Origin of the sequence: Bacillus sp. 105MF (assembly GCF_000374885.1) — a bacterium.
In the GTDB taxonomy this organism is placed as follows: Bacteria; Bacillota; Bacilli; order Bacillales; family Bacillaceae_G; genus Bacillus_A; species Bacillus_A pseudomycoides.
The window spans coordinates 1-41,435 of the sequence record NZ_KB895594.1 but is presented as its reverse complement, the minus strand read 5'-3'; the positions used below and the strand labels follow the sequence as shown (position 1 = coordinate 41,435).

At 33.4% G+C, this 41,435-nt stretch carries 32 protein-coding genes and 5 pseudogenes; 11 read left to right on the top strand and 26 right to left on the bottom strand.

Going from position 1 to position 41,435, the window contains the following annotated elements:
- Positions 1 to 97: 97 nt before the first annotated feature.
- A pseudogene (locus C564_RS37775) lies at positions 98 to 463 on the bottom strand (hypothetical protein); the annotation flags it as partial.
- A 62-nt stretch (positions 464 to 525) separates the two neighbouring features.
- A complete protein-coding gene (locus C564_RS0126405; protein ID WP_018767425.1) occupies positions 526 to 1,233 on the bottom strand; it encodes an IS6 family transposase in 708 nt (235 codons plus the stop codon).
- A 79-nt stretch (positions 1,234 to 1,312) separates the two neighbouring features.
- On the opposite strand from C564_RS0126405, the gene C564_RS0126400 reads away from it, so the two are divergent.
- Positions 1,313 to 1,759 (top strand): anti sigma factor C-terminal domain-containing protein, encoded by a 447-nt coding sequence (locus C564_RS0126400; protein WP_371391955.1) that lies wholly within the window; start codon positions 1,313 to 1,315, stop codon positions 1,757 to 1,759.
- A 226-nt stretch (positions 1,760 to 1,985) separates the two neighbouring features.
- Entirely contained in the window at positions 1,986 to 2,198 is a 213-nt protein-coding gene (locus tag C564_RS0126395; RefSeq protein ID WP_003204432.1) for a hypothetical protein, read from the top strand.
- 219 nt (positions 2,199 to 2,417) lie between these two features.
- On the opposite strand, the gene C564_RS0126390 is transcribed toward C564_RS0126395, so the two are convergent.
- The 9 genes and pseudogenes from C564_RS0126390 to C564_RS33795 form a co-directional block, all read right to left on the bottom strand.
- Positions 2,418 to 3,590, bottom strand: a complete 1,173-nt coding sequence (locus C564_RS0126390) for a serine hydrolase domain-containing protein (RefSeq protein WP_018767423.1) — start codon at positions 3,588 to 3,590, stop codon at positions 2,418 to 2,420.
- A gap of 825 nt (positions 3,591 to 4,415) precedes the next feature.
- Entirely contained in the window at positions 4,416 to 5,324 is a 909-nt protein-coding gene (locus C564_RS0126380) for a VanZ family protein (RefSeq protein ID WP_003203261.1), read from the bottom strand.
- Positions 5,325 to 6,198: 874 nt separating this feature from the next.
- A pseudogene (locus tag C564_RS35480) lies at positions 6,199 to 6,363 on the bottom strand (IS6 family transposase); the annotation flags it as partial.
- Positions 6,356 to 6,670 (bottom strand): annotated as a pseudogene (locus tag C564_RS0126370) (transposase); the annotation flags it as partial. The pseudogenes C564_RS35480 and C564_RS0126370, both read right to left, overlap by 8 nt.
- Before the next feature lie 203 nt (positions 6,671 to 6,873).
- Positions 6,874 to 7,134: a hypothetical protein gene (locus C564_RS0126365; protein WP_006095564.1), complete on the bottom strand. Its 261-nt coding sequence runs from the start codon at positions 7,132 to 7,134 to the stop codon at positions 6,874 to 6,876.
- Positions 7,135 to 7,150: 16 nt separating this feature from the next.
- The gene (locus C564_RS0126360; RefSeq protein ID WP_018767418.1) at positions 7,151 to 8,905 is read right to left on the bottom strand and encodes an amidohydrolase; all 1,755 of its coding nucleotides are present in this window, start codon (positions 8,903 to 8,905) and stop codon (positions 7,151 to 7,153) included.
- 84 nt (positions 8,906 to 8,989) lie between these two features.
- Positions 8,990 to 9,808, bottom strand: a complete 819-nt coding sequence (locus tag C564_RS0126355) for a MerR family transcriptional regulator (protein WP_018767417.1) — start codon at positions 9,806 to 9,808, stop codon at positions 8,990 to 8,992.
- A 126-nt stretch (positions 9,809 to 9,934) separates the two neighbouring features.
- On the bottom strand, positions 9,935 to 10,912 hold the full coding sequence (locus tag C564_RS0126350; RefSeq protein WP_018767416.1) for an agmatine deiminase family protein: 978 nt from the start codon (positions 10,910 to 10,912) through the stop codon (positions 9,935 to 9,937).
- Positions 10,913 to 11,834: 922 nt separating this feature from the next.
- Positions 11,835 to 12,738, bottom strand: a pseudogene (locus C564_RS33795) (bestrophin family protein).
- Between the two features lie 964 nt (positions 12,739 to 13,702).
- Here C564_RS33795 and C564_RS0126335 point away from each other — a divergent pair.
- The gene (locus tag C564_RS0126335) at positions 13,703 to 14,401 is read left to right on the top strand and encodes a hypothetical protein (protein ID WP_018767414.1); all 699 of its coding nucleotides are present in this window, start codon (positions 13,703 to 13,705) and stop codon (positions 14,399 to 14,401) included.
- 1,745 nt (positions 14,402 to 16,146) lie between these two features.
- Here the strand turns inward: C564_RS0126335 and lepB are convergent.
- Both lepB and C564_RS0126315 read right to left on the bottom strand, forming a co-directional pair.
- Positions 16,147 to 16,677, bottom strand: coding sequence for a signal peptidase I (lepB, locus tag C564_RS0126320; RefSeq protein WP_018767410.1), 531 nt, complete (start codon positions 16,675 to 16,677; stop codon positions 16,147 to 16,149).
- Positions 16,678 to 16,754: 77 nt separating this feature from the next.
- Entirely contained in the window at positions 16,755 to 18,866 is a 2,112-nt protein-coding gene (locus C564_RS0126315) for a peptidoglycan D,D-transpeptidase FtsI family protein (protein WP_003207932.1), read from the bottom strand.
- Positions 18,867 to 19,843: 977 nt separating this feature from the next.
- Between C564_RS0126315 and C564_RS0126310 the strand changes: the two genes are divergently transcribed.
- Both C564_RS0126310 and C564_RS0126305 read left to right on the top strand, forming a co-directional pair.
- A complete protein-coding gene (locus tag C564_RS0126310; protein WP_257140285.1) occupies positions 19,844 to 20,743 on the top strand; it encodes a VanZ family protein in 900 nt (299 codons plus the stop codon).
- A 765-nt stretch (positions 20,744 to 21,508) separates the two neighbouring features.
- Complete coding sequence (locus C564_RS0126305; protein WP_018767408.1) at positions 21,509 to 22,264, top strand: cell division protein FtsQ/DivIB; 756 nt, start codon at positions 21,509 to 21,511, stop codon at positions 22,262 to 22,264.
- Positions 22,265 to 22,405: 141 nt separating this feature from the next.
- Here C564_RS0126305 and C564_RS32660 read toward each other — a convergent pair.
- Positions 22,406 to 22,909, bottom strand: a pseudogene (locus tag C564_RS32660) (SDR family NAD(P)-dependent oxidoreductase); the annotation flags it as partial.
- Between the two features lie 36 nt (positions 22,910 to 22,945).
- The gene (locus tag C564_RS0126295) at positions 22,946 to 24,331 is read right to left on the bottom strand and encodes an FAD-binding oxidoreductase (protein WP_018767407.1); all 1,386 of its coding nucleotides are present in this window, start codon (positions 24,329 to 24,331) and stop codon (positions 22,946 to 22,948) included.
- Between the two features lie 355 nt (positions 24,332 to 24,686).
- Here C564_RS0126295 and C564_RS32655 point away from each other — a divergent pair, with 355 nt between their 5' ends.
- Positions 24,687 to 25,106 carry a CbrC family protein gene (locus C564_RS32655; RefSeq protein ID WP_018767406.1) on the top strand — a complete coding sequence of 140 codons (420 nt, stop codon included), beginning with the start codon at positions 24,687 to 24,689 and terminating at the stop codon, positions 25,104 to 25,106.
- 16 nt (positions 25,107 to 25,122) lie between these two features.
- Here the strand turns inward: C564_RS32655 and C564_RS0126285 are convergent, their stop codons facing one another.
- The gene (locus C564_RS0126285) at positions 25,123 to 25,908 is read right to left on the bottom strand and encodes a TrmB family transcriptional regulator (RefSeq protein WP_018767405.1); all 786 of its coding nucleotides are present in this window, start codon (positions 25,906 to 25,908) and stop codon (positions 25,123 to 25,125) included.
- Positions 25,909 to 26,349: 441 nt separating this feature from the next.
- Entirely contained in the window at positions 26,350 to 26,565 is a 216-nt protein-coding gene (locus C564_RS0126280) for an alpha/beta-type small acid-soluble spore protein (protein ID WP_018767404.1), read from the bottom strand.
- A gap of 236 nt (positions 26,566 to 26,801) precedes the next feature.
- On the opposite strand from C564_RS0126280, the gene C564_RS0126275 reads away from it, so the two are divergent.
- Positions 26,802 to 27,335 (top strand): GNAT family N-acetyltransferase, encoded by a 534-nt coding sequence (locus tag C564_RS0126275; RefSeq protein WP_018767403.1) that lies wholly within the window; start codon positions 26,802 to 26,804, stop codon positions 27,333 to 27,335.
- 19 nt (positions 27,336 to 27,354) lie between these two features.
- On the top strand, positions 27,355 to 27,807 hold the full coding sequence (locus C564_RS0126270) for a DinB family protein (RefSeq protein ID WP_003198931.1): 453 nt from the start codon (positions 27,355 to 27,357) through the stop codon (positions 27,805 to 27,807).
- 774 nt (positions 27,808 to 28,581) lie between these two features.
- Here C564_RS0126270 and C564_RS0126260 read toward each other — a convergent pair.
- Entirely contained in the window at positions 28,582 to 29,493 is a 912-nt protein-coding gene (locus C564_RS0126260) for a VanW family protein (RefSeq protein ID WP_018767402.1), read from the bottom strand.
- A gap of 406 nt (positions 29,494 to 29,899) precedes the next feature.
- Between C564_RS0126260 and C564_RS0126255 the strand changes: the two genes are divergently transcribed.
- Together C564_RS0126255 and C564_RS0126250 are read left to right on the top strand one after the other, a co-directional pair.
- Positions 29,900 to 30,226: a hypothetical protein gene (locus tag C564_RS0126255; protein WP_018767401.1), complete on the top strand. Its 327-nt coding sequence runs from the start codon at positions 29,900 to 29,902 to the stop codon at positions 30,224 to 30,226.
- A 161-nt stretch (positions 30,227 to 30,387) separates the two neighbouring features.
- Positions 30,388 to 31,449 carry a DUF3900 domain-containing protein gene (locus C564_RS0126250; protein ID WP_018767400.1) on the top strand — a complete coding sequence of 354 codons (1,062 nt, stop codon included), beginning with the start codon at positions 30,388 to 30,390 and terminating at the stop codon, positions 31,447 to 31,449.
- 218 nt (positions 31,450 to 31,667) lie between these two features.
- Here C564_RS0126250 and C564_RS36990 read toward each other — a convergent pair whose 3' ends face one another.
- The 8 genes from C564_RS36990 to C564_RS0126210 form a co-directional block, all read right to left on the bottom strand.
- Positions 31,668 to 31,844 carry a hypothetical protein gene (locus C564_RS36990; protein WP_006095548.1) on the bottom strand — a complete coding sequence of 59 codons (177 nt, stop codon included), beginning with the start codon at positions 31,842 to 31,844 and terminating at the stop codon, positions 31,668 to 31,670.
- A 7-nt stretch (positions 31,845 to 31,851) separates the two neighbouring features.
- Positions 31,852 to 33,180, bottom strand: a complete 1,329-nt coding sequence (locus C564_RS0126240) for a glycosyltransferase family 4 protein (protein WP_018767399.1) — start codon at positions 33,178 to 33,180, stop codon at positions 31,852 to 31,854.
- Positions 33,181 to 33,218: 38 nt separating this feature from the next.
- A complete protein-coding gene (locus C564_RS0126235) occupies positions 33,219 to 34,274 on the bottom strand; it encodes a phosphotransferase (protein WP_018767398.1) in 1,056 nt (351 codons plus the stop codon).
- Between the two features lie 5 nt (positions 34,275 to 34,279).
- Positions 34,280 to 35,455 (bottom strand): carboxylate--amine ligase, encoded by a 1,176-nt coding sequence (locus C564_RS0126230; RefSeq protein ID WP_018767397.1) that lies wholly within the window; start codon positions 35,453 to 35,455, stop codon positions 34,280 to 34,282.
- Positions 35,445 to 36,773, bottom strand: coding sequence for a glycosyltransferase family 4 protein (locus C564_RS0126225; protein WP_018767396.1), 1,329 nt, complete (start codon positions 36,771 to 36,773; stop codon positions 35,445 to 35,447). Before C564_RS0126225 ends, C564_RS0126230 begins: the two co-directional genes overlap by 11 nt.
- Positions 36,770 to 37,426, bottom strand: coding sequence for a PIG-L deacetylase family protein (locus C564_RS0126220; RefSeq protein ID WP_018767395.1), 657 nt, complete (start codon positions 37,424 to 37,426; stop codon positions 36,770 to 36,772). Before C564_RS0126220 ends, C564_RS0126225 begins: the two co-directional genes overlap by 4 nt.
- A gap of 163 nt (positions 37,427 to 37,589) precedes the next feature.
- Positions 37,590 to 38,141 (bottom strand): AarF/UbiB family protein, encoded by a 552-nt coding sequence (locus tag C564_RS0126215; RefSeq protein ID WP_018767394.1) that lies wholly within the window; start codon positions 38,139 to 38,141, stop codon positions 37,590 to 37,592.
- Positions 38,142 to 38,592: 451 nt separating this feature from the next.
- The gene (locus C564_RS0126210; RefSeq protein ID WP_018767393.1) at positions 38,593 to 40,683 is read right to left on the bottom strand and encodes a right-handed parallel beta-helix repeat-containing protein; all 2,091 of its coding nucleotides are present in this window, start codon (positions 40,681 to 40,683) and stop codon (positions 38,593 to 38,595) included.
- A 349-nt stretch (positions 40,684 to 41,032) separates the two neighbouring features.
- On the opposite strand from C564_RS0126210, the gene C564_RS0126205 reads away from it, so the two are divergent.
- The coding region (locus C564_RS0126205) for a helix-turn-helix domain-containing protein (RefSeq protein WP_018767392.1) at positions 41,033 to 41,435 on the top strand (403 nt) is incomplete at its 3' end.

Sequence of the window (41,435 nt, the reverse complement as noted above, 5' to 3'; positions counted from 1 at the left end):
AGCTTGTAATTCATCAACGACATTTCCTGCGAGATCTTTTACAGCTTTTTCTATTTCTTTTTCTATTTTTTGAATTTCCCCTATAAAATCTATCATGTTATCTCACCGCTAATCCTTCCAATTTTGTGCCCAACTGATTATCTTTATCTCGCAGTGAATTGGCAGCATCTGCAATATCATATCCAAAACGGCTTAATTCTTTTTGTTTTTTCCGTAAAAGATGAATTAATTCTTCTGCAAGTTTTACATCATGAAAATAATCTTTTCCGTTTTGAGACGTTTTTGCAATTTTTCTGATGGCTTCATCTACTTCATGTTCTTCTAATAGATGATATTTTCCCCCTGAACCTGTTTCATGTTTTAACTGACTTTTTAATTTTGCAACTTCCTCTTCTTCTTGTCGTTGAAATTTTTCTATACTTTCAACAATACGAAGTAATGTATCACTTATTCTTTGTATTTCTGGTTCTGGTGCAAAAACATTCGCTAGAAACCTAGAGAGTCTGTTTTCTTTAAATTGCTAGTTTATGAAGCTACTCCAAACAGTTGATGGATGAATTCTTTTTGATTTTGAGCAGACGTCATCCTTTGGTGAATCTGTTTCTTTTTAATCATATGCATGGCTTCTATGCCACAGAGTATATAAGTAGCTGTACGAAGTGATTTCAACCCCAACATCGGGCGAACTCGCTTCTTAATAAAACGATGATCTTGTTCTACGATGTTATTAAGATATTTCACTTGCCTTAGTTGGATGCCTGTAGGCATCTTTTTTTCTTTCTTTAACTCTTGGATGGCTATAGGATAGGCTGGGTTCTTGTCTACTGTGATAACACGGGGCTTTGAAACATGAAAAGACCGCAAAGCTTTCTTGAAAAAGCGCTTTGCAGCCTTATGGTCTCTTGTTTTGCTTAAATAAAAATCAATCGTGTTCCCTTCCGAATCAACGGCACGATACACATACATCCATTGCCCTTTCACTTTCACATATGTCTCATCGACTCGCCAAGAATCATTAGTTGGCTTAAGATAATGACGTACTCGCTCATCTAATTCAGGTCCATACTGATGAACCCAGCGCATGATCGTTGTATGAGCAATGGAGAGTCCACGTTCTTCCATCATCTCGACTAGATCACGAAAACTGAGATTGTACCGCAGGTACCATCTCACGGCTAATAAAATAAGATCAGGTTGATAATGTTTCCATTTGAACAAATTTTCCTTTTCCATACTGATCACACACCTTTTTAAGAGTAATAGTATCAGTATATCCAAGTTTTAGAGGTTGCTTACAACTGGATTAAAGTTTTTGCACCAGAACCCGGTTGAGCAAATTGAAAAAATGTTACCAAAAGATGTACAACCAGTTTGGTATTGGGTAGACACATATAATGAAAATAACCCAGATACTTATGTAGGTTTAAAAGACCCTAAAACTGGTGCTGTTTTGAATGCTGAGATGTCTACGTCTGTATATGGATTTCAAGGAAGTTATACAAAAAAAGAAGAATATTTAAAAGAAGATTTAAAGAGAAATTCAAAAGACTTTATGGATGCAATGAAAAAATTAAATGAGAATAATCAATTTAATAATGATGATGTTAAAAATTATTATAAAAATATTAAAGATATTTCTCCGAAAGATTTACCTATATATGGTGTAGTAATTACAGGAACAACAGAATCTTTGCAACAGTTACAAGACGCTCCTTATATGAAGGCAGCAGTTAGAGGAGTAATTGTTGATAAGCAGTAATAATTAGTCATTCAAAAAAGATAACAATATCAAAGAATTGAATGTATACTTTTATCCGTGGTTTTAGAAAAAATGAGTAAATCACAATATGGTCAATAAAATCAAAGAAACGAATGTAAACAAATAATAAAAAGTTTACATTCATAAGTTCATTACATACTAATTATTTAATATATAAATTATTTGTATTAAGAATAGTGTAATATAGTTAGAAGGAGATGATTTTATGTTAAAAATAGAACAAAACAAAGTAGGTTTAATTTCAGGAATTAGCTTATTAATATTGGTTTTAACTAATTCTTCTATAAAAAGTGATTTTTGGGTTATTTGTATAGATGTAATTTTAGTTTTGGTTAACTTAGTTTTATTTATTATTTCTAGAAACATAACAAAAACTAAGTTACTTAGAAAAATGAATAAGTTAGATGAAGTAAAATGATTTTTTGTTATTTTTTAAGGATGGAAGACGATTAATGTGAGATCGTCTTCCATTTTTATTTTCTGATAATATCGTTTTAATTGAATGTAAACAAATAATGGTTTTTTTCAAAAGGCTGTTTTTTTGTAACAAACTTTGCGCTTAACGTACAGTGTATCAGTTAAAATGTGTCCAAATTGTAACTAAACGTACAATTTTCTTTTTTTGATATGGTGAGGCCTACTTGCTAAATTCAGCAAGTAAAATATTTTTAAAAGGATCAGGATTATCAGCTTTTCCTAAGCTGTTCAAATTGACGGCTAACGTATGCTTACCTCCAAGTGTACCTCCAGCAAAAGTACTAAACCCTGGAATGCCACCTGAGTGTCCCCATATCGAGACACCGTTTGGAAGCTTAGTTTCATAGATTCCAAGACCATATCCGCTGATTTCAGCACTTCCTGTAGGAACTGTAGTAAGCATTTGTTTTAGTTGCTGTTCCTTCAGTAATTTGCCACTGAGTAAGGAAGAGAAGAATTTGTTTAAGTCATCTGCAGTAGAAATCATATCTCCAGCCGAGCTACCTATACTTGGGTTATAATAAGTAACGTCTTTTAGCTCAATTGCTCCGTCTGGTTGGAAATATCCACGGGCATGGTTGGTGCCTGGAATAACGCTTGAATTGCCAGGTAGAAATGTATTCGACAATTCAAGTGGTTCAATAATCCGATTTTCAATCTCTTCCGCATAACTGTTTCCGGTTACTTTTTCAATAAGGATACCCAGTAATACGTATCCTGTGTTTGAATAAGACCAGCCCTTTCCTGGGGCAAAGTCTGGGGGCAGCGAAAGTCCAATCTTCACTAGTTCTTCTGCAGTAAATGATTTTTTTGTATTCTTAAAAAAATCAGCTTCTTTTGACCTTGAGTATTCGGCGATACCACTTGTATGGTTCAATATCTGCCGGATAGTAATCTGTTTAGCATCATATCCGTTTCCTTGAATGACACCAGGCAACCATTTTTCGATGGAGTCGTCTAGATTCAGGCGGTTCTCTGCAGCTAATTGAAGTACAACCGTTGCGGTGAACGTCTTCGTCACGCTGGCAATACGAAAGTGAAAATCTGTTTTCATTGGTTTCTTGGTGATCAGATTCGCTACCCCAGCGGCATAACCCCACGTTTTTCCACCCTCAGAAGTTTTAGCAAGTATCCCCGGGAATCCAAGATCCAATGTATCCCGCATTGCTTGCTTGACGGAATTACGATCTCGTTGAGTGCTTGTTTGTGACGAACTAGATACATTTTCAGTGGGATCTGCTTTTACAATTGAGGTTGGCGTTGTGTATAACAGGGAGCTTCCAGCTATTAATAAGGCAAGACTTGCAAATGTAATTTGACTACGTGTTTTCATAAGGCATTCCTCTCCTCTATTCATATTGTATGGGCGGTTGCTTGTTGTTTCGTACTAACTACACAGCTATCATCCCCACCAATGACAAAAGGGCAACATGGAATTCGTAATTATCTTCATAATGATTATTTTTATCCTAACAAACGGTGAATCCCCCTTTCACTCTTCTTTATATTTTTATCTTACACAAGAAAAATTTCTTTTTTCTTATCCATTCCTTACAAATTTCTTACGTTCAAAATAGCTTCTATAATTAGGATAGCAGAAGCATCTGTGAAAATGCTTTTCCAATAAATATATTAATCAAAAAGAAACACGGAAGTTTTTCACTTCTATGTTTCTTTTTTCGTCCTTTAATTATTAAAGATTCGATTTACTCCGAACGAGAGTTCAGCCGCATGTTCATCAACTTAAGAAATTAATTGTTCCTCAAAAAGAAAAAAATGAACTAAATTCCCATAGACACTTATATGCCTATGAAAAAATGAAATTTTGGTTTTGGGGGCAATTCAAAATGTTAACTTGATAGCGATGTAAGGTGACCCCAAATTAAACGATTTTAGAGTCTCTATCTCGGTTCCAGGGTCATTAGATTTGTAAAAAATGAACTCAAACTCCTCGCCGATAATACGAAAATCCCCGTTTAGTGTTTCTCTAATTCCCTTGATCTTTTCTAAAATGCGGTCAATAGAATTACTCACTCTGCGCTCACACCCTCCAATGAAATTAAGGACTGCCACCTGAATAACAGTCCGTTTTTACGTTTATTTTCTGTAATTTCCCCACCACTTAGTGACTTCATGATGATACAGGATGTACTGTTCCTTACTCCCACCAATGTTGCATTCCGCGGATTCCGATATCCCACAGCTTAGCGTTTCCGGAAACGCTAATGGTCAGCTCGTTTACCTTGTTAAAAGGCAACTCCCGTAAAGCCTCTGCTCCTTGAGAAGATTGTTCGTTTAATCGATATACTTCTTGTCCATCTACGATTATTTTGGCTTCACCCTTAAAGTCTACATTGTCGGGAATGCCAAAATAGAAATAAAGCCAGACATTTTCTTTGTTCCCAAGAATATAGTTGTATGTTTTAGTTGATTCACCTTCACTGCTGTACACGTTCATTTTCGGCTCTATTCGCTCACCTGCTACGGTGAAATTTGGAAGGTTCTCGATTATAGGTGTAGTTCCTGTCATTTCTTTCATAACATTTAATGTTTGAATAGGGCCTTCTCTTTTTTTGATGATTTCAGAGACCACCATGACTCCAATTATAAGGACAACAATAGATAGAGTCGAAGCCATGAGCTTTTTATAAGAAATTTTTGAAGAAAATCCAACTCTATAGGTAACATAGCCAATCATTGCACCTAATGTATTGGAAATAACATCATTTACATCAAAGCTACCAAGATATGTTAAAGCCTGAATGGTTTCCAGAACGAGAATCGCTAAGACAAACAAGGATATGAACTTCCCGAATCTGACACGATACAATAGGGGAAATAGTATTCCAAAAGGGATAAAAGCAGCAATGTTTCCAAAATCAACAATCCATGAATAATTTAGGTCTGGAAATTTAAGTGGTACTCTTTCTGGAATAAGAATAAAAGTGTACCGTTCTACACTGGTTACACTATCGAGCCTGTTAAACGCAAAGAACATAAAAAATAAAACTAAAATTGTATAGCATATGGTGCCAGCTAAAATGATTTTCCGTGATTTCGTTTCCATAATTTCAATCTCCTTAAAGCTATCTGTTTCTGAATGATTTTACTTTGAATTAATACGTAAGTGGGTTCTGTTGCAAAGTTAGAAAAAATTTAGAGAGGTGTTTTTTATCGTCTCATTCTCAGGGTTCACTCCAATACAGAAAGAATAGCGTTTTTTTTTCATTTTAGGGGGCATTTCTTTTTATTAGCTTGATAGCGATGTGGCGGTACCCCTATTCTCAATAGAGTACACTCTATTGAGAAGGTTAAATATGCAATTTTGCATTTTATTAATTTTATAGCATGTAAACATATTGATTCGTATATAATTTTAGGGTTATAAGGGTAGCATGCGATTCCGATCAAGTTAAGATATTAAAGTAGCTCCTAAACGAAAATTTTATTATTTTACAGTTATTTATGAGCATTCAACTCTTTTTTTCGTCTTGGGAAACAACCCATTTCTTAAGTTGATGGGTATGTGTAGTGAGTCCTATCTTAGTCTAAGTACATCATAACATTCTAACTATTATGGAGCGTGTATTATAATGAAAAAGATTTTATTATTGTTTATAACATTAGGAATACTTATAGGATGTGAAAAATCTGATTCGTGTGATGAATCAAGAGCCATCTACTCTGGAAATTGTAATTTTTCCAATACATTCACAAGCGACAAGGCTGAATTACAATTAGATTCCAGATAATTGCTTTTATACTTAATTTTAAACTAATTGTTCATCAGATTATTATACATTTCATGTAGATTATTCTTGGGGTTCTGTTGCAAAGTTTCACAAGAGATAGACATAGATCAGCGTATATGACTAAATATGGTTCTGGTGCAAAAATGTTAGTTAGAATCATAGAATAGCAATTTCCTCTACATTTCTATCTTATGAAGCTAAGCCAAACAATTTATGAATAAATTCTTTCTGGTTTTGGACGGATTCGTCCGGTAAAACAACTTGTCCTTTTTTCATCATATGCATGGCTTCAACACCACTCAATATAGAGATTGCTGTTTTAAATGATTTTAATCCTAACATAGAACGAACTCGGATTAATCACCGCATCTTCTGGCGCCATGTCTAAAAAATATTTAAAGGACATGTCATATTTTGAGCGTTCAACAACATCTACATCTGATAAGTCAAAAATGGACTTTAGCAATAAATATTTGAACATACGAACAGGCGGCAATGCATTGCGGCCATTATCAAGACAATATTTATTCTGTAATTCCTCTAAAACAAAAGAAAACTCAACTAATTCATTAAATTGACGAAGCATATTATCTTTCGGCACGACGATATCGTAAATTGCCATGAAAGGACTAAGGTTAAGAGATTGTTGGTTTGAAATCATCCGAGACACCACCTAGAATTAGTACAACTATTATGCATAAAAATGGTGAAGGCTTCCTCGATTTCATCGAGGAAGCCTTCACTTGTTTAAACTATATGGACTTTTTCAGTGGCCTCTTTGATTCTGCCCTCTTTTTTAGCTCATTAATAAAAAATTATTTTTCGTTTCTTTGTGTGAATAACAAGCTGTGATTTAATCCACTTTTAATATAATTGGTTAATTGCTTCCCAATAAGAGTATACAGCTGCTTTAGCTTGCTCTTCTGAAGTAAACTGTTCAATGTTTGGTAAAAAACTCCTTCCTTTATATTGAAATAATTTTTCTGTTCTAAATGCTTCTTTTTCATATTCTGCAATTTCTCTATGCAATAGATATTGGTTGTTTCCGACATGCTCAATTAAATAGTTGGACGGCTTAATGATTTTATCTTTAAAAATTTCTGGATTCGCTTGCATTAATTTCATAAGCTTTTCCTTTCATCTATTTCTCCTTTTGGTAAACTACTTCTCCTTGTAAAATTGTCATTAAAACTTGAGCATCTGGAATCTTATCCTTACTCATTTCAGTTATATTTTCATCAAGTACTACCATATCAGCAGATTTACCTACTTCAATAGAACCAGCTATATTATCAAGTCCTAATGATTTGGCAGGCTTAATTGTATAAGCATCAATAGCTGCGTATACATCAGGTAAACCTTTTTCACCAATGCTTAGTGAATTCGAAATAGTGACAAGTGGATTCAGTTCATTTACGTCCCAATCACTACTAAGCGATACATTTGCTCCTGTTTTCCAAATTCGTCCTAGCGGCATAATTCGTTTCATCTGTTGATCTGAAAAATACATACTTGCCCAGCTTTGCTTAGGATCTTCCGCAAAATCATGCCCTACTTGAAAATCCGCACTAATACCTAAATCAGCAAAACGGTTAATATCACTATCTTCTACCATTTCCACGTGCGTGAGCGTATAAGGTTGTTTTGCTCCTTCTTTTTTCGCTGCTTCAATTGCGTTTAAACTCTCTCTTGCTCCACCGTCTCCAATTGTATGAATCAATGCACCATAACCAATTTTATCGAGTTCGGTCAACCACCATTTCATTTTCTGCTCTGGAATATAGTTCAAACCATATGGAGTTCCTTTAAACCACTCAAATTTATATTTTTCTAGTGTTTTAGCTGTGCTGTTAATACTAATTCCATCACTATACATTTTCACTTGATTAATAAGCATTCGAGACGATGAATCGTCTCGCCTAATTTTTTTGAAATACTCAATTTGTTCTGCTTCATTTAAATTTGGATACACCCACGGACGAAGTACTACTCGTGATGTTAACTTTTTCTCATCATTAACTTTATTCCAGACATCTAACCAACCTCGTTTCCAATATAGACGTCCATCACCAACTGTAGTAATACCATTCTTCGCAACCTCATCTAAGCCATCCAATAAACCTTCGTAATTTTTTTCAAACAGATTTGGTTGTGAACTCCATGCTTTCTCCATCACAATATCACCAGCTGAGTCATAAAGAATACCAAAAGGCTCTCCTGTTTCCGGGTCCCGAATAATTCTTCCCCCCTGTGGATCTTTCGTCTCTTTATTCATTCCAGCCAACTCCATTGCTTTGGAGTTAACCCATACAGAATGAGAGGTTCTTTCCATAATTACTACAGGATTATTGGGGAACAGCTCATCAAGGAGCTGCAATGGAGTCTGCTCTTCCGATTCTTCGCTCATGTCTTTTAACAAACTTTCCAAACTAAATCCCGATCCGCTTATCCACTCCCCTTCTTTTAAATCTTTTTGACAATCCTTTAAATACGAACGTTGGTCTTGTAATGAAGCATCTGGTGACACACTACAATTTCCTGCCGCGGGTGATTTTGCTTCAAATATATGATTATGATTGTCCACAAAACCGGGAAGGACGGAACGCCCTTGTAGATTTATGACTTTCGTATCTTTATTTATAAATTCTTCTACATCCTTGTCGGAACCAACAAATATAATTTTACCATCTTTAATTGCTACTGCTTCTGCCATATCTTGTTTTTCATTAGAAGTATAGATTTTCCCATTTTTAAATACTACATTGTCTGGCAAATGGTTAGGCAGAACAGTGCTATTTTGCTTGGCTTCTCCCACTTCAGGAGCGCATGCTGAAATCAATACCATATTAAAAATCAGACAAATGACCATTAGTGCTTTCTTTGGAATTCCCTTCATTTTTCTACTCCTTTTATTAAGATAAATTGCTTTTGAAAATAGAATAAACGTTAACATAGTGTCAAGGTCAAATCATTATTGTTGTTACTTTTTAATAACTGAAAAATAAATTTGCGTCACATAATCCTCTACTGGGCAATCGCATTCAGGACCCTTTAAATAGACTTCACATGGTGGAGCAACTATCAGATATCCATTATTTTTAATCCATTCTTCTAGTGCCATATAACCGTAACCTATATCGTCATAACTCCCATGATGCAAGGTAGTAACAATTTGATGCTGAGCTAGCTTTTTTATCTCCCAATCCCATGATAAAATTCCAGTGTTCTCATAAATAATTGGAATTCTTAATTCAATATCACTGTGATTCGGAATATACTCTTCATCATAGAAGATGGCGGATGGAGAACCTATTATTTGAAAATTATTCACTTGTACTTTTTCATATAAGAAATCAAAATGTTCATCTATATCATTAATATCGATTTGTAATCTTTGCGTTATGACAGTTATTTCACTTCTCACTCCAATTAATATATCGTAGTGTCTACGTTGGATTGAAATGAGATCTATGTTCCTATTTATCATTTCACTCATTTCGGAAATAACCTGTAAATGTTCTCTCACTTCATGTGATAACTCCATAATTTGCGATTGCATATGTTTGATAAGTGAATTCTGGTCTGATGACTGAAGAATTATTTTGATTTTCGAGAGAGGAAATCTGTACTCTCTTAGTTTTTTGATTTGTAATGCCACTTCCAATTGACCCTGTTCATAATATCTATATCCATTTATGGGATTAACATATGCTGGTTTCAGTATTTCCTCTTTGTCGTAATGTCTCAACATCCGAGTACTCATTTTACAGATTCGAGAAAATTCAGTAATTTTATACATTTAAATACTCCTTGAGTAACTTTATTCACTACGTCTTTTATAATCCCATATAATAACCTTTTACTCTCATAATAGGTATGAACGTGAAAGGTATTATATTTTTTACAGGGAGTTTGCAAACAGACATCATTTCCAATTAAAAAAATCCGAAATGGAGAATTCATCCTCCCGACTTTTCATTCTTTTAAATTTTTGAGGTAACAAATGAATGGGACAATACCACGTTAAGCAATTAATTGCGCCTCCCATTGTCGATATATCTCCTACATGAACTGGAATCGCATGTTTATCAGTATGTTTTTGGATGTATTGTAAGACTTCCTGATCTTTAGATAATCCAAACCTAGGAACATAGAGAGCATCTCTTGTTTCTAACATATTTATATATAAACCTTTGGCTGATGCTATCTCTTGATCATATTGTCCTTCTTCTGTATATGAAGAAGGAACAACTACAAACTCCGCTTCAGGCATTTGCTCTCGAATAATCTCTTGAATGCTATGCCTAAATTCGTAATCTCCTAGAAAGTCACTGATAAACATTGTATGTTCATCAATAAACTTAATCATACCGTCTGCATGTGCAAGCACATCTCCTGGTTCAGAAGGAATGATAATAACTCGACTGACATCTAAATCCCATTCCAGTTGCTCTATAATTTCTTTTTCTGTCCAATCATAATTATCGTCAAGTATACGATCCGTTAATATAATTGTATCTTTTTTATTCCAAATGAGATTACCGCCATCTAATATCAATGGGGAAGTAATATATTCAAAGTCATTTTTCTTCAGCCATTTATTGAATTGTTGATTTAAATATCGACTTTGACTTTCAGTTAAGTAATCTGGTTGGTATTTAAATTTAACGAGGTGATTTGTTACAACTGGTGCAACGTCTCTTAACCAAATGTCGTCATACTCAAAAAAGTTTGTATCAAAGTCTTGTTCTTCCACAGTTAAAGATATAAGTTGATCGGTAAATGCTTTATTTTCATTTAGGTTCTCATTAAAATAAATAAGATCTTCATAAAATGGTCGATAATATTGATTCGATTTATTTGGTATTGCAGTAAAAATAATTCCATTGTGTATTTGATTCATATTGTTTACCTCACTATTTTAAGGGTTATTGAGTAACTGATTGAAACAAGTCATTATCAAGATAAAGTGAAACTTTAATCAGTAGGGGGCTTCATCCCTCAATGGGTATTAGCTCTCACCAATCTGACTTTTACGAGCAGCCCGACCCCCACCTAATTTCTTTGCTTTTGCTGAATTTTGAGATGGGGTTCTTACTGCCCGCAAATAGCTGGATACATACAACTATTCCTCAATTCAATTCTCTTATGATTCTATATTTTAGAAACGTGCACATTTCATGAGTGGATTATAGCACGGAGAAATATTATATATTTATATAAAAAATATAAAGCCGTGGTTAAGCGGAAAATTCGCTCTTGACAAGATTTAAAAACCAAGCCATCATCCATATAAATTCAACTTTTAAAATGAATTACATAATAAAAAAGTTACACTCTCATAATAGTATTTTGAAATGTAATTGGTTATTTGTTATTAGTAAATTGCGTAATAGTGACCTTTAGATAAATCTCAAGTAGTTAATATTAAGTTATATCAAAAAGGAAGAATTATTTTCCCTCAAAACACCTTAGAGAAAAATGATAAATACCAAAATTAAATTTACAAAAATATATAACATAATGAAGAAGTATGAAAAACGAAATTGAGGAAATTTCGTGGTATTAACGTAAAACAGTTCACTATCATATAACTCTGGAGATAAAAATATCATATGTATTTTTTTAGCACTGCTAATTACATGGTAATTATCTATCATTAAACTGAAGCTATGATATAAAGAAAAGTCCATGTGTGTTTTATTAAATGTATTTCTACTTTTGAATTCATTTATGAAGAGAATATAAAAAGAGTTCTAAATGAATAGAACTCTTTTTGTTAATGATATGAATAAATAATTTAAAAAGTCTCATGAAATATGCAATTAGATGATTTTTTTATGAGAATTTAAAGCTGACGACTCTAATAGATTATTTTGATTGTATAAGTGTAATAAATGAGTTTCCACTCCTATACAAATCCCTTCTAGTGGAAGGTCATTTGGATCATGGCCGAATGGATCTTCGATTTCAACTCCTATCGCTTCAATCCCTATAAATGCAAAACTAATAAACGTAGTTGCAAGCACTGTAAACCATCCGAGACTATCAACAAGACCAATTGGTAAAGTCCCACAAAATATAATCAGTAAACTTTTTATATGGGCGAAATATGCAAAAGGAATAGGGGTTGCTTTGATACGGTCACATCCACCAATAGCAGTAAGCAGATTATTCAAATCAGCTTCCATATTAATTATTATATTGGGGTGAAGGTGACCAGATCTTAATCCTTTTGATAGGATAGTTTTTAACATAAACACAATAGTAATCGGTAAATAGTTTGACTCAATCAATAGCTTTTTTTCCTTATCAGAACATAATTTAAACAAATCTTTTACTTCAGATAAATCTTTTTCATCTCTCAAATGTTGTTTAGCCAATTTTGAAAAAGCAATTAATAGATGTAAAAACTTCAGCTTCTCCTGATCCGTATTTTCCCCTTTAGAATCCCAATGACTTAAAAAACTCACCGCCAAATAACTTTCTTCCTTCCCAATACCTATCATAGGCAGTATTGGTCCGAAATACTAATAGTAAACCTAAAGCTCCACCAACAATAACCCATGGAGTTTGATTTATATTTATTTCTACATAATAGTGATTAATTATAACCATACCTGTTGAGACACATATATATAATAAAATTCGAGGGGAAATACCCCTTATAATCGTTCCTTTTAATGTAAATACTCGATGTAAGCTATCTTGATTGTTGTAATGAACCATATTTACATAAACCTCTTTCTTTATTAACTTATTTATATTTTTACGGTAATCAAATTCAACATAAAACCAGCTGGATATTATTAAAAAATACAATACCTAACTTTATTTTACTTAGAGGGGTGAAAAAATCCTTTTGTATGAAAAACATACCTGAGCTTTACCATCATCTAATTACAAATTCTTAATTTTACTTGATTGTTTTACAGTCTGTATGTTCTCTGTATTAAAAATTAACAGATTATAAAATTAAATAATAGAATAGTGAATCCAATATCGATTTATCCTTTGTTCATAAACATATGATTTTCTGAACAAGTATCTCTTAACGTACAGTAGCTGTCTGTACGCTAAGCATAAAGCAAGTTAAATAAGTCCATTCATAATGTCTAAAGGGACTTTGCTCACACAAATGATCTGCACATCAATTCATCTTTGATATACAGATCATTTGTATGATAATTTTTATAAATAATTGCTAAATAATGAACTTACATAAATGCTTTTAAAAGCTCTTGTACGAATGGAAGTAATCCACCTACAAATTTTAAAATTGACATTGTGATTTCCATAATATTTCCTCCTCTTTCTTGGTGTTAAAATGTGGGCATTTATGATGATACTCTACTAGAAAAAACTTTTATTTCCATATATTACATATTGTAATTATAATTTTTAAAGTTATACTTTTTCTATATCTTTAAAAATTTGTATTATCAATTATACACTATACGGAAATAATAACTGCTCAGCAATACCTTTAATTTAGGAGTTTCATAGGCGAAAATTCGGTCTATTTTTTTGCTACAACACAAACATGTGCGATAACACTACATCTTGTGATAAAACAGGCAAACATATTTTGGTGAATTTTTCCAAATACCTTATATCTTCATGAGGTGACTGAATAGTTACCAGAAATATTTATATAAGTTACGTATTAGGGTTGAGTTTTTAGGAGGTTTAAATGAGAAAAATATTGCCAGGAGCCATTTCATCTCATACCCAGTATGGGTATTTAAAGGTGCCGAAAAATGTCAAAAGCGAGTGTCCTAAATGCGGTAAATCAAGTGAATTTACGTTAAAAACGAATTTTTACCAAGTTACAAAAAGAGGATTATTCGCAGAAGGGCTTTGTTTTGAATGTAAAAAGCCATCAGAATTCGTGATTATGTTTAATGATTATATGAATCGAATAAATGAAGAAGTAGAAGTTTATATTTATATTCCTTCGGATTTAAAAGATCCTTCGGATCAGCTCGAACGCAATAAACATGTCCCTATAGACCTTGTCAGGGCGTATCGCTCTACTTTAAATGTCAGTCAGTCAAAAGATAATTCTGCTGCTGCAGTAATGTCAAAACGAGTTCTTGAAAGTGTCCTCAAACATTTTCTTGGAGAGAAAAGTAATGGGCAGCCTCTTTCCCAGCAATTTGAGCAATTGCCAAAATATATCGATTTAACTAAACCGATTCAAGATGTTGGCCACCTCGTTCATCCAGACAGCCCTCTTTATGAGATGCTTGAATTGAAACAGGAAATTGATGATGAAACAGTAGCTTTATTAACAGAATTATTAGAAGTCCTTATCCAGTATTTATTTGTGTTGCCTGAAAAAATCGAATCAGTACATGATAAGATTGAACAGAAATTTAAAAAGGTGTAGCACGCACATTTTAATATTTTTATACGCTAAGAGATTTTCAAAAACCAACAGCATGATTTCAATTGGGATTTTAATTTAAAGATAAGTTTTGAGAAACCGTTTAAGCTATTTTTAGCTTATTTTACGTTTTTTACGTTGAAGTGCATTTGTCTCAAATACTTACTGACGCTTTTGAGATTAGGGGATTTTCTTAGATTAGTAAAATCAACGCTTTTTCATGCCGAATTTTGCTTAGCGTATATTTTCGTTAAAATGTGGGCGGTACGTCCTACTCATCAACTTAAGAATTTTTCTATCCTCAAGTATAAAAATGTTATTCTTTCTAAACCAACTAAATTATATTTCATAAAAATGTTTTAGACTGCAAAAGATATTTGTAACCTGAAAAGGGATTTTCCATTCACATAATCATCTCTATTGGAAGTGAGTGATATTAACTATTGAGTTCTTAAGAAAAATTGGCTTCTTTAGCTAACTAAAGACATCAGATTTTAAAGTATTCAGCATCAATAAGTATGTATCCTATGAAGGTTAAGAGAAGAACTAGAGTAAAAAAGATTGTTTTTTGCTTTTTACTTCTTTTTTAAACCATCCCCATCTTTTGTTATCCATATCTAAACAATAGTAATCAACAAGAAGAAATAACAGAATGAGTAAGAAATAGAAAAAGATATTCAGTATAATCATCTCCTTTATTATTATCATAGACGCATTAACTTCCTTTTAATTCCATTTCATCAAAAATGATGCTATGTCACATTATGAATATTCTATTCATGGGGTACGGAAACGATTCACAGAATAACCCGCCATATCCGAAAATCCCTCTAATTTTGGCTGGTTCTTTTTATTATACTTTGTCTTGTAGTTCTATTTCTTCTGTCTATTTTAGTCAGAGTATATTTCAAAATTACATCAGCATTAAAATACAGGAACATTCTAAAAATCCCCCCATAAATTTAAAAATATATTGTTATATTCTTAAACTTATAATATAATAAACTTACAAAGTTCTTAATATTCAGAAATTTGAGAAGGAGGAATTATTATGGCAATCGCAATTGCAATTTTATCATTTTTAGGTGGAGTAATTCCGTTAGTAACAACTCTTTTAAAAGCGTTCATGTAATCCTTACTTCTTTACAATGAATTATCATCTTACAAATGATCTGTTTATCAAGGCTAAATTGATGTACAGATCATTTGTGTGAGTCTAAATAGCAAAAATGCTTATTTCCCTCTGAACTGTACCCTATAAAATGGACAGTTTAATAAAAAGACCTTTAAAAATTAAGCACTTAAAAAATAGCCACACTCTGTTTATGAAAAGATCGTGGCTATTTTGAGTAGCCCCAAAAAGAAGGAATCGTTGCCGTGCCCCTTATACATTCCTCTTTGTTCACTAATTTACAAAATTCATTTATTAAACTTTTAGAAACTATATGTTATACTTGATAGGTAGATAGTCAGTAGTCGGCAATCTAATTAAACTGTGGGCCCTAGCTTTGCACCTAGCTAGGGCTTTTTGCTATTCATCAAGTACTATGTGATATACATTCACTATAATTATTTTTATCTATTCCTCATGGTTTCTAACATCTTGTCATTGTAATGTACTATTTCTTTTCTATGTTTCACGTTTTCCCTTGTTTTCCATCATTTCAAATCATAAATCCATTATTTAGTTACTTTATGAAGCAATACTACCATTTGAATTTAGATACAAAATATCAAAATTCAAATAATTAAAATTGATATATTATTGTTCCTACAATACTAGATCTATCAATATATCCCAGACCATTTCGACTATCTTTACTATGGTAACGGTTATCCCCCATTACAAATAATTTATTTGAAGGTACTTCTCTTTCTTCAAAGTTAGCAAGATATTTGGATTTATTACTTAAATCTTTATAAATATAGTTTTCTTTTTTTTCCTTTCCATTAATATACAGAATATCATTTTCTATTTTAACTTTGTCCTTTGGCAATCCAATTATCCTTTTCACATAATACTTAGGATCATTGGGGTTTTTTATAATAACAATTTCTCCATGACGTAATGGAAAAATTGCTGCACCTGCTCTATTAACTAGTATATACTCTTCATTTTGTAAAGTAGGATACATAGATTTCCCTTCTATTTTACATAATAAAAAGTTTAAACTTATTATCATAAGCATCACTGTAATCAATAAAAACAATGTTATATTACGCCAATATTTTGGGTTCTTTTGCTTCATGTTTTTCCATTCCTTATTGATTATTTTCATGAAAAACGCCTCTACAAAATTTTAATGTAGGGGCGTTTCGTTTATATATATTTACTAGAAGCATTCCACTTATTTGTTTATGGAGAAACGTTACTTCCTTGATTCTTTTTTAAAGCGAAATATGCATCTAAGATATCTTTACCAATCATTGAATTAATTCCACCTTTATCATCATTTACCCATGGTACAACAACGGAAAATGCAACCTCTGGATTATCATATGGGGCATATCCTGCTAAAGTTAAATTGTAACAATGAATACGATTCCCTTCTGAATCTCTACCAACAGGGTCCTCGCCTCCATAAACTGTTTGCGCTGTTCCTGTTTTACCAGCTGGTTTATAAGGAGCTTTTTGAAAATACCTCACACCAGTTCCATCACCCTCTTGGAACACTTGCCTAAAGCCCTCTTGTACTCGGTCGATATATTCCTTTTTCATATCTACGCGGTTCAGCACAATGGGTTGCATAGTTTGTACAACCTTACCAATATCTTCTTCTTGCGTTGTTTGCTCCCGAATTTCTTGTACAATCTGCGGCTTCATTCGATACCCCCCATTTGCAATGGTAGAAACATACTGTGCAAGTTGCAAAGGCGTATATGTATCAAACTGACCAATAGCTAAATCTAGTAAAAAACCTGGTTGATAATTTTGTTTTTTTTGTTGTCCCAACGTTTCATTTGGTAAATCAATTCCAGTCGAAACTCCTAATCCAAATTGCCCAAAATAATATCTCATCCTATCAAATGTAGCCGCTTTAATATCTAAAGAACTGTTCGGTACATAATTTATACCTGCAATTTTTAAAGCTGTATTAAACATATACACGTTAGATGAAACTTGTAATGCCCTTATATCATCAATAGTTCCAAAGTCTTTCCAAGATTTCTTAGCTTTTGCTGTTCCCTTAAATTTCATTGGTGCATCATAAAAATATGTTCCTGGTGTTATGGCACCTGTCTCATATCCTGTTAAAAGTGTTGCTCCCTTTACAGTAGATCCAAGCTCGTAGGAGCTTGTCATTGTGCCTAAAGCATAATCTTCCACTTCTATATTTCCATCTTTTTTGACTAATTTTTTCCCTGCCATAGATAAAAGTTGCCCCGTTTTTGGATTCATCATAACAACAAATGCTCGGTCTAATAAACGTTCCGAACCTTTAAAAGCCTTTAAATGCTTTTCAATAATCTCTTCTACCTGTTTCTGTAATTTCATGTCTATTGTTAACGTTACATTGTTTCCGCTTTTCCCTTTAGAAACGGTTTCCGTTCGAATAATGTTTCCTTCTTTATCAGTAATATTTTTAATTTCTGCTTTTGTTCCATGTAATACATCTTCATATCGTTGTTCAATATAACTTTTTCCTACGCGATCATTACGGCTATAACCACGTACCATATAAGAGTCTAAGTGTTCTTTAGGCAGTCCTTCTTCAGAATTTGTTATATTACCCAATACCGAACGAAATAAATCACCATTTACATAATTACGTTCCCATTCAACTGTTGTATCTACCCCTGGGTATTTAGCTAAATTTTCACTTATAATGGTGTATTCTTTCTCAGGCACATTTTTCTTTATAATTTGAGGTGTCATTGAGTAGCCCGAACTCATTTTACTTTTAATAGCTAATACTTTTAAATCTTTTGGTGTTAATTCGCCTAGTTCTTTATCTGTGATACGTTCTCGTCTTAATTCCTCTATTTTTTTATCAAGCTCTTTCCCTTCAATATTTTTGGCTCGGAATTTTGCCTCATCTTGTTTTGTAATCTTTTTTTGAGCCTTTTCCTTATTTAACTTTACCCAAAAATCCTTTTTATCTGTTTCGGTTAACTTATTTATGTCTTCTTCTGGCATTTCAAGTACGTTTGCCAGATCTCTAGCTGTTTTTAGAATGCCTTCTGAATCTACACCCTTCATCCTTGTATATGTAATAGTACGAATAGCATTGTTGTTAACAACTTTTTCTCCTTCCCGATCAAAAATTTGCCCACGTGGAACGGGAATGCTGATTGTGGAATTCCCTTGTTTCTCCGCTATATTCTTATAACTCTCTCCATCAATGATTTGTACTTTTCCTAGCTGAATAATAACAGCTGAAAATAGTAAAAATACACAGAAAAACAATATATTCAACCTTAAGGGAATCGTACTTTTTTTAGTATTTTTTTTCTGTTTTTGTTTCATTTCATTCTCCTCTTAAGTACAATATATTAAAATAATACAGTTCTAAATGTAATTAAAAATAATAAGTTTATTACAGCTGATAGATTTCTAATAAAAAATCATTAACTAATTTAGTATATTGCATTTTACGATTAACGATAATACAACTTCAAATACCCAAGTAAACTTATTAATATGTTATTAAACAGGAGTATTCGTACTTTTCAGAAATAATAAACATCATTGTAAATCAAATAAAAACGACATTATATTAAACGTTTCCAATCCGTCTGTTACTAGCATAACTACTAATGTGAGAGCGATAGATCCATTTTCAAATGAAAAGTAAAATAACAATACCTAGATAAACTCATTTCTTAATTATACAAATGAAAATTTTCCTGTCAAACAAAATTAAAGAACACTTTCTCTATTTAGAGTCTTTAGAGATATCTTTAACGACAATAATTTAATATATTTATATATAAGTTTTATGAAATTTATTCCACAATAAATTTATTCAAAATCTAAATTGTAAGCACCCTGTCCTACGGATTATACACATTTCATGTTCAATCTTCTCAACAAGCGTGTTCCACAATTTTGTTATTGTTTGAAAAATGTTTTTTGAATCCTCACAAATTTTATCGAATTGTTAATAATCGTTTTATGAATGAACTGTATAAAATACCTTTTTAAAGTTGTGTAGTGTATAAGTTTTATTCAAAAATATAAATTACGTTTAAACGACATTTAAAATAAATAAATCATCAAAAATTGATTCCGATATACTTATTCACCACCTTTATCAATTTAACTTTTTGACAAATTATTTTTTTGTTGATACATCATTATTACTTATATTAATATGTTTTTATTGTTATATTTTAAAAATACATATTTAATAAAAACAATACGAATATTCTTGAGTAATAGGAGGTTTTATTATCAAAGGTAAACATCGTAAGATTGTCCTCACAATATTAGGTTTTTATTCAATTTTAATACTTTACTTTATGTTTCTTGGTTTTGATAGGTTGGGATTAAAATATATTAATTATGAATACCAATACCAGTTAATTCCGACTAGTATTCCTTTAGGATTACCAAATATGACAGGTGAAGAAGACTTTAACCTATGGGTTTTTAATTTTGGGAATTTAACTGCATTCATACCTTTTGGAGTACTAATTCCTTTGTTATACCGCTGTAGCTTCATTCGATTCATTACCTCATTTTGTATTTCAATCCTTATACTAGAAGTTTTACAAATGCTAACTTTTCTTGGAGGTTTTGACATTGATGATGTAATTGTGAATGCAATGGGTGCTATAATAGGATTTGCTGCATATAAAATAGGATTTCGTTCAAATACTTTTTTAAAAAAACTTATTATTACTTGTGTAACAGCATCAATCCTTACTTTAGGATTGATTGTTGTTGTAGGTGAATTTAACAAATCATTAGAAAAGCAGCAACACTCTCTCAAAAACGGAACTATTATAGGACTAAATCAACTGACAGAAACTAATGGATATGCACCGAAAGATAAAAATTTCCATAGTTTTGAAATTGCTCATAAAAAAATTGAATCTAAATTAAATATGTATAGTAGTAATGGAACAGATTTTCAGCAATTTAAATACTTGTTAAAGGGTAAATATGTAAAAATTTCGGGCTATCTTGGTATCCCAGATGGTGCTAGTAAACGTTCTGGAAAGATAATTATTTCTGTGGATGGAAAAGATGTACAAACAGTTCAATTCTCTGAAAAAAACATATCTACATCAAAAAGTTCCTTTGAAATAGAGTTGGATAAAGCAAATGAACTTTGTATCAAGTTCATTGATACCGATGTATTACTATGGGATGTTACACTTACAGAATGGAAAAAATAAAGAATAATCCGCCAATTTAGATACTGGCGGATTATTCTTTATTTGTATATACTTAATATAAAATACAAGTCTTCCAATTTAGGGTATATACCGAACACCTATATCTTAATATGCAATATTGCATATCATATTATTATTTATTTCTGTTAAAATCTTAGAAGTGGATTGTTCATCTAGCAGTTCACAACAGCGTATATTTATTAGTATAATGCTAACCCTAATTACAGACAAAGGGAGAAGAATGTTTATCACTCTTCTCCCTTTGTTTATGTAATTTTTTACGAAGCATTTATGAACTACTCGCCACCTACCCTTCGCTTAGAGGTGGCATCTTCTCAGTCCCGCGACGAAAATAATCATTCATCTTTCTTAGCATTACTTCCCTTATTCCCTATATTAGATATCGGGAGAATGAAATTTCTTTCGATACCTTGATTATTTTACAAAATGGTGATATTTTTTTAAGAACACTTAGAGATGATTTACTATATCACTAAATGTTACTAATTTTTTAATTAGAAATCTAAAATGCTGTATCAGTTTATTTAATTGTGAAGAATATCACTTGTATATTATAACTATATTGAGAAATTATCCTATTATGTATATAATGTTTTAGGAATTTATGTCCGTTTCAGGGCTAGGGGATACACCCTGCAGTGTAAAAAAGTCGAAATATGTACATGATGGCCATTAACATACTAAACAACAAATGTTAGAGCATTTTTTTAAATGGAATATAATAGGCTACTAGAGGAAGGTATTATGAATCAAAATAATGTATATCCATTTAACCAACAGGTTCGTCATCAACAACTAATACAAAGTAGAAATTTAAAAGCAGCTAGAAGGAAAAAAGCATTAAGTATATGTGTATTAATAACTTTTATTTTGTTATTATTTTTAAATCGCTTTGGAAAAATTTCAACAATATATGTAACTGGAAATGAAATAATTTCAAAAGCAGAAATTATAAGTCTATCCAATTTAAGCGACAAAGATAATTATTGGAATTTACATGAAGAAGATATAAAAAAAAGAATACAGAAAAATAATCTGATTAAAGAAGTCGAAATTTCAAAGAACTTTCCAAGTCGAGTCACTATTAATGTTAAAGAAAATAGCACTGTTGCATATATGATTAAAGATAATAAGTATTATCTTCTACTTGAAAATGGTACAATGTTGGATAAATTTACAAATGATAAAATCTCCAAAAGTGTACCTGTAATAAAACAATTTACTAGAAATGATGAAAAACAACTTAGAAAACTTATTTCGGAGTTAAATAAATTACCGAGCGAAATACAAAGTATAATATCTGAGATTAATTTTTTGCCGACTAAGAATGATAAATTCCATATATATCTATATACGAAAAACGGGTTTACAGTGAGCGCTTCAATCACTGATTTGTCTAAAAAAATGGAACTATATCCAGTCATAACTAAAAACTTAGATTCTAAACAATACCCTGTAATTCACTTAGAAGATTCTATATTTGCAAATAACAAATTATAAGCCTTGAAATTACATTTGCTATTATAGGAAAAATAAAAAAGAACTTGTAGTAATGAAGTGACCCCAATTGTTAAAATGTGTCTAACTTTTTGGGGTCACTTCAGAACTATCGGCTTTTTGTTATGTTGGGATTTTCAAAAACTAGTTTCTTGTCCTGGTCACATACGGATAAATCGGATCTCTTAATTCGAAGTCATACGTTTCTCCATTCACAATTCCTACCACCTTCCCACTGTCATATAAATCGAGCAAGAAACCGGCCATTTGTTCAGCTGTATGGAACTTAGGAACAACACCATTATATTCAAAATTATCAACATCATAGGATCGTTTCGCAAATTCGGTCTCTGTTGCAGCAGGAGCCAAGACTTTCGCTTGCATGGCTGCTCCTTTTCCTTTCAATTCTTGTGCGAGACCTTCTGTAAAGGCACTTACATAGAACTTTGTCGCGCAGTAGGTCACAGCATCAGCAACAATCAAGTATCCTCCTCCTGAAGAAATATTGATGATTTGCGTTCCTTCAACATCTGTATAGTCACGTACATAAAGAGAGGACAGAACGGTTAAGGCTTCAATATTCAAGTGAAGCATCGTCTCAATTTTATTTAAATTTTGTTCCCCAACGGAAGCAAAGTTTCCAAACCCGCGACTTCAGTCGTGGGTCATTGACAGAATCATTCCCTATTCTTTAATTTTAAAAATCTTATTTGGATTCAGAATATTTTTCGGATCAAGAGCTTGTTTCATTTTTTTCATCACAAGAAGTGCTGCTCCATGCTCTTTTTCTTGATATTTTTGTTTACCAATCCCTACCCCATGTTCACCTGTACATGTTCCACCGCGCTCAAGAGCATACATCACAATTTTTTCATTTGCCGCTTCTGTTTTATGCACTTCCTCTGTATCATTTGGATTCACCATTAATAGAACGTGAAAATTCCCATCTCCGACATGTCCAAGTATTCCCCCAACAATTCCCATAGCATCTAAAGTCTCTTTTGCATACTGTATTGCACTTGCTAACTCTGAAATTGGTACACAAACATCCATACTCATCAGTTTTTTCCCTGGGCAACTATGAACATAAGCGTATGCTAAATTATGTCTTGCTTCCCATAATTTATTTCTTGCTGCTGTTTCTGTTTCAAATGAAACAGCCTTACACTTGTGATCTTTAACAATTTCTTTTGTGAAATCAATATCTTGTTTTAATCCCGCTTCATTTCCATGAAACTCTAAAAATAACGTTGGCTCTTCCCTATAGTTTGTTTCACTATATTTGTTAACTTGTTTCATTGAAAGTTCATCAACAAGCTCAATTCTCGCAATCGGAATGCCAGCTTGTAAAATATCAATTACAGCTTCTACCGCATCATTCACTGTCGGAAAAGATGCTCTTGCTGCCATCGTATGCTCAGGTATTCCATATACTCTTAGCGTTAATTCCGTAAAACAACCAAGTGTTCCTTCTGATCCAACGAAAATACCATTTAAATGATAACCAGATGACGACTTTGCAGCTAAATTCCCTGTATGTATAATCGTTCCATCTGCAAGCACAACTTCTAAATCACGAACTTGATCACGCATAACGCCATACTTTACTGAGGTCGTTCCGCTTGCATTTGTAGCAGCCATTCCACCTAATGTTGCATCCGCCCCTGGATCCACACTAAAAAACAATCCATACTTTTTTAATTCTTTATTAAGCTGTGAACGAGTTACTCCAGGTTGCACTTTAACTAGAAAATCTTTTTCTCTTACCTCCAGCACTTGATTCATCAGTGAAAAATCAATTGTAATGCCATTTTCATATGGAATTACATGACCTTCCAAGCTTGAGCCCACTCCAAATGGTACAACTGGTGTTTGGTACTTGTTCGCTAGTTTCATTATCTCACTAACCTCTTTTGTCGTTGTTGGAAATACAACAACATCAGGCAGACTGCTAGGATGATAAGATTCATCTTTACTGTGCAGTTCTCTCACCGTTTCATTTACTACTACTTGTGTTTCAGGAAGTACCTCTTTTAAAGCAATTATCAGATTTGCAGTTACAGCTTTCATTTCATTCTCTCCCACCATTCTGTTACAGATTTCATATACAATTTAAGATCTTTTTATAACGATTCATCTGATGAACTATTTCATACATAATAATCTGAAAAAACTAGTAATTCAAGTCCTAAATAAAAAATGCCGTGCAATTACTATTAAGTTGGACATCCATAAGTTAATCAACTCACAAAAATATGTAACATGAAATTAGAAGAAATCTTCTTTCTCGTTAATGTGTCAGTCAAATCATCCCCAGTAATATTTGTAAAATAAAGATATTTTGTTTATATTCAAATTAACCTGATTACAATTTAGCAATAGAAATACGATGTAAATTTAAATAGCATTTATGGGGGAATCAGACGTGCAATTACCAACCTTTAAATATAATCCAAACGCATTAGAACTAGGGATTTTTAAAAAAGAATTTACGACTTGTTCTGTTTGCAAAAACGAACGTGAGTATGTTTATAGTGGTCTTTTCTATTCTATAGAAAGGGTAGAAAGCATCTGTCCTTGGTGTATTGCTAATGGAAATGCATCTAAAAAATTTGATGGAGAATTTCAAGATCCATACTCCTGTGAGGAAGTAAGTGATGAAGAAAAAGTAAAAGAACTTATCCATAGAACGCCTGGATATGGTGGATGGCAACAGGAGTATTGGCTGAGTCATTGTAATGATTTTTGTGCATTTATTGGATATGTGGAATGGGAAGAAATCGCTCTTTTAGCAATTTCATATAAACCGGTTCCTACACGTTTTATTAGTTCACTACAAAATTGAATATCAATTGCCGTCATTAAATATGCCAGCCTTTCTCTTTGAAATAGCTTAACATTTTCCGGTAATTCTCCCCATACTTCTCTTGAAATTCTTTCCCAAAATCCTCTTCGATGTGCTGCATCATCATATCATGGTAAAAAGCATTTTTTATTACTTCAATTACTGCTGGATGATTCGTCTCTAATGCAGATGGCTTAATCTCTCCTCCGAAACTACCAATTAAAGCTGAACTAGAATCACAGAGAATAGAAAACTTCCTTTCATCAGCAGGCCACTCTTTATCCCTATAATGCTGGAATACATGTTTAAGAGGTGTTTTACATGTTCCGATTGTAATTAAGATAACACTAATTCCTTTGCATTCCGCTACAAGTAGTGCTTTCTCTATATAGTGCAAGTCTTCTGACCAAACATCTACAACTATAGATGTTTCCGCATTTGCAATAACGCGGCGTACAGCATTATCTAATGCATTACTTCCTTGCCAATTATAAAAAGCAGGTGCAGGTCTAGGTGGAGTTTTTAATTGATTGATAAGTGCCTTCGAAGTCTGTTCAAATTCAGTTTGAAAAAGACGGATTAATTGCTCAATTGGAACAGCATTATAAAGAACCGTCTCCCCTTCTATGCTTCGACAAGCTCCTTTATCCGTTAATGATCGTAACGCAGCATATACATTTGTTCTTGAAACAGATACCCGTTTTGCAACTTCATAGCCAGACAAATCGGATTCTTCGTGTAATGTCAAATAACATCGCGCTTCTAGATCTGATAATCCTATCTTTTTTAATAAATCAATCATGGAAACACTCCTTACTTTGCACATAAATTCCGCATTGAATTTAAGTGGTATTTTATAATACTACTTAATTCATATTAATCTTCCCTTAAGAGAAAGTCAACAAAACTTTATCCGTCTTTTCTTACTTATAAAAAATCAGAACAACATTTTATTACGGATAAGTTTCACATGTATAATTATGGTATTTCTCATTTTTATATCGACATGTATTCGTAAAGTCGGGGGAGTTTTTAATGAAGAGTGTTTCTGTTCAAAACCTTGTTCCCCTGCTAATAAGGTTCTGAAAAGTCATTTCAATACGCGAAAACAAAAAAGTACTCATTGAGAGTACTTTTTTATTTATTCTAATTTACTGACAGTATTCTATTGTCATCAGACTAAGAAACAAAACACATTCCAGACAGAAAAAATACTTATAACCTATATTCAAAAAGAAATATTTTAATGAATTCTATATTGTCCAGATAATTGTTCTTCTCCCATACGAACTAAACGCTTCGTTATTTCTCCGCCTACAGAACCGTTTGCACGCGCTGTAGAATCTGGTCCAAGTGTAACACCAAGTTCACGAGCAATTTCATATTTCATTTGCTCAATAGCACTCGCTGAAGCTGTTATAAGTATTTCATTTGTATTGTAATTTTCACGAATATTCATTGCTTCACCTCCAGTTAATTTCTTATATGTTTCTCTAATTACCCATAAATATACATACATAAATTCAAAATATTTAACTTCATAACAAAGGGATTCTAGAGTAGAAATCTTTTCCTAATCTATATCCTTTAAATTCATCAACATCAATATCTCCAAGTACTTTATTTCTCTACCATCCAAATTATGTTAAGATTATTTTAATATTTCGAAAAATATATAAAAGGAGCCTAATAATAATGGATGTCTACTTAGTACAACCCACAATTGACTTACAAGAAGAATATTTAGAATTCTATCAAGAATGGAAAAATAGTGGTGAAACGATGATTCCTTGGGTTATCACAAAAGATCCTTCTAATTTTCCAGTAATGGTTCAAGAGTTGCTGGATGCAGCGAAAGGTAAAAACATTCCCGATAGTTGGGTACCGGACTCTACCTATTGGCTTATCACAAATGACAACAAAATCGTTGGTGCTGTAAATATTCGTCATCGTTTAACTGAGCATCTATTCAATGCTGGTGGGCATATCGGTTATGGTATTCGTCCTTCAGCAAGACAAAAAGGATATGCTACAAAATTATTAGCTTTATCATTAGAAAAAATAAAAGAATTAGGTGTTACAAAAGTACTTGTCGTTTGTGATGAAGGTAATACTGCTTCAGAAAAAACAATTTTGCATAACAGAGGACTTCGTGATAATGATTTTATCGAAGAAGATGGTAATGTTGTAAAAAGGTATTGGATTGAGCTGCAAACATTCAGTTATTAATGAAAATGGAGGGATTCACATGTCTACATTAGCAACCCAATTAGAACATATAATTCATACTGCATCTCAAAAAATTATACTTTTTTCTGACATGGATATAAAACTCGCCCCAACAAAATGGTCTAAAAAAGAAATCTTAGGTCATCTTTGCGATTCCGGTACGGTAAACCATAGACGCTTTGTTGATATTCTTACTTCAAAGGAAACAATTATACTCACTGGCTATGATCAAGATTTGTGGGTGCAAGTACATAATTATCAACAATCTTTTTCAGCAAATGAAATTCTAAAATTATGGGAAGCTATTAACATACAAATGATAAAATTACTAAGCAATGTAAAGAATGAACACTGGCAACTTACATGTAAGTTGGAAGACCAACAGGAAGTAACTTTAGAATGGCTTGTTACAGATTATATTGATCATATGAACCATCATCTTAATCAAATATTTACAAAACATAAAAACTAAATTCCTTTTCACCCTTTCCCGATTTGGATTACATAACAAAAATAAAGAGGAAAGCTCACAGCCGGACCTCCTCCTTATTTTTGTTATAAAAAAACTTATGCTTTTCTATACATAAGCACCTTTTTTCTCTATCATTATGCATTATGAGTCATTTGTTTTCTTTATTCTTCTTCCTTCTATTGACATCTTTTAACGTTTTACTAAATCCTAAAATCAAAATAATAAATATTATTCCAGCAATTGCTACCATTTCTAAAATGAATTGCATAGTTCTCTCCTCCTCAAAGTTATGCCTATTATCCTTTATTAAAGCTGTTATCTATTTGGACAAACTTTCATTTGGTTCACTTGGCGTTTTTATATCAAATTATAGCTGTCTAATTGTAAATATACTTTTAAAACACCCTATTTCCTATTTATTCTAGTTTATCAAAAGAAGTTTTTTAAATCAGTAGATAAAGTAAATCTTTAATAATCGGTTGGGGCTTCATCCCCACTGATTATTAGCCCTCAAGAATCGAGCTTTTACAGGAAGTTTATCTCCCACCTAATCTCTTTGCTTTTGCTGATTTTTGAGGTGGGAGTATTACTGCCCGCGAATAGCGGATAAATTTTCATTACTGATTTATACGTATACAAAAAGCCACCCCTTCTAGAAAAATACTAGAAAGAATGGCTCAGATCATAATAAAGTGAAACTTCGATCAGTGGAGATTCCCCTAATCTTCCACTAATCGTTAGTTGAATCTATAAGACTTTTATGTACGGTAATTCTTATCTTGCTGCACGTACCTCAGCAACAAGTTTTCCACCCTCTATGCTCATATAAAGCTTCACAGGCACTTCATTTGTATTTTCAAACACTAAATCTAAATATGGATATGCAATTGTAGCATCTCGGCCTTGTGGAACGTATCCTACTGTTTTGGAGTGTGTAGTTCTCTCCACCATTTTTAAACCAGCTTGATCTGCAGCATTAAAAAGAGTAGAAGATGTTTGACATACTCCTCCGCCATAACCATCTACTAGTTTCCCGTCAACAATCTCTTTTCCTAACTGATACCCCTTGTCTGGTGTTGTATCTCCAATTAATGCGTTAAAAGAGAAACGATCTCCTTTTCCTAATACGACACCACTAATATTACTTGCAGACAAACGAATATTCTCGATTCTACCACCTGTAGAAGCACCTAAGTTTGTTTCATACCTTCCTAAAACTGCACCATTTCCACTTGCATCTTCCGGCTTCGCTACAGGTTTTTTCTCAACAATTGGTAGTTGGTACGAAGAATCCCACATTCCTACGTTCATTAGTTTATCTACTAGCTCTTTTTCCATTAACTCATAAGAAGGCTTACCTTCTTGCCATGTTCCATCACTTTCCATACGAGAAGGGACCATTTTTTGATCAATAGTTTTTCCGACTTCCTTAGCAACCTTCGTTACTTCTTTTTTAAACTTATTTTCATCTTCAAAATAACCTAAGCTTGCTATATTAACATTTTTTACTTCTTTACCACTTCTAGCATCTACTAAACTTACACTTTCATTGACACCAGTCTTAGCTTCTACTGCATGCTCTCCTATGCCACTTACTAATGAAACTTCACTTATTTTTGTACCACATCCACTCACTATGCTTACACATAGTGCCCCTATTACTATACTTTGTACCTTACGTAACAATATACTCTCTCCTTTTCCCTACCATTACTCTTTGTTTTCAATTTTATGTATGTATGATTACATGACTTTGCAATATGACTACAAAATATTACAATTTGATTTCCACTATATTAAAATTACTCTTTTCTTTAAGAAATGTCTACACATATTTACTTAAAAAACTTAAGTTTGTAATGCCCCTCTTATTTAACCAGTATATACCAAATGATTATTCAAAAACAATTTTAATACATTAATATTTTGGAATTCTTCATAGGCAATTCTCATTTATAAAAACTTATCACAAATTCTCTTGAATACATTTGATGAAGCACCCTATTCAAAATAGGTATTTGCCGTGCCACCTATCCGCTCTTACACATACATTATGATGAATTCAAGCAAATTTAGAGAACGGAGGATGTTTATGTATCCCTATAATTCATATGCCCCCTACAACCTTTATAACTATCAACCATCATATGACGGGCAATCGCAATATCAACCATATATAGAACAAACAGAACAAATTGATCCATATGATCCAAATAGACAATTTCAAATTCCAATTTCCTTTCCAGGTAGTGGCGGCCGTCAGTTAGAAAGACGAGTAAATGAGCTAGAACAAAGAGTAAATCAACTTCAGCAGACAGTAGAACGTCATACACGTAGACTCAATCGATTAAATCAGCGTTTACGTACTGTAGAGAATCGACTAAACATTCCATTTTCAGCACTTGAGGATGGATTTTAAATTAGTAAAACAAAGAACTATATAGGAAGGGACTCTCCCTTCCTATATTTCAAATTAACAGATAGTAAGCCTCTGTTATCCGTTTTATTTTATTAAATTGACGAAAGTTTTCTCCATCTCTATACTGATAAGAGTCAATGAAATGAAACAAGGTGATAAATATGGATTTTGAAATAAACTTCCTCTCCTTCTATGTCGTACAAGTAGAAGGAAAAGGTGAACAAGCAGATAAGCGATATAAACATTTTCAAACGTTAGATGCTGAAGAATATGAGGACAGCCCATTAAAAGAGTTCTTAGATGGTGAATTATTAAAAATATCTAAACGAAAAGTAGAACGTCATGCAAAAACCGAACAAGCCCCAACAAAGATTGGTCGATTTATTGTAGAAACTGGGCACGAATTCGATTCCAACCCTCATTATAATTTATTTAATCGTATCCGTTTTGCAGAAACGAAAGAGAATTTTAAAGATATGAGTGAACCTCTCGTTTATACATATATCGATACAAGTGCAGTACGCGGTGGTGTATTTTTAGTTGCTCAAGCAAAACTGAGGAAATACTTTGACGATCCATTCGTATTCGTTATGAAGTGTGACTTCGAGCCAAAAGTTGCTTCCATTTCCGACAAAACAACACTTATTCGCAACGTTGAAATGGCAATTACGACAAAAAATATGAAATCTATTCAATACCCATACATGCCAGAAGAAGGCATTGTCGAACCTGGCGAACTAAAAATCCACCAAGCATCACACGCACGCTACTTTGAGGATTTCTTAAAATTCGTCGAATACGAACGCTCTATGCCAGAAATTATGAAAACACAAGTTATGGACATGGTATACGACCAAATCGAAGACGTATTTGAAGAAGGTACGGAAGAACGAGAACAATTCGACCAAGCGATGGAAGTATGGGCCGCCAGTCCTAAGCGTGAAATTATGGAACATTTCACAACGGAAGAAGTAATGGAAGCTACAGCGCAAATTGTGGAGCATACCCCTGAGATAGAATTAAAGCTAAAGGCAGATCATATTTCTGTGAAGGCATTGCTTGCAGATTTTGGGGAACAGATTCATATTGCCAAGGTTAATGATAAATATGTACTAATGATTGAGGCGGATACACTTACGTTTGAGAAGGGATTCTCTCCTATTGAGTTTTTGAAGCCGGATGAGTTAGAGAAAGTAATGGAGCGGATTGCGAGTAAGACGTAAACTAAAAGAAATTTTAGTGTCACTAAAGCGATTTTTGTATTTGGTAATCTAAAAGTAAGCACGTATAATCGTTAAAAACCCAGCCATTCTTCTTCAATTACTTCGAAGAAGTGGCTGGGTTTTTAATGACAAAATGGCTGGATTTTCAATTGACAAATACACTAGCTCCTCACATATGAGTTATCTATTCATTCTTCATACATACAAATTTCTTTAAGTCAGCTTTTACTTTGATTTGCTTTCTTTAAGTAAGAAATCGTTTGGTCTAAACCAAATGAGACGTCTGAAGCAGGCTTCCATTTTAATACTTCAATCGCTTTACTATTATTTAACTGGCTATGAAGAATTTCTCCTTTATAGATTGAGGCATCATTTCTTTTATTACGACGTTCCATACATGTTCTACATATCTCTTATAAAAGAGTGATAGATTCTTTCTATCTTTGAAATCATCCCACCTTGAGTTAGATGTTGTCGTGAATATTCCTGAGCATTTCTTCCTAAACGTTCACGAAGACTCTTATTTGCTAAAAGCAATTTAAGAGCATCGGAAAGTTGTTGTACATTTCCCGGTTCACAAATGATCCCTGTTTTTCCGTTTTGAATCATTTCTGGTATACCACCGCAATTTGTTGTAACAATAGCTTGACGAGAAAACATAGCTTCAATAATTGAAATCGGAAAATTATCGTTAATGGTAGGTAAGACATAGATAGCAGAAGAGGAAAGGATTTCTGGTATATCTGTTCTTCTGCCAAAGAACCTGATATTGTCGAGACCAAGTTGTAGTACTTGGTCTTCTAGTCTTTCTCTCATGACACCATCACCAACAATCCATATTTCTACATTAGATAAATCTTGTTGAATTTGCGAGAGCGCTTTGAGAAAAATGTCATGACCCTTTCTGGGAGAAAGGCGGGAAACACAGGAAATTACAAGATTATCATCATACTCTTGTTTAGGTATAGAAGCTTGCTGAAAATGTATGCCTGTATGAACAGTAACCAGTTGCTCTATCTTTGCGCCATACTCTTTTAAAGGGGAATGAAAAGAATTACTGATCGTTATGATTTGATCGGATGCTCTTATTCCCTGTTTTTCAATTTCACTAAAATAAACTTCCTCAATTGATCCTTTTTTAATTTTATCGAACTTTAACCGGCTTTTTGTAAAATGTCCATGCGGTGTAAAAAAAAGAGGTTTCTCATATTCTAGATTTAGTTGTCCTAATAAAAAGGCAGAAAATAAATCTTGTGCATGAAACACATCATATTGTTCTAGACTTCTTCCTCTTAAGAAAGACTTATACACGTTCATGAAACTAGTGTTTTTTATAATTTTTTCATTGACTGTACCATATCGTTGCAGCAGAAAGTCCCTTGCATGTTCGGCAGCCTGCGGGATATCTTGCTCTAGATGAACTGCTGTCATTTGAGTAGGTGAGATGACATCTACGTCATGACCATACTTTTCAAAACCTGTTTTTAAGGAAGTAATATAATTTGATAACCCTCCAGTATTTGGATATCGCAAAAACGTTACGTAGAGAATGTTTAGTTTATTTGTTTTACTTGGTATGCGATTCTTTTTGATTCCAAATGTCTGAAATGGTTCCAGTAAATAATTCTTTTTACTATCTATTTTATAGTATTCATCCATGACTTTTAGCAGGCTCGCATGGAAGGGACAGATGTATTCATTTCGCTCTTCCTTTATTGTATTCAGAAGCATCTCCTCCTAACTCTACTAATGTGAAAATTTTATTTATCTTATAAACCTAATTCTCTTCCCCAAGTTGAAACTTTTTCAAGATGATACGTTAATAGCTCGCCACCGCGGTTATCAAATATTCTTCGTAGCTGGGTATGCAATCCCTTTTCTAATGTTCTCTGCAAATACGCCATTTTATAAAGGTCAATTGGAGCCGTTTTAAATTGAATGCCATTCTTCTGCATTTGTTTTGTATATGATTTCACACAATGCGTGCGAATTTCTTCTGCATGGATCTGCCAATCTTTTCTGAAACCTAATAATATTTCGACTAAAACAACCATATCAAACCAGACGGGTGCATATTTAATGGACTCCCAATCGATAAACTGGATGTTCCATGGTGCACCCGGTGTCACATTGTTGCTGCATATGTTTTGCATATGAAGATCACCATGCGTTATAGATGAACCATTTTCAAATAGTTCCGGGAAAAAATCCGGTCCCTTATGACATAGTTTTATTAGCGGTTTATGATAGGGTTTAATGATCTCCCTTAACCGGTCGTCTTTCGCTGCGTCATCGAGAAAAGCAATCGTCTTTCCAATATATTTGGCTCGATTACTTCTCATGTGGCTTGATTCATAAATAGGAAGCCAAGATTTCCAAACATCTTTATGCTTTTTAAAATTGTCTTCAAATGTGTGTGCGTGAAGTTTGGCAACTGTGGGGATAATGTAGTCAAAATGTTTCGGGGAGAAGGTGATCTGGCCGCGTACTTGCTGAACAAATTCCATGAATATCCAGGTGTCATTTCCGTTTTTTTCAACATGGTATATTTGAGGAAGAAACTCTTTCAATATAGGATAAGCTCTCTGATATACATTAATCTCTACTTCATTTTTATAGTTTGTTGAATGATATATTTTTAAAATAATGGGATAATGATTCGTTTTTTTTCGAAGAGATAATTTGTAGATACTCATTCTTGTTGTTGATTTTAGACACTCGATTTTAGCAGGGTCTATTACAACCTTCTCAGCCATTGAATAAGAAAGCTTTTCTGAAATCTTCAACTTCTCAAAATGATGGAATAATACTTTTGCCTCGTACAACGTTTTCATTCCTTTCGTTTTTGTTTCCAGGCGTTCTTCAAATGAGACCACGCACTTCTAATGAATGGCATTGGATCATCCCATGCAAACAAAGCAAACTCTTTTTTGCCTCGCAAGCCTTCATAAAAATCTTTCCACGTCATTTCAGCTCTTTTTTTCTTGTGACGGAACGTTAAATAATACCGCACAAGATAAATCCATTTGACACCGTCTATTTGTTTGAGCCTCGGCCCGGGGTTTTGCTTGGTTAAATATAAATAATACATATAAACAAAATCCACGCCAGCAGGTCCTGTCAAGCTATGCGTTAACCAAAAACGAGGATTTATTTCAATAAACTTATAAACCCCATCTCGGGGGTCCTTTTTAAACTCTGCCATACCAATACCTTTAAGGTTCATTTTTTCAAAAAATGGTAAACATATATCCACCAATTCTGGAACTTGTTTACTAACAATATGAGCTCCCGTTCCAAATTCAGCTGGGAATTGATGATTCTTTTGCAAAGAAAATAACGCTAGTAGCTCCATATTGTCGTCATAAAAAGTGGCCACTTTATAAAAATGCTGATTGTCGCCAGGAATGATTTCCTGAATGATGAGCTTTCCATGCTGTCGATACAATTCATACTCATTTCTTAGTTGATCTGGATTTTTTATGAATATGGCCTTTTTATTGATTTTTTTTCGAAACTCATGGCCCAAAGTCGGCTTTAATATACATGGGAAATCGAGGGCCAATATCGCTTCTTCCATTTGTTCTTTATGTTCGATCACATACGTTTTAGGACATGGAATATTATGCTTCACTGCTAATTCATACATTTTGTGTTTATCCAGTATTTCTTCAATCAGCGAATGTTCAGGAAACAAAAATAAATAGTAGTTAGACAGTTCCATTCGATATTTTGAAATGAACACCACATAATCATCCGCACCTGTATACAAAATCGGTTTCAGTTTAAATTCTTTAGCCAAATTGATTAAAAAAGTTAGTAATTCCTTTTCTTCTGATAAAGGACTTGGGCATACTCCACATGAAGCAAGACGTGATTTTCCTATCTTATAAGGTTTCTCTATATCGAACGCATAAACGTTGATCCCTTTTCTCGCTAAGCTTCTGATGATTCCGATTCCATTGGCACTTAAGTCCAGTACAACTGCTGCGTGTTCATGATTCATAGAATTCTTCCTCACTCAAATACTTTTTGTAGATCTTTTCAATATGAGCTGTCATTGTCTCTCTAGTTAAATGCTTTTTAGCAAAGTTTCTTGCACTTTCACCCAACTGCTCCCGACCTTGCTGATTTGCAATGACGAACTTTAATGCACGTGCCAGTTTATCTGTATCTCCTGGAGCGACTAGAATGCCTGTCTTGGAGTGATTCACCAATTCAGGTATGCCTCCCGATGTTGTCGAAATGACACAAGCTCCACTATGCATGGCCTCAATGATAGAAATAGGCAGGCTGTCATTTAGGGTTGGAAGTACAAAAACATCGGTTTTGCTTAAAATGTTTGGCACATCATCCCTTGCCCCTAAAAACTTCACCATGGAAAGACCCAAAGAATCGACTTGCTTTTCTAAAGTGTCTCTCATCTCACCATCTCCGACAATGAGCACTTTAATGTTATCAGTATATTTTCTTTTTAGCTTTGAAAGTGCGTCAAATAATACATTATGGCCTTTTCTTGGGCCTAATCTCGCCACACATGTAATAACGACCTTCTTGTGTGCTGATGTATTTTTTGTACGATACTTCTCAGGATAATCAATGCCCGTAAGCACAGTTGTCATGTTCTCTTGTTTGGTCCCTAGCTGCATTAACGGATCACGAAATGAATCACTGAGAATGATAAGGTGATTGGCAAATTCAATGGCTTTTCTTTCTAATGTTTTATAATAGACTTCTTCCAGCGAACCTTTTTTAAATATACCAAATTTCAGCCGGTTAAAGGTAAACATCCCATGGGGTGTAAACAACAAAGGTTTTCCGTAATATACATTGATTCTTCCTAATATATTCGCTGTAAACAAATCTTGCGCATGGAAGATATCATATTTTTTTAAGTCGATATTGTGAAGAAGCATCCTTTCATAGATATACATATGTCTGTGATTTTTCAAAATCATGCTATTATAACTTCCATAACGTGTATTAAAGAAATCTTTTAATCTGGGAACAACTACTTCACGCAGGGTCTCTACTTTACTCCGAGGAAATTGATTAGGGGAGATAATGTCAACTTGATGTCCTTGTTGTCTTAACCCTTCACTAAGTGCCGTAATATAATTAGATAAACCTCCAGTATGAGGATAGTCCCAAAACGTAGCAATTAATATAGAAAGGCTTTTCTTTCGGACCGTCTTTGGCCCTGTATTTGTATAACGTTCGTACATTTCATTCTTCTTTTTTTGAAATGAGAACGAATGAATTCCAAAATATTTATCCATTTCTTTAATTACATAGGGATATGGAAACATAAGCTTCTTTTTCATCGCCATATCCTCCTTACCACTTCGAACGCTTCAGCGTATTGTACGCCAATCGTCATTCCTCTAACTCTTCCTAAATACTGAACTCCTTCATATGAACGAGGATGAGGAAAATCTCTCATTTCTACATCGTAATGTTTGAGCGCCGCAATCTTTGAATCCATTTGATCTGTAATGTCGACAAAATAATTAGATTTGAAAGCCTTATCATTCGTGTGGATATTCCACTCACTAGAGGAAACCGTTTCAAATGTAATTAATTCTATCGGTTTTTGGTTCGGCAGAGGTCGAGTCGCGGTCAAAACCGCTTGAAAAGTAATTAAATGATCAATATTGACATCTCCATAATGGTGGGTGAAGATTTTACTCGGTTTATAGGTCTGTATTAATTGTTCTATTTCTTTCGTTAACTGATGCAGCGGAATTAATTCTAACTCTAAATTAGCATGCTCGAGGAATATCACTTCTTCAATACCAATTACCTTATTTGCACACCGGCTTAGCTGCTGTATGTGATGTGCTTCCTCTTTTCTTCCTAAAGCGGTAATGATTGAAATTACCCGATAGCCATTTTCTACTAGTCTTTTTAAAGTCCCGCCGGCTCCTAATAGCTCATCGTCAGGGTGAGCACCAATGACTAAAACACACTCTCTCATTATTTTTATCACTCCTTGTACTACTTAACTTATGATTGATGCTACAAAAAGAAACGGTCATTAGCGGAGAGCTTGCTCTATTCTTTATCATCTTTTAACAGTATTCCAACAGAAGTCCCCTTCCTTAAGCATGTGCAGGGCATGGCCCAGGTCGTTCGGTTTTTTATCTATGTTTCACCCATGTATTATAAGCAGAAGAAGGTATATTCTTCACATAGTTTAAAAAATCCTGTGACAGTCCAAATTTTTTAAACCCCTTTAATAATTTAATAGGAGCCTTGCTATTTGAGGTAAAAGCTCTTTTATGGTCAATAACTTTTAACTGACCTTCTTCATTTATTAAAACGTGTCTTACTTCCGTGTCCCATCTGGTAAATCCGATCTTTTTAAATTCATCCAACATTATTAATATTTTTTCAGTTAATTCTTCAGTGATCTGTTTTTCTTTTTTTAAGTGACGTGCAAGTGAAATTCCATGTATATACTCCATGACAATATAATTTTCTCCATATTCATAAAGTCGTGGAATAATAGGTGATGATTGTCCAATTACCAGAGCTTTCAACTCTTTTGTTTGAGTTTCTTCCAGGAAAAACATTTTCACACATTTATCATGAGTTAATTGATATACTTCTCCATCCTTCCCATCCCCAATGAGCTTATATTCCTTCAAGTCTCTTCTACTTATTCTTCTTTTATTAAAGTATGTCTTCATTTGATCGCTCCTTAATAAGTATTTCGTGTTTTTGCACTAGTATTACCTCATATTCTATGATTCATCACTTACATATGTAACCTAGATTAATATATATTTTTATAACTTGATTCAATTCATATGGTTTTTTAATAGATATTATTTTAAAACCTTGAAATGCAATAAAGTGAAAGTTTGATCAGTGGGGGGCTTCATCCCATTGCCATCAAGCTAAGAAATGCAAATATCCCCAAAACGAGAAATTTGTGCCTTTTATAGCAACGAAATTCATTTTTCTCATCTTGAGGTAGTTTATTTTTTAGATTGATAGAGATAAGGCGATTCCCGAGGGCGACTGACCCTATTAAACCGGTTGCCCCCGCTTAACATGGAATAAATACGTTATGTATTAAAAACCGACTCCTATTACATAGCCGGTTTCTTTTATTGCTTCACATACACTTAGTCTTCATTAGGAAACAGTAGGTAAAGTGATATTTGTAAAAATATTGTCTGAATCAACAAAGTTACGTATGTGATTTTTATTTGTATAGTATTTTAAATTCAGAGGTGTAGAGCCTGTATAAACAAACTCATTTCCTTCCAGAACTAGTTCATTCGCTGCATTAGCTGAGCCAGATGCTAATAAGGCACCAAAAGATGTATTGTTTATCGTGACTATACAATTTGCTGCTTTATAAATTGTATAGGGTCTGTTTGTATCTGATAAAAACAGATTATTTTTGGTATTGATAGTGATATCGCATTCTTCTAATGATGTGTATGATACTTGGTTGTCCACATTTGTCATACCGACTTCGCAGGTCGTATCTATAAGCTTTGATTTAGTAACCTTAACGTTCATGGGGCGTCCGCTAAACATATGATTTCTCAGCTCACAATTAATAAATTCTGATCTAGTGAATTCACAGACATCTACATTCTTAGGATTTGGATTTTCAGATCTGACTCGTAAGTTTTCGAATCTACAATTATCATACTCTTTCACTTTAAACGTCATTTCCTTTTGTATAGGAACAGATTTAAAGGTACATCTGCTTATTTTGTTTGCCTTTAGCCACGGTGCAGTAACTAGATTTTCTGTAAAAATAATGTAATTATTATCAAACGTGCAATTATCGCCCATTGCAATCATGTCAGGATTTACGTATTGATTGTTTGATAATGAAACCCTGTATGAATCACTAGTTACATTCATGATGCCACCTGTAAAGCTGTTGCCTTCGATATTCACAAACGCCGCACTGAAATTAGAAGTCATAAGGCCAATGTTGTTTTGACAGTTATATAAGAAGTTATCCTTAATGTTTGCATGCACGAGAGAATACAAATTGATTGCAATATTATCAATGTTGTAAATGTGATTGTGCTCTATTAAAACATCGTAACACCCGACTAAGATACCATGATAACTACCGTAAATTTCGTTATCTTTTATCGTACAGCTTGCCCCATAACTATCTTCCATATTTATCGAATATCTAGTCGGGTCATTGAAAAGCGGTTTTCCATCCAAAAACCTAACCAAACCTTTTCCATTATCACGGATTTTATTGTTTACAATTTTGTTATAGCTACCACCTAAAGTAATACCGCCCCTATGCCCATTAAATATTTCACACTTTTTCACTGTATTATGATGGGGAATCCCGCCAAACATAATAGTAATCTGCATATTCTTACTTGGGTTGGTTTCATTGTAATACTGCAATCTAAACTTAGTTGCAGTAACAGGAATAGAAATATCGGTATAAATTCGTCTTTTCTTCATAACCCCTATGAATTTGTTGCTATTGTCGTAAAAGAAGATGTCCAATTCTTTAGTATTTAAATTAGTTTTTCTAGCGTATCCTGCGCCAGCTATAAGGAAAGAATTTATCTTTGGTGTTAAATCTTGAGGTATGTTTAACAGTTTTGTTATGAGTGTATTAGCCGAGGTGATTGGTTGTCCAGTTGTGTAATCTAAAGCACTTAATGTAAGTCCTTGATCAAATTCACCATAGTTATATATAGAATCTGAGCTAAATGAAACATTATCACCCATGTAATCGCGAACTGTACAATTTGTCATAGAACAATAACTTGAACTTCTTTGAAAGAGAACTCCATATGTGTGCTCCATTGCTGCTTCTAAAGGATTCGAGAAACTCCTATCATCCCTACATCCAATGACGGTTCCGCCAAATAAATGAGAATTAGTGGTTTTGCTAAAAACAACACTATTTCCTTTAAAGTTGTAATAATCAGTAGTTGTTCTATTATCGAATGGTGATTTTTTGTTAGAATCATATATTACTTTTAGTGTTGAACCATTTAAATTAAAGTCAATATTAGAAACCATAGCGATTTCACGAGGGTAACAGATCGCATAATTCCCCTTTGGAAGAATCACTTCAACATAATTGTTAACCGCCGCAAATTGTAATGCACTGTTTATTCCCTGTATATTCTTATCAGCTTGTATATAATCAGCATCTGCATAGGGCTTGGTGGGGAATCCTTCTTTTATACCCCACTGATTTAGTTCAATTAAATAATCCAATTCCCTTCACCCCTTCATTTTCTTAAAATAGTATATTCATTGATAAAAGAAATCGTCCCTATAAAAGGAAACTGTTTTAAAAATCACTAAAATTTACAGCCCTATTCATAAAAAAACAGTTATATTCTCTCGTTAGATTTAACAGTACTCCAACAGAAGTCCCCTTCCTCAAGCGCGTGCAGGACATAGTCCAGTGGTAGGGAGGGGATGAATGTTGATCGTGCACAGCACGAAGTTTTCGTTTCCTTTTTCTGTAACTTTATGTATACTAGTAGCAAGGGGGAGGAACGTACATTCGTTTCTTTGTTTTTAGGAATCTGAAACACTACAATGAAAAAAGAGGAAGGTGATGACAATGTTGCTGAGCCGAAAATATGAAATTTTCCCAACGGAAGAACAAAAAGAAATGTTAGAACGTTGGCTGCAATATTGTCGCCAAACCTATAACTCTTCTCTTTTAGATAAACAGAGAAAATATAAAGAAAATAAGCAATTGTATACACGTTCTCACATGCAAAAGCAACAAGTAATCGATAAGAAGAGATATCCTTTTCTAAAAGAAGTGCCATCACAGCCCTTACAAGAAGTATTTTTACGACTCAAAAAGGCATATGATGGCTTTTTTCGTGGGGATACAAATTATCCCAAATTGAAAAAGTATAAAGACTATAATAGTCTCACTTTCCCTCAATTTGGATTCAAATCGAATGGGAAACACCGCTTTGCGATGTCATTTGCAGATAACGGAAATT

Bases quoted from the DNA above. Each gene is read 5' to 3' on its own strand.
- C564_RS0126405 (WP_018767425.1), bottom strand. From the start codon at position 1,233: ATGGAAAAGGAAAATTTGTTCAAATGGAAACATTATCAACCTGATCTT.
- C564_RS0126395 (WP_003204432.1), top strand. From the start codon at position 1,986: ATGTTAAAAATAGAACAAAACAAAGTAGGTTTAATTTCAGGAATTAGC.
- C564_RS0126390 (WP_018767423.1), bottom strand. From the start codon at position 3,590: ATGAAAACACGTAGTCAAATTACATTTGCAAGTCTTGCCTTATTAATA.
- C564_RS0126380 (WP_003203261.1), bottom strand. From the start codon at position 5,324: ATGGAAACGAAATCACGGAAAATCATTTTAGCTGGCACCATATGCTAT.
- C564_RS0126365 (WP_006095564.1), bottom strand. From the start codon at position 7,134: ATGAAATTAATGCAAGCGAATCCAGAAATTTTTAAAGATAAAATCATT.
- C564_RS0126360 (WP_018767418.1), bottom strand. From the start codon at position 8,905: ATGAAGGGAATTCCAAAGAAAGCACTAATGGTCATTTGTCTGATTTTT.
- C564_RS0126355 (WP_018767417.1), bottom strand. From the start codon at position 9,808: ATGTATAAAATTACTGAATTTTCTCGAATCTGTAAAATGAGTACTCGG.
- C564_RS0126350 (WP_018767416.1), bottom strand. From the start codon at position 10,912: ATGAATCAAATACACAATGGAATTATTTTTACTGCAATACCAAATAAA.
- C564_RS0126335 (WP_018767414.1), top strand. From the start codon at position 13,703: ATGAGAAAAATATTGCCAGGAGCCATTTCATCTCATACCCAGTATGGG.
- lepB (WP_018767410.1), bottom strand. From the start codon at position 16,677: ATGAAAATAATCAATAAGGAATGGAAAAACATGAAGCAAAAGAACCCA.
- C564_RS0126315 (WP_003207932.1), bottom strand. From the start codon at position 18,866: ATGAAACAAAAACAGAAAAAAAATACTAAAAAAAGTACGATTCCCTTA.
- C564_RS0126305 (WP_018767408.1), top strand. From the start codon at position 21,509: ATGAATCAAAATAATGTATATCCATTTAACCAACAGGTTCGTCATCAA.
- C564_RS0126295 (WP_018767407.1), bottom strand. From the start codon at position 24,331: ATGAAAGCTGTAACTGCAAATCTGATAATTGCTTTAAAAGAGGTACTT.
- C564_RS0126285 (WP_018767405.1), bottom strand. From the start codon at position 25,908: ATGATTGATTTATTAAAAAAGATAGGATTATCAGATCTAGAAGCGCGA.
- C564_RS0126280 (WP_018767404.1), bottom strand. From the start codon at position 26,565: ATGAATATTCGTGAAAATTACAATACAAATGAAATACTTATAACAGCT.
- C564_RS0126275 (WP_018767403.1), top strand. From the start codon at position 26,802: ATGGATGTCTACTTAGTACAACCCACAATTGACTTACAAGAAGAATAT.
- C564_RS0126270 (WP_003198931.1), top strand. From the start codon at position 27,355: ATGTCTACATTAGCAACCCAATTAGAACATATAATTCATACTGCATCT.
- C564_RS0126255 (WP_018767401.1), top strand. From the start codon at position 29,900: ATGTATCCCTATAATTCATATGCCCCCTACAACCTTTATAACTATCAA.
- C564_RS0126250 (WP_018767400.1), top strand. From the start codon at position 30,388: ATGGATTTTGAAATAAACTTCCTCTCCTTCTATGTCGTACAAGTAGAA.
- C564_RS36990 (WP_006095548.1), bottom strand. From the start codon at position 31,844: ATGGAACGTCGTAATAAAAGAAATGATGCCTCAATCTATAAAGGAGAA.
- C564_RS0126240 (WP_018767399.1), bottom strand. From the start codon at position 33,180: ATGCTTCTGAATACAATAAAGGAAGAGCGAAATGAATACATCTGTCCC.
- C564_RS0126230 (WP_018767397.1), bottom strand. From the start codon at position 35,455: ATGAATCATGAACACGCAGCAGTTGTACTGGACTTAAGTGCCAATGGA.
- C564_RS0126225 (WP_018767396.1), bottom strand. From the start codon at position 36,773: ATGAAAAAGAAGCTTATGTTTCCATATCCCTATGTAATTAAAGAAATG.
- C564_RS0126220 (WP_018767395.1), bottom strand. From the start codon at position 37,426: ATGAGAGAGTGTGTTTTAGTCATTGGTGCTCACCCTGACGATGAGCTA.
- C564_RS0126215 (WP_018767394.1), bottom strand. From the start codon at position 38,141: ATGAAGACATACTTTAATAAAAGAAGAATAAGTAGAAGAGACTTGAAG.